Source organism: Pseudomonas sp. MF6767, assembly GCF_016405475.1.
GTDB classification, from domain to species: Bacteria; Pseudomonadota; Gammaproteobacteria; order Pseudomonadales; family Pseudomonadaceae; genus Aquipseudomonas; species Aquipseudomonas paracarnis.
Genome location: NZ_JAEKCY010000015.1, coordinates 54,100 through 110,880 on the forward strand (window position 1 = coordinate 54,100; position 56,781 = coordinate 110,880).

Here is a 56,781-nt window from a genome sequence, read left to right on the forward strand (position 1 = left end):
GTCCAGTCGCGAGCGTAGTACTCGGTTTCACCCAGGTGCTGGGCAATTTCCCAGGCGCCGCGCGGCGCATCGAACAGGTCGTTGAATTTCAGGCGCAGGCCCTGCACCTGGTCGGGCTGCCAGCGATGCAGGCGGGCCAGGTCGGTGAGATTGGTCAGGCCGATGTAACCGTCGATCTCGCCAGCGCCGACGTGGAAGGTGCCCACCACGGTAAAGCGCTTCATGCGCGGGAACATGCCGGCCGGGGTCACGGTGACTTCCGGGGCGACGAAGGTCAGCTTGTCGCCAACCTCTACGCCCAGCTTGGCCGCGGCCTTGTCACCGATGACGATGCCAAAGCTGCCCGGCGACAGCTCGTCGAGCTTACCTTGCAGCATGAACTTGTCGATGATCGAGACGTTGCGCTCCTGGGCCGGGTCGATGCCGTTGAGCAGGATCTTCTGCACTTTGCCGTCATTGGTCAGCAACCCCTGCATCTGGGTAAACGGCGCTACCGCCACCACCTTGGGGTTCTGCTGGACCTTGGCGGCCAGGCTTTGCCAGTCGTTGATGGGCGCATCGCCCTCGATGGTCGCGTGGGGCACCATGCCCAGCACGCGGGTGCGCATCTCATGATCGAAGCCATTCATCACCGACAGCACCACGATCATCACGACCACGCCCAGGGCGAGACCGATCATCGAGGTCAAGGAAATGAACGACACAAAATGATTGCGACGCTTTGCACGGGTATAACGCGTGCCGATAAATACGAAGAGAGGTCTGAACATGTCGGGGCTTGTTCGGAGGAAAAGAAGACGTCCCGGTGGCGGGGTCTGGTCAGCAGCTTTACACTCAGACCATTACCGTTACCTGGGGTTCGCCATGTCGACATTAGATGAAGAAGAGCGCCGCGAATACTACCGTATCGACGACATGATCGCACTTCAAATCAAACCCCTGTCGGGCCCCGACGCGGCGAGCAAGGAAGTGTTGCTGGATGATTCACCGCTGTTCAATCTGCTCAGCGAGCTGCACTTGAGCGAATTCGAAGCCCAGCACCTGCTGCGCCAGATCAGCGAGAAAGACCGCAGCCTGGCGGCCTTCCTCAAAGTGCAGAACAAACGCCTGGATCTGCTCAGCCAGGTCATGGCTCGCGGTTTGCTGAACGAGGTGGGTGCGCCGCAACCGGTGATCCTCTCCGAGGGCGGCATCGACTTCCAGCACCCGACACCGCTGGCCGCCGACACTCACCTGGCGGTCAAGCTGGTGCTGATGCCCCAGGCGCTCGGCCTGTTGCTGCGCGCGCGGGTGACCCATTGCGACCCCAAGGGCGACGGCTTTGATGTGGGCACGGAGTTCGAGTCCATGACCGACGCCCAACGCCAACTGCTGGCGCGCTATATCCTGCAGAAACAGGCCCAGGAACGCCGCCTGGCGCGAGAACAAAGCGAAGACCTCTGAATGCGTATTCACGACGCCAGCCATCCTGGCGCAAAGGAGCAACTGTGACCCTGATTTACGGCCACCGCGGTGCCAAAGGCGAAGCACCGGAAAATACCCTGACCAGTTTTCAGGAATGTCTCAAACACGGCGTACGTCGTTGCGAACTGGACTTGCACCTGTCCATGGACGGCGAGTTGATGGTCATCCACGACCCGACCCTCAAGCGCACCACCGACCGGCGCGGCAAGGTCGTCGAGTACTCGGCGGCTGATCTGGTGAAAATGGACGCGCGCAAAGGCGGCCCAGGCTGGGTAAGCCCCTGCCCGATTCCACGCCTGGAGGAGTTGTTCGAACAGTGCGACTTCGATCACTGGCAACTGGAAGTCAAAAGCGCCTCGCGTACCCGTGCCGCCACCACTGTGCTGGCGATTCGCGAAATGGCTGTGCGCTTTGGCTTGATGGACAAGGTCACGGTCACGTCAAGCTCGCGGGAAGTGCTCAAGGCCGCCGTGGAACTCACCCCGGACCTGTCACGCGGGCTGGTCGCCGAATATGCCTGGCTCGACCCGCTGAAGGTCGCGCAGAACTACGGCTGTGAGTATTTGGCATTGAACTGGACGCTGTGCACCCCCGAGCGGCTGGAAAAAGCCCAGCGCCAGGGCTTGCATGTGTCCGTGTGGACAGTCAACGAACCTGCGCTGATGCGCAGGCTCGCCGACTTCGGCGTAGATAGCCTGATTACAGACTTTCCCGGTTTGGCCACTGCCACCCTCGAGAATTACTGAAATCGGTCTCCCCGGCCGGCTCAGGCCACCGGCCGGAGCCGCTCAAAAAAGCCGGTTGAGGCCGTCGTAGGCCGCTACCCGATAGGCTTCGGCCATGGTCGGGTAGTTGAAGGTGGTGTTGACGAAATACTTGAGGGTATTTTGCTCACCTGGCTGGTTCATGATCGCCTGGCCGATGTGCACGATCTCCGAGGCCTGGTAGCCGAAGCAATGCACGCCGAGTACTTCCAGGGTTTCGCGGTGGAACAGGATTTTCAGCATGCCTTGCGGCTCACCGGCAATCTGCGCACGCGCCATGCTCTTGAAGAACGCCTTGCCCACTTCGTAAGGCACCTTGGCCTTGGTCAGTTCGTGCTCGTTCTTGCCGATCGAGCTGATCTCGGGAATCGTGTAGATCCCGGTCGGCACGTCGTTCACGTAGCGCCAGCTGCCATTGTCGACAATGCTGCCAGCGGCCGAGCGGCCCTGGTCATGGGCGGCACTGGCCAGGCTTGGCCAGCCGATCACGTCACCGGCGCCGTAGATGTTCGGCACGCAGGTGCGGTAGTTCTCATCCACTTCGATCTGGCCACGGCTGTTGACCTTGACCCCGATGTTTTCCATGCCCAGCTTGTCGGTGTTGCCGGTACGGCCGTTGCACCACAGCAAGGCGTCGGCCTTGATCTTCTTGCCGGACTTGAGGTGCAGGATCACCCCATTGTCCAGGCCTTCGACCCGCTCGTACTCTTCGTTGTGGCGCACGGTGATGTTGTTGTTGCTGAAGTGGTAGCTCAACGCCTGGGAGATTTCCGAGTCGAGGAAGCTGAGCAACTGGTCGCGGTTGTCCACCAGCTCGACCAGTACACCCAGGCCACTGAAGATCGAGGCGTATTCACAGCCGATCACGCCGGCGCCGTAGATGATCAGTTTGCGCGGGGTATGGCCCAGGCTCAGGATGGTATCGCTATCGTAGATACGCGGGTGGTGGAAATCGATGTCCGCCGGGCGATACGGGCGCGAACCGGTGGCGATGATGATGTGCTTGGCCACCAGTTTCTCGACCACGCCATTGGCGCAGACCACTTCGACGGTTTGCTCATCGGCAAAACTGCCGGTGCCGAAGAACAGGTCGACGCGGTTACGGGCGTAGTAGCCGGTACGCGAGGCGACTTGCTTGGAGATGACTTTTTCAGCGCTTTTCAGTACGTCCGGGAACGAGAACCAGCGCGGCTCACCAATGGCCCGGAACATCGGGTTGGTATTGAACTGCATGATCTGCCGTACCGAGTGACGCAACGCCTTGGACGGGATGGTACCCAGGTGGGTGCAGTTACCGCCGACCTGGCGACGGCTATCAACCATCGCCACCTTGCGCCCTGCTTTGGCAGCGTTCATCGCCGCACCTTCTCCAGCTGGGCCGGAACCCAGTACCACCACGTCGTAGTTGTAGACAGCCATGCGTACTCCTCAGAACAGGCCAGGCGTACGATTGGACGCCGGGCTAAATCATGCCGCGGCCAGCGAGCATGAAGGACAATTTGGCTCAAGTGTGTGAACCGGGGCACAGTCTATAGAAGGCCGAGCGCCGCGAACATTAACCCTTGGTCGCGTCGTAGGCCAGTGTTGCCATACTACAGGACGCACATCAGCGCCGAATTCAGGATGAGCCATTATGCGACAACTATTTTTCTGTTTGATGCTGATGGTGTCGCTCACGGCGCACGCCAACGACGCACAGCGGCTCAAGCAGGCAAGCTTCCCCGCACAGGTCGAGGGGCTGGCCCTGAAAAACCAGGCGGTGTTCAACTATCTCTGGGCGGAGGTGTATGCCGCCGCGCTGTATGCACCCGCTGACCTGCCGGCAAAGCAGGCCTGGGACCAGCAGAAGGCTGTGCGCCTGGCGCTGTATTACTTTCGCGACATTGACCGCGATGATGTGATCAAGGCGGCCACCGTCACCTTGGAGCGCCAGCAAGCCAATGCCGGGTTGAACCCAGAGATAGCCAAGCTGCACGCGCGCTTTCGGGATATTCGCAGCGGTGATCGCTACGCCCTGGATTTTCGTCCGGGGCGCGGGTTGAATCTGGAGATTAATGGGCAGGTGGTGTTCAGCAGCCCGGACGCTGAATTAGCGAAGGCCTACCTGGGTATCTGGCTGGCGCCCAAAGGGCTGTCGGACAGTTTGCGCAACACGCTATTCAAGTGATGGCGGCGTGGACGGTTCCATCGTCATCGCAGGCAAGCCAGCTCCCACAGGTAAATGCAGTTCAACTGTGGGAGCTGGCTTGCCTGCGATAAGGCCCTCCCAGACACCACAAAACCCACGGCCATAAAAAAGCCCCGAACCAGTCGGGGCTTCTTCATTCAGCGCAAAGGCTTAGCGCGGAAACGCAGGCGGGTTGACCCCAGCCATGTCTTCCATCACGCGAACCACCTGGCAGCTGTAACCGAACTCGTTGTCGTACCACACGTACAGCACAACACGGTTGTCCTGGGTGATGGTCGCTTCGGCGTCCACCACACCAGCATGGCGCGAGCCAACGAAGTCGGTGGAGACCACTTCCTGGGAATTGACGAAGTCGATCTGCTTATGCAGGTCGGAGTGCAGCGCCATGTAGCGCAGGTACTCGTTCATCTCTTCGCGGGTGGCGGCTTTCTCAAGGTTGAGGTTGAGAATGGCCATCGACACGTTCGGCGTCGGTACGCGGATCGCGTTACCGGTCAGCTTGCCGGCCAGCTCAGGCAGAGCCTTGGCAGCGGCCGTGGCAGCACCGGTCTCGGTGATCACCATGTTCAACGCGGCGCTACGGCCACGGCGATCGCCTTTGTGGAAGTTGTCGATCAGGTTCTGGTCGTTGGTGTACGAGTGAACGGTTTCAACGTGGCCGTTAACGATGCCGAACTTGTCATTCACAGCCTTGAGCACCGGCACGATGGCGTTGGTGGTGCAGGAAGCGGCGGACACGATCTTGTCGTCAGCGGTGATTTCAGCGTGGTTGATGCCGTGCACGATGTTCTTGAGCTTGCCCTTGCCAGGCGCGGTCAGCACAACGCGGTCGACACCTGGGCAAGCCAGGTGCTGGCCCAGGCCCTCGGCATCACGCCATACGCCAGTGTTGTCCACCAGCAAGGCGTTCTGGATGCCGTACTGGGTGTAATCCACCTCGGTCGGGTTCTTCGCGTAGATCACCTGGATCAGGTTACCGTTGGCGGTGATGGTGTTGTTTTCTTCGTCAATGGTGATGGTGCCATTGAACGAGCCGTGTACCGAATCGCGACGCAGCAGGCTGGCGCGCTTGGTCAGGTCGTTCTCGGCGCCTTTGCGCACCACGATGGCACGCAGGCGCAGGCCGTCGCCACCACCGGTTTTCTCGATCAGGATGCGCGCCAGCAGGCGGCCGATACGGCCAAAGCCGTACAACACCACGTCGGTGCCTTTGCGGGCGGCAGCGTTTTGCTGGCCAACCACATCGGCCATTTCTTCACGTACGAACTGCTCGGCAGTGCGGCCGGCGCCTTCTTTACGGAATTTGTAGGCCAACTTGCCCAGGTCTACCGAAGCCGCGCCGAGCTTGAGCTCGCTCATGGCTTTGAGCAGTGGGAATGTTTCGTGGACGGAGAGTTCGCTGTCGTCGGCGGAGCGATGGCGCGCAAAGCGGTGCGCTTTGAGAATCGCGATGACAGACTGGTTGATCAGGCTGCGGCCATAGATCGAGCTCACCACATTGTTATTGCGGTACAGCTGACCGATAAGCGGAATCATCGCTTCAGCGAGTGCTTCACGGTCGATCCATTCACCAAGACACTGGTCGGGCTTCTGAGTCACGGGAACCTTCCACATGTAGGGGCAGAAAAAAGGGGCTACATTATGTCGCCCGACTGAGCGTTGAGCAATGCGCGAAGGGCAACAAAAAGCCCTTGCAAAAAAATACCACCGCGCTACAGCCCAGGAAACATGCGGGCTCCAGAAGGCCACTAGTTTGGCGAGCAGGCCGACTTGTCCGTAACTCTCCTAAACATTCGCGCATTTTGGCACTACATATTGAGTCAAAACCCGCCATTGTTTGTCTTAGCCACTACATTTCCTGCAAACCGTAATAGGCACAGTCAGCAACTGACAGGCGGCACCTGGGGCCGTTACAATTACCGACTTTGTCGCAACGCTTGGAGCTCAACCTTCCGTGCCCGTTCTGCGTCTACCGTTACTCCCTGCCGCGGCAGGTAAACAGCACTGGGGCAACCTGCCCGGTGCCGCCCTGAGCCTGGCCATTGCCGAGGCTGCCAGCGCAGCCAAGCGCTTTACCCTACTGCTCACCGCCGACAGCCAAAGTGCCGAACGGTTGGAGCAGGAGCTGAGCTTCTTCGCCCCGGATTTGCCGGTGCTGCATTTTCCCGACTGGGAAACCCTGCCCTACGACCTGTTCTCGCCGCACCAGGACATCATCTCCCAGCGCATCGCCAGCCTGTACCGCTTGCCGGAACTGGCCCACGGCGTGCTGGTGGTGCCGATCACCACCGCCCTGCACCGCCTGGCACCGACCAAGTTCCTGCTCGGCAGCAGCCTGGTGCTGGACGTGGGCCAGAAGCTCGACGTCGAGCAGATGCGCACGCGCCTGGAAGCCAGCGGCTACCGCTGCGTCGACACGGTGTACGAGCACGGTGAGTTCGCGGTGCGCGGTGCCTTGATCGACCTGTTCCCGATGGGCAGCAAGTTGCCGTACCGCATCGACCTGTTCGATGACGAGATCGAGACGCTGCGCACCTTCGACCCGGAGAACCAGCGTTCCATCGACAAGGTCGACTCGATCAAGCTGCTGCCGGCGCGGGAATTCCCGTTGCAAAAAGACGCGGTAACACGCTTCAAGGCGCGCTTTCGTGAGCGCTTCGATGTCGACTTCCGTCGCTGCCCGATCTTCCAGGACTTGAGCAGCGGGATTACACCTGCCGGTATCGAGTACTACCTGCCGTTGTTCTTCGACGAAACCTCCACCCTCTTCGACTACCTGCCGCAGGACACCCAGGTGTTCTCCCTGCCGGGTATCGAACAGGCGGCGGAAAACTTCTGGAACGATGTGCGCAACCGCTACGAAGAACGCCGCGTCGATCCATCACGGCCTTTACTGCCGCCCGCTGAACTGTTCCTGCCAGTTGAAGACTGCTTCGCGCGCCTGAAAAACTGGCCGCGTGTGGTCGCCAGCCAGCAGGACGTGGACGCCGGCAGCGGCCGCGAGCGTTTCCCGGCGAGCGCGTTGCCCGATCTGGCGATCCAGGCCAAAGCCACGCAACCGCTGGAGGCGCTGTCTAACTTCCTCGGTGACTTCCCGGGCCGCGTGCTGTTTACCGCCGAATCCGCCGGGCGTCGCGAAGTGCTGCTGGAGCTGTTGGAGCGCCTGAAGCTGCGGCCGAAAACCGTCGACAGCTGGCCGGATTTTGTCGCCAGCAAAGAGCGCCTGGCAATCACCATCGCGCCGCTGGACGAAGGGCTGCAGCTGGATGACCCGGCGCTGGCCTTGATCGCCGAAAGCCCGCTGTTCGGCCAGCGCGTGATGCAGCGCAGGCGCCGGGAAAAACGCGCCGATGCCAACAACGACGCGGTGATCAAGAACCTCACCGAGCTGCGCGAAGGCGCGCCGGTGGTGCATATCGACCACGGTGTAGGCCGCTACCTGGGCTTGCAGACTCTGGAGATCGACAACCAGGCCGCCGAATTCCTCACCATGGAATACGCCGAGGGCGCCAAGCTCTACGTGCCGGTGGCCAACCTGCACCTGATCGCCCGCTACACCGGCAGCGACGACGCCTTGGCGCCGTTGCACCGCCTGGGCTCCGAGACCTGGCAGAAAGCCAAGCGCAAGGCCGCCGAACAGGTGCGCGACGTGGCCGCCGAACTGCTCGACATCTATGCCCGCCGTGCTGCCCGCGAAGGTTATGCCTTCGCCGACCCGAAAGCCGACTACGCCACTTTCAGCGCCGGCTTCGCCTTCGAAGAAACCCCGGACCAGCAAACCACCATCGAAGCGGTGCGCGCCGACATGCTCGCGCCCAAGCCGATGGATCGCCTGGTGTGTGGCGACGTGGGCTTCGGCAAGACCGAAGTGGCCATGCGTGCAGCCTTTATTGCGGTGCACGGCGGTCGCCAAGTGGCGATCCTGGTGCCAACCACCCTGCTCGCCCAGCAGCACTACAACAGCTTCCGCGACCGCTTTGCCGACTGGCCGGTGACCGTGGAGGTGATGAGCCGCTTCAAGTCCGCCAAGGAAGTGAATGCCGCCGTCGCCGACCTGGCCGAGGGCAAGATCGACATCGTCATCGGTACTCACAAGCTGCTGTCGGACGATGTGAAGATCAAGAACCTGGGCTTGGTGATCATCGACGAAGAACACCGCTTTGGTGTGCGCCAGAAAGAACAGCTCAAGGCCCTGCGCAGTGAAGTCGATATCCTCACCCTCACCGCCACGCCGATTCCGCGCACTCTGAACATGGCGGTGTCGGGCATGCGCGACCTGTCGATCATCGCCACGCCACCGGCGCGTCGCCTGTCGGTGCGCACCTTCGTGATGGAGCAGAACAAGAGCACGGTCAAGGAAGCCCTGCTGCGCGAACTGCTGCGCGGCGGCCAGGTGTATTACCTGCACAACGATGTGAAAACCATCGAGAAATGCGCCGCCGACCTCGCCGAACTGGTACCTGAGGCCCGTATCGCCATCGGCCACGGGCAGATGCGCGAGCGCGAACTCGAACAGGTGATGAGCGACTTTTACCACAAGCGCTTCAACGTGCTGATCGCCTCGACCATCATCGAGACCGGCATCGACGTGCCGAGCGCCAACACCATCATCATCGAGCGTGCCGACAAGTTCGGCCTGGCGCAGCTGCACCAATTGCGCGGTCGCGTCGGGCGCAGTCACCACCAGGCCTATGCCTACCTGCTCACACCGCCGCGCCAGCAGATCACTTCCGATGCGGAAAAACGCCTGGAAGCGATCGCCAATACCCAGGACCTCGGGGCCGGCTTTGTATTGGCCACTAATGACCTGGAAATCCGGGGTGCCGGTGAATTGCTCGGCGACGGCCAGAGCGGGCAGATCCAGGCGGTGGGTTTCACGCTGTATATGGAGATGCTCGAACGCGCGGTAAAAGCCATCCGCAAAGGCGAACAACCGAACCTCGACCAACCCTTGGGCGGCGGCCCGGAGATCAACCTGCGCTTGCCGGCGTTGATTCCCGAAGACTACCTGCCGGATGTGCATGCACGGTTGATCCTGTACAAGCGCATTGCCTCGGCGGCCGACGAAGAAGGCCTCAAGGACTTGCAGGTAGAGATGATCGACCGTTTCGGCCTGTTGCCGGAACCGACCAAGAACCTGGTGCGCCTGACCCTGCTCAAGTTGCAGGCCGAGCAGTTGGGCATCAAGAAAGTCGACGCCGGGCCCCAAGGCGGGCGTATCGAATTCGAAGCGCAGACGCCGGTCGACCCGTTGGTGCTGATCAAGCTGATCCAGGGCCAGCCCAACCGCTACAAGTTCGAAGGGGCTACGCTGTTCAAGTTCATGGTGCCGATGGAACGCGCCGAAGAACGCTTCAACACTTTGGAGGCGCTGTTTGAACGCCTCATTCCGAAATCCGTTTAAGGACGCCCCCATGCGCGTGTTCCGCATTTTGAGCCTGTTGTTGGTGGTACTCGCACCTTCGGCCTTTGCCGACAGCCTGTATCAGGTGGAAATGATCCTGGTGCGCCAGAATGCAGAACCGGTGATCAGTAGCCGCGCCGCGCCGGAAAACTGGGATGCCGGAGCGCCGCGCCTGGGTGAGCGGATGAGCCCGCCGCGCCTGGGCAATATCGTCGACAAGCTGCGCGCCGACACCAACTACACGGTGCTCGCCCACAAGGCCTGGGAACAGAACCTGGGCGAGCAAGCGGTGAAGGTGGCGATCACCGACGGCCAGGAGCAATTCGGCCAGTTCCCTATCGAAGGGGTGTTGAGCCTGCAACTGGGGCGCTTTACCGATATCGACGCGGACTTCTGGATCAACCAGTTCGATGGCAACGGCAGCGTGATCGCCAGCGAACACTTGAGCCAGAAAGACGTGCGCACCAAGAACAACCAGCTCAACTACCTGGACGGCGGCCACCTGGCGCTGCTGATCAAGATCACCTCGCTGACCGCCAAGCCACCCAGCGCACCACCGCCCGACCTTCAGGACTGATTGCGCGCCATGCCCCTGACGTCGTCGTTGACCAAACCCCTGGCCCCTTCGTGGGCCAATCGCTTCAAAGAGCAAAGCCTCGAGCGCGGGCGACGCTACGCCCTGGAGAACCGCGTGCGCATCGTCGAGTGCGGCGACAGCACCATCACCGCCAGTTGCGAAGGCTCGGGCGGCAATGTTTACCGCCAGACCATCTCACTGCGCGAATCGGCCAAGGGCCTGCTGATCCTGGTGGACAGCCGCTGCACGTGCCCGGTGCACACCAACTGCAAACACATCGCGGCGGTGCTGCTCAAGGTTCAGGAAACCCTGGCCTACCCGGCAGCGGCCCAGGATGCGCAACTGCTGGAAAAACTCCAGGCCGTGCTCGATAACCGCGTTGTCCTGCCGCAGGTGGTGATGGACGACGTGCAACCGGTGCCACGCCTGTGGCTGGCCAGCGTGGAATTCAGCGCGTTCGAGCCGCGCAACGGCAAGATGCAGCGCTATATCCAGCACCGTGCAGCGTTGTCGTTCAACTACCTGGGCAACTATGTCAGCGGGCAAAAAAATGCTGACATTATTGTGCGCCAGGAGACGCAGAGCCTGCGGATCAAGCGCCATCCCGAGCAAGAACAGGCCTATCGCGAACACCTGCGCCTGCTTGGCTTCAAGATCGCCACGCGCCAGAGCAAGGCCCTGCCGGAAAGCGCCGGCGAGCTCTTCGAAATGGTCAATGACAGTGCCTGGCTGAACTTCACCCTCAATGTGTCGCCCACTTTGCGTGCCGAGGGCTGGGAGCTGCAGATCGATGAAGACTTCGGCTTTGACCTCAGCCCCGTCGATGACTGGTATGCCACGGTCGATGAAGGGCCGGAACGCGATTGGTTTGACCTGGAGCTGGGCATCATCGTCAACGGCGAACGCTTGAGCCTGCTGCCGATCCTGCTGAACCTGATGCGCTCCCACACCGAGATCCTCAACCCGGAGAAACTGGCGCGGCGCCGCGATGAAGAGCTGATCCTAGTGAACATCCCCGGCCTGCCCAACGGCCACGGCCCGCTGCAAGTGGCGCTGCCCTACGGCCGCTTGAAGCCGGTGCTGGCGACCCTCGGCGAGTTTTACCTGCAGGAAGCCGGCACCACCGCGCTGCGCCTGGCCAAGGCCGACGCCATACGCCTCAACCCGCTGGAAGACCTGCCACTGCAATGGGAAGGCGGCGAGAAGATCCGCAACTTCGCCCAGCGCCTGCGTGATATCAAGGATTTCACCTGCGTGGCGCCCGAAGGCCTGAATGCGACCTTGCGCCCCTACCAGTTGGAAGGTCTGAGCTGGATGCAGTCGCTGCGCCAACTCGAGGTGGGCGGGATACTCGCGGATGACATGGGCCTGGGCAAAACCTTGCAGACCCTGGCGCACATCCTCACCGAAAAAAACGCAGGGCGCCTTGATCGGCCGTGCATGGTCGTGATGCCTACCAGCCTGATCCCGAACTGGCTGGATGAAGCCGCGCACTTCACCCCGCAGTTGAGAGTGCAGGCACTTTATGGCGCGGGGCGTAAGAAACATTTCGCCAACCTGAATGACTACGACCTGCTGCTGACCACCTACGCCCTGCTGCCCAAGGACATTGAACAGCTCGCCGCCCTGCCCTTGCACGTCTTGATCCTGGATGAAGCGCAGTACATCAAGAACCCGTCCAGCAAGGCGGCCCAGGCCGCACGCGAGCTGAATGCCCGCCAGCGCCTGTGCCTGAGCGGCACGCCTTTGGAAAACCACTTGGGCGAACTGTGGTCGCTGTTCCACTTCCTGCTGCCGGGCTGGCTGGGCGACGTGAAGAGCTTCAACCGTGATTACCGCGTGCCGATTGAAAAACGTGCCAGCGAGGTGCGATTGCAGCACCTCAACGGTCGGATCAAACCCTTCCTGCTACGCCGCACCAAGGAACAAGTGGCAACCGAACTGCCACCCAAGACCGAAATCATCCACTGGGTCGACCTCAACGAGGCCCAGCGCGACGTGTACGAAACCATGCGCCTGGCCATGGATAAAAAGGTCCGCGACGAGATCACCCGCAAGGGCGTGGCCCGCAGCCAGATCATCATCCTCGAAGCCCTGCTCAAACTGCGCCAGGTGTGCTGCGACTTGCGCCTGGTCAACGACGCCAACCTGCCCGCCCGCGGTAGCAGCTCGGGCAAGCTCGACAGCCTGATGGACATGCTCGACGAGCTGTTTGCCGAAGGCCGCCGGATCCTGCTGTTCTCACAGTTCACCTCGATGCTGAGCCTGATCGAGGCCGAACTGAAAAAGCGCGGCATTGCCTACGCCCTGCTGACCGGCCAGACCCGGGATCGACGTACACCGGTGAAGGATTTCCAGAGCGGTAAGTTGCAGATCTTTTTAATCAGCCTGAAGGCCGGCGGCGTCGGCTTGAACCTGACCGAAGCCGACACGGTTATCCACTATGACCCCTGGTGGAACCCGGCCACGGAAAACCAGGCCACCGACCGTGCATACCGCATCGGGCAGGAAAAGCCGGTGTTCGTGTACAAGATGATTGCCCGGGGCACGGTGGAGGAGAAAATCCAGCATTTGCAGAAGGAGAAGTCCGATCTGGCTGCGGGCGTGCTGGATGGGCGAACGACGGGGGATTGGCAGTTGGGCAATGACGAGATTGAAGCGTTGTTTGCGCCGTTGCCCAATAAGCAAGAGAAGCGCTGACTGTTAGGCCGCCTTCGCGAGCAAGCCAGCTCCCACACCTGAATGTATTCACAAATCAAAATGTGGGAGCTGGCTTGCCTGCGATGGCCGCGCTTCGGTTTTCAGTCGATCAACTGCGCATCACGCAACGCAGTAAGCGCTGTCAGCCAACGCGGATCCTGTTTGTAATCAGTCGACGCAACCGCCTGCCCACGCATACGCGCAATCCGCGCCGATGGCGTGACCTTCATCCGCTGTGCTGCACTGAGCGCCAGCTCGGCCGCCGCACGGTCATTGCACACCAAGCCCATGTCACAACCAGCGGTCAGCGCCGCTTCGATCCGACTGGCCGCATCGCCGACCACATGGGCGCCGGCCATGGACAGGTCATCGCTGAAGATCACCCCGTCAAACTGCAACTCACCGCGCAGGATGTCCTGCAACCAGCGACGCGAAAAACCAGCAGGCTGGGCATCGACCTGCGGGTAGATGACGTGCGCCGGCATCACGGCGGCTAATTGCTTGCTCAGGCGTGCGAAAGGCACCAGGTCGTTGGCGCGAATCTGCTCCAGGCTGCGCTCGTCATTGGGAATGGCGACGTGGGAATCGGCCTCGGCCCAACCATGGCCAGGGAAGTGCTTGCCGGTGGCGGCCATGCCGGCGCTGTTCATGCCACGGATAAAGGCACCCGCGAGCACGGCAGCGCGCTCGGGGTCGCCTTCGAAAGCACGGGTACCGACCACGGCGCTGCGTTGGTAGTCGAGGTCCAGCACGGGGGCAAAACTCAGGTCCAGGCCCACCGCCAGCACCTCGGTGGCCATGATCCAGCCGCACTGCTCAGCCAGGTATTCAGCGTTGGGGTTATCCGCCAGCGCACGCATGGCCGGCAGGCGCACGAAGCCTTGGCGCAGACGCTGTACGCGGCCGCCTTCCTGATCCACAGCCAGCAGCAGGTCCGGGCGCACTGCGCGAATGGCTGCGCTCAATTCGCGAACCTGACGCGGGTGCTCGATATTGCGCGCAAAAATGATCAGGCCGCCCACTTCCGGTTGGCGCAACAGATGACGATCCTCGGCCGTGAGCCAGGTACCGGCGACGTCGACCATCAAAGAACCTTGCAGGGCAGCAGTCATAAACCTTCCTTAAATAACGCACACAACCCGTGGTCCCTACCAGGCAGGGCAAGGACGACGGGTTGTGAATAAATAGCTGAAATCGGCATGGCGGCTAGCTTAGCGGATGCAAGCGACCGCGCCCACCCGCAGCGATCAAACCTTGGCGGCGACCGGTACGGTTTTACTGCGCGGGCGCAACTGGGCGGTGGCCATGGCCGGGTCGGTGACGCCGGTTTCGGCGCGCATGCCAGCGGCAAGGAACGGCACCATCAGGCGCATGACTTGCTCGATGGACGTGTTCACACCGAAATCGGTCTCGGCAATTGCCCGCAACGCCTTGATACCCGACATGCTGAAAGCTGCGGCACCGAGCATGAAATGCACACGCCAGAACAGTTCGATAGGCGGAATACGCGGCGCCGCTTCGTTGACCAGCAGCATATAGCGGCGGAACACCTTGCCGTACATGTCTTCCAGATAACGGCGCAAGTGGCCCTGGCTCTGGCTGAACGCCAGGCCAAGCAGGCGCATGAAGATCGATAAATCGTTGCCGCTACGGGGCTGCACGACCAGCGCTTGCTCCACGAGGATTTCCAGCAGCTCTTCCAGGCTGGGCTTGTGATCGGCCTTGGCCTGGCGGCGTTCCAGCTCACGGTCGAGGCTTGCGCAGAACGGGCCCAGAAAGCGTGAGAACACCGCCTGGATCAGAGCCTTTTTCGAGCCGAAGTGGTAATTCACGGCGGCCAGGTTGACCCCAGCCTTGCTGGTGATCAGACGCAATGAAGTTTCAGCAAATCCTTTTTCCGCGAACAATTGCTCGGCAGCATCGAGAATGCGTTCAACGGTTTCCGACTGGGCCATGGCTACTCCGCCTGACAAACACTTGTTTGAAACATACGTTTCAGAGTGTGTCTTGTCAAGCCTGCGGGTCCGCTTTGCGGCTGGTCGGTCATCTGTTTCACCGCTATTTAATCATATCCTCGCAGCTCTGTAGGCAGCGCCGCTTCTGCTCTGTAGGACGGCTGACGGATGACCGTCCAGCGGAGCCGCCAAAAAGGATGATTGCCAAGCGCAGTTCACTGTATATAATCCCAGTCACTGTATAAAAAGACAGAGCGATCAACATGCTAAAACTGACGCCACGCCAAGCTGAGATTCTGGCTTTTATCAAGCGCTGCCTTGATGACAATGGTTACCCGCCTACCCGTGCGGAGATTGCCCTGGAATTGGGGTTCAAGTCCCCGAACGCCGCCGAGGAACACCTCAAGGCACTCGCTCGCAAAGGTGCGATCGAGATGACCCCCGGTGCTTCGCGGGGTATTCGCATCCCTGGCTTCGAAGCCAAGGCAGACGAGTCGACATTGCCGATCATCGGTCGCGTCGCCGCAGGTGCGCCGATCCTGGCGCAGCAGCACGTCGAGGAATCCTGCAACATCAACCCGACCTTCTTCCATCCGCGTGCCGACTACCTGTTGCGTGTGCACGGCATGAGCATGAAGGACGTGGGCATCTTCGACGGCGACCTGCTGGCCGTGCATACCACCCGCGAAGCCCGCAATGGCCAGATCGTCGTTGCCCGTATCGGCGACGAGGTCACGGTCAAACGCTTCAAGCGCGAAGGCAGCAAGGTCTGGCTCCTGGCCGAAAACCCTGAGTTTGCCCCGATCGAAGTCAACCTGAAAGACCAGGACCTGGTGATCGAAGGCTTGAGTGTCGGCGTCATTCGCCGTTAAAGGAGGCATCATGCAGCTCGTGCACACCCCACAACACACACAACTGTCGCTGTTCGAGGCCTTCATGGCCCAGCCCCTTGCGCCAATCCTCAAGGAAACGGTCGAAGCCCCCTGGGGCGGCGAACCTGAGGCGTTCAGTGAATTGTCGTTGCGCGGTGCGGCTGAGAGCTGCCTGAACCTGCTGGCACCTATCCTGCGCGAATTGAGCGAAGATCAGGACGCCCGCTGGCTGACATTGATCGCCCCGCCCGCCAGCCTCACCCAGGCCTGGCTGCGGGACGCCGGGCTCAACCGCGAGCGCATCCTGTTGCTGCAACCACGCGGCGCACAAAGCGCCCAGCAACTAACCTGCGAAGCCTTGCGCCTGGGCCGTAGCCATACGGTGGTGAGCTGGTTGAACCCACTGAATGCCAGCGCCAAGCAGCAACTTATCAGCGCTGCGCGCACGGGTGATGCACAGAGTTTGAATATTCGATTGGGGTAATGATGGGCGCGCCACAGAAGCAGCCTTCACGAAGGACTCAGTGAAGAACGCGCGGCCCTTCTTCTTTCTCCGGCTCGCCTTCGGCAAGGCGACCTGCCATCTGCACACCCACGCTCAACATGGCTTTAGCCACTTCGACGTGCTGGCCTTGCAGGAAGACTTTGGCGTCTTCGGAGAAATCCAGAATAACCAGAGAACCCTCGTCCTCCGCCCGGCGCAGTTCGATTCGGCCGTCAGGCAGTTCAACAATTTCCAGAAAGGACGTTGGCATAAAAGTCTGTTCTCCACGAAAGGCCTGGATTATATCAGTCATCCACCCAGCCTCGCAGGGGATATGGACAGGTTTGTTGACGGCTTGATGAATGGTGCCCTAGGGAACACGCTTCTCTGTGTGGGAGCTGGCTTGCCTGCGATGGCGGTGGGTCAGTTATCACAGGGCTTTTCTGACTCGCCTCTATCGCAGCATGGGCATCACAGAACTTTGCAAGCTGTAGCAGCCAACGGTAACCACGATGCGAAGCGAGCCGGTCCTGATCTTGATCTGCTTGTGATCTTGATCTGCTTGTGATCTTGATCTGGCTTTTGATCTTAGGCGCCCCGTTAAACCACGCTGGCCGAGCCTAGGCGAGGTGCCGAGTGGTGGGGCAAGAGCGCTTTGGTTACTTTCGCGCTTTTCGAAAGTGACCCGCCGGCGGAACCCTAAGTGGCCGTTACCGCAGGAATGGATATGTACTCGGTATAACAGGGTCGCCTGTCAGGCCGCCATCGCAGGCAAGCCAGCTCCCACAGTTTGATCGCAGGGAATCAGGTAGATAGGTGTCGGCTGGCAGGCCGTCATCGCAGGCAAGCCAGCTCCCACATTTGGATCCTAGGGCGTCAGGTAGATAAGCGTCGGCCGTCCGGCCGTCGCGGGAGCAAGCTCCATCGCCACAGGTTCAGCGTCGCTGCGCAGCCAGCCCCCTCATTTACTCCTTCAACACTCGTTGAGCCCTTCACGAAAGCGCAGCGCCATCTTCTTCAACTCCTGGCGCCAGCCTTCCAACTCTTCGCGGCTCAAAGGCTTGGGCTCATCCTGTTCCAAGGCCACGGCGACGATCAGCGGCTGGGTGACATCCCCCTTGGGCACATGGGGAATACGCGGCGGCTGAAACATATCCGCATGTGCTTTGAGCAGCCGCGCCACCCAACTGTCGGGGCTCTGGGCCATTTCCACCAGTTCGGCCAACTCGGGGATCGCCATGGCGTCCAGCACTTCACGATTCATGATCATTTCTGCACGCGGCGCACCGGCCTGGGGTAGGCGGTAGAACCCGGCGATTTCATGGCACAGCCCCAGCAAGGCACCGTACAGGTGGAACAACGCCGCTTCGCGCCCCGCCTGTACCAGCGCGATGGCGTTCATCTCTTTCCCTTCCTCGGCACGGCCAAGGGCCTCCAGGGATAAACCCGCGAAGTAAATTTTCTGATTGGTACGGGTATAGAGTTCGTTGGCCATGACGGCAATCTCCACAACGAATAGGCGTGATGCTGACTGCGTAGGAGCGAGCTTGCTGTGGCGAGGGAGCTTGCTCCCGCTCGACTGCGTAGCAGTCGCCAGCTATTGGGGGCGCTTCGCACCCCAGCGCAAGCAAGCTTGCTCGCCACAACAAACTCAATCCTACAGTAAGCAAAAGCCGTCTATACAGACGGCTTTTGGCGTTAACAGACTAGCGGATCAAGCGCCCTGGCGCTTGTCCTCGACCTTCCACTTGCCGCCGTCGTAGAACGCTTTCCAGCCAGTAGGCTTGCCGTCCACTTCGGTCTGCACGTACTGCTCCTTGGTCTTGCGGCTGTAGCGGATCACGGCTGGACGACCATCCGGGTCCTTCTTCGGCGCTTCACACAGGAAGTGGTACTTCGGATCGATCTCGTCCTTGTGCGGCACGATCTCCATCACCAGTGGCGCACGGGTCTCGCGGTTTTTCGGGAACTGGCTCGCAGCCAGGAACAGCCCCGAAGCGCCGTCACGCAGGATGTAGGTGTCGTTGACCTTCTCGCACTTGAGCTCGGGCATTTTCACCGGGTCCATCTTCGGCGGCGCCGCATCACCGCTTTTCAGCAGTTTGCGGGTGTTCTTGCAGGTTGGGTTGGTGCACCCGAAGAACTTGCCGAAACGGCCAGTCTTGAGCTGCATCTCGCTGCCGCACTTGTCGCATTCCAGGCTCGGGCCTTCATAGCCCTTGATGCGATAGGTGCCCTCTTCGATCTCGTAGCCGTTGCAATCCGGGTTGTTACCACAAATATGCAGCTTGTGCTTCTCGTCCAGCAGGTAGGCGTCCATCGCCGTGCTGCAGATTGGGCAACGGTGCTTGCCACGCAGCACCAGCGACTCGGACTCACCCTCGTCGTCAGCCGCGATTTCATCGCCCGGTACCAGGTTGACGGTCGCCTTGCAGCGCTCTTTGGGCGGCAGGCTGTAGCCCGAGCAACCGAGGAACACGCCGGTGGAGGCGGTACGAATCTGCATCGGTCGACCGCAGGTAGTGCACGGAATATCCGTCATCACCGGCTGGTTGGCGCGCATCCCGTTCTCGGGGTTCTCAGCCACTTCGAGCTTTTTCTTGAAGTCGCCGTAGAACTCGTCCAGCACGTTTTTCCAGTCGCGTTCGCCCTGGGCCACGTCATCGAGGTTCTCTTCCATGCCGGCAGTGAAGCCGTAGTCCATCAGGTTGGAGAAGCTCTCCGACAGACGCTCGGTCACGATGTCACCCATCTTTTCCGAATAGAAACGACGGTTGTGCAACGCAACGTAGCCACGGTCCTGGATGGTGGAAATGATCGCCGCGTAGGTCGACGGACGACCGATACCGCGCTTCTCCATCTCTTTCACCAGGCTGGCTTCGGAATAACGCGCCGGTGGCTTGGTGAAGTGCTGGGACGGGTCGAGCTTGATCAGCTTCAGCGTGTCGCCCTGGGCCATGTCCGGCAGCACATCATCATCGCCAGGCTTGGCGATCTGCGGCATCACACGGGTGTAGCCGTCGAACTTGAGGATACGGCCCTTGGCACGCAACTCGAAATCGCCCGCGCCCACGCTGACGGTAGTAGACAGGTATTGCGCCGGCAGCATCTGGCAGGCCAGGAACTGGCGCCAGATCAGCTCGTAGAGGCGCTCAGCGTCGCGCTCCATGCCGCTCAGCTTGGCAGGCGTGGTGTTGGCGTCAGAAGGACGAATCGCTTCGTGAGCCTCTTGTGCGCCTTCCTTGCTGCTGTAGACGTTCGGCTTCTCCGGCAGGTAGGTCTTGCCGAATTCGCTTTCAATATAGGTACGCGCCATCGCCACCGCGTCTTGCGAGAGGTTGGTGGAGTCCGTACGCATATAGGTGATGTAGCCAGCCTCATACAGACGCTGGGCCATCATCATGGTCTTCTTCACCCCGAAGCCCAGGCGGTTGCTCGCGGCCTGTTGCAGGGTGGAGGTGATGAACGGCGCCGACGGCTTGCTGCTGGTCGGTTTGTCTTCACGCTTGACGATGCTGTAGCTGGAAGCCTTGAGCTTCTCCAGCGCGGCCATGGCCTGGGCTTCGTTCAGCGGTTTGAAGGCCTCGCCTTTCTCACGGGCCACTTCAAAGCGCACATTGGCGCCCTTGGCAGTGCCGAGGTCGGCGTGGACTTCCCAGTATTCTTCAGGAATGAACGCACGGATCTCGCGCTCACGTTCCACCACCAGCTTCACCGCAACCGATTGCACACGGCCGGCGGACAGACCACGAGCGATCTTCGCCCACAGCAGTGGCGAGACCATGTAGCCGACGACGCGGTCGAGGAAGCGACGGGCCTGCTGGGCGTTGACACGGTCGATGTCCAGCTCGCCCGGCTTGGAGAAGGCTTCCTGAATGGCTTTCTTGGTGATTTCGTTGAACACCACGCGCTTGTAGCGGCTGTCATCACCGCCGATGGCTTCGCGCAGGTGCCAGGCAATGGCTTCCCCTTCGCGGTCCAAGTCCGTCGCGAGATAGATGGTGTCAGCATCTTTGGCGAGCCGGCGCAGCTCTTCGATGACCTTTTCCTTGCCCGGAAGGATTTCGTACTTGGCCTTCCAGCCATGGTCCGGGTCCACACCCATGCGCGAAACCAGTTGCTTGCGCGCTTTTTCTTTAGGCGTGAGTACCGGACCTTCGCCCGCGGCGGCCTTGCCGCGCTTGGCGGCAGGCTCCTTGCTGGCGCTAGCCGAACCGCTGGTGGGCAGGTCTCGGATATGGCCGATACTCGACTTCACCACGTACTCGTTGCCCAAGTACTTGTTGATGGTCTTGGCCTTAGCCGGGGATTCCACAATGACCAGCGATTTGCCCATGGATCGGAAAATTCCTGAATTCGAGAAGTGAAAGGCAGTTGGCGCCTGACGCGGCAACGCTATATATAGTGGCAACCGGATGAGGTCAAGCGCAGCATTCTGCGCGACCTGCCGTTATTGCCCTGTAAAAAGACTGGGTTCGGCCGTGACCAAAGCAAAGCGCGGGACCTGCTCGCCGTCAACTTCGACGGTCTCCAGGAACATGCTCAAAGGGCGCACCCAAAAGCCGTATTCGCCATACAGCGCTTGGTAAAACACCACTTCTTCTTCGGTTTCAGAGTGGCGCGCCACGCTGAAAACACGGTACTGCGGCCCCTTGTAATGCTGGTAGAGCCCTGGTTCGACTTTCATGCTCTGGCCCTCATGCAAAATTTGTTGAAAAAAAATATTTAAAAGTTCCAAAAAACAAAAACCGGGGCACTGGGCCCCGGCTTCCGTCAACCGAACGTTTAGACGCGTTCGAAGACGGTAGAGATGCCTTGGCCGAGACCAATGCACATGGTTGCAACCCCAAGGTTGCCACCATTTTGCTTCATCACGTTAAGCAAAGTGCCAGAGATACGCGCACCGGAGCAACCGAATGGGTGGCCCAGGGCAATCGCACCGCCGTGCAGGTTAACCTTCTCGTTCATCTTGTCGAGTACTTTCAAATCTTTCAGCACTGGCAGGGCCTGTGCGGCGAAAGCTTCGTTGAGCTCGAAGAAGTCGATATCGGAGATGGAAAGGCCTGCGCGCTTCAAGGCTTTTTGTGTGGCCGGTACTGGACCATAGCCCATGATCGCCGGATCCACACCCGCCACTGCCATCGAACGAATCACCGCCAGCGGCTGGATACCCAGGTCCTGGGCACGCTGTGCCGACATCACGATCATGCACGAAGCACCATCGGTGATTTGCGAGGAAGTACCGGCTGTCACGGTGCCGCCCTTTGGATTGAAGGCTGGCTTGAGGGCCGCCAGGCTTTCCAGGGTAGTGTCCGGACGAATGGTTTCGTCGTAGTCGAACAGTTTCAGGAAGCCATTCTCGTCGTAGCCGTTCATCGGGATGATTTCATCCTTGAACTTGCCTTCCACAGTCGCCTTGTGGGCGAGCTGGTGGGAGCGCAGGCCGAAGGCGTCCTGGGCTTCACGGGTGATGCCGTGCATTTTGCCGAGCATTTCCGCGGTAAGGCCCATCATGCCCGAGGCTTTCGCCGCGTAGAGGGACATGTGCGGGTTAGGATCGACGCCGTGCATCATGCTGACGTGGCCCATGTGCTCCACGCCGCCGACCACGAATACATCGCCGTTGCCGGTCATGATCGCTTGCGCAGCGGTGTGCAGCGCGCTCATCGACGAACCACACAGACGGCTGACGGTCTGGCCGGCCGCGGTGTGCGGGATCTGGGTCATCAACGACGCCATGCGCGCGATGTTCCAGCCCTGCTCCAGGGTCTGGTTGACGCAGCCCCAGATCACGTCCTCGACTTCGTTCGGGTCGACCTTGGTGTTGCGCTCCAGCACTTTGCTGATCAGGTGCGCCGACATGTCTTCGGCGCGGGTGTTGCGGTGCATGCCGCCCTTGGAGCGGCCCATCGGCGTACGACCGAAGTCGACGATCACGACGTCTCTTGGATTCAAGCTCATAAATATTCTCGCTCTAGTCGTCTGGGCACTTAACCGAAGAAGCTCTGGCCATTCTTGGCCATTTCACGCAGCTTCGCGGTCGGGTGGTACAGCGGGCCCAGATCAGCGTACTGATCAGCCAGGGCAACGAACTGGGCCACACCGATGGAGTCGATGTAACGCAGCGCACCACCACGGAATGGAGGGAAACCAATGCCGTACACCAGGCCCATATCGGCTTCGGCGGCGGTTTCGACGATGCCGTCTTCCAGGCAACGCACGGTTTCCAGGCACAGGGCGATCATCATCCAGTTGATGATGTCCTCGTCGGACACCTCACGCTGTTCGTAGATGACCGGAGCGAGTACTTCGTGCACCGACGGGTCGGCCACTTTCTTCTGCTTGCCCTTCTTGTCGGTCTCGTAGGCGTAGAAGCCCTTGCCGTTCTTCTGGCCCAGGCGCTTGGCTTCGTAGAGTGCATCGACAGCCGAACGACGGTCGTCTTTCATGCGGTCCGGGAAGCCTTCAGCCATGACGTCGCGACCGTGGTGGCCGGTGTCGATGCCGACCACGTCCATCAGGTACGCCGGGCCCATGGGCCAGCCAAATTTTTCCATGACCTTGTCGATGCGCACAAAATCCACACCGGCGCTGACCAGCTTGGCGAAACCGCCAAAGTACGGGAACAGCACACGGTTGACCAAAAAGCCCGGACAATCGTTGACGACGATCGGGTTCTTGCCCATTTTCTTGGCGTAGGCAACGGTGGTGGCAACGGCCAGCTCGCTGGACTTCTCGCCACGGATCACTTCCACCAGCGGCATCATGTGCACCGGGTTGAAGAAGTGCATGCCGACGAAGTTTTCCGGACGCTTGAGGGCCTTGGCCAGCAGCGAGATGGAAATGGTCGAGGTGTTGGAGGCCAGGATGGTGTCATCTTTGACCTGGGCTTCCACTTCAGCCAGTACGGCTTGCTTGACCTTCGGGTTTTCGACAACCGCTTCGACCACCAGGTCGACGTGGCCGAAATCGCCGTAGGACAGCGTAGGGCGAATGCCGTTAAGCACTTCAGCCATTTTTGCAGCGGTCATGCGACCTTTATCAACGCGGCCCACCAGCAGCTTGGCGGCTTCGGCCAGGCCCTGCTCGATACCGTGTTCGTTGATGTCTTTCATCAGGATCGGCGTGCCTTTGGACGCCGACTGATAGGCGATACCGCCGCCCATGATACCGGCGCCGAGTACGGCGGCCTGTTTCACGTCCTTGGCGATTTCGTCGTAGGCCTTGGCCTTTTTCTTCAGTTCCTGATCGTTCAGGAACAGGCCGATCAGGCTCTGGGCCGCCGAGGTTTTCGCCAGTTTGACGAAGCCTGCCGCTTCCACTTCCAGGGCTTTGTCGCGACCGAAGTTCGCGGCCTTCTGGATGGTCTTGATCGCTTCCACCGGCGCCGGGTAGTTCGGGCCGGCCTGGCCGGCCACGAAACCTTTGGCGGTTTCGAACGACATCATCTGTTCGATGGCGTTGAGCTTGAGTTTTTCCAGCTTCGGCTGACGCTTGGCCTTGTAGTCAAATTCGCCGCTGATGGCGCCCTTGATCAGGTTCAGCGCGGCTTCGGCCAATTTGTCCGGGGCAACGACAGCGTCGACAGCACCGACTTTCAGTGCATCTTCAGCTTTGTTTTCCTTGCCGGCGGCGATCCATTCGATCGCGTTGTCGGCACCGATCAGGCGCGGCAGGCGCACGGTACCGCCAAAGCCTGGGTAGATGCCCAGCTTGACTTCCGGCAGGCCGATCTTGGCCGTCGCAGACATGACGCGGAAGTCTGCCGCCAGGCACATTTCCAGGCCGCCGCCCAACGCGATGCCATTGATGGCAGCAACGGTCGGCACGTTGAGGTCTTCGAAATCGCTGAAGATCTTGTTGGCTTCGAGGTTGCCAGCCACCAGCTCGGCATCGGGCAGCTTGAAGTTGTCGACGAATTCGGTGATGTCAGCGCCGACGATAAACACGTCCTTGCCGCTGGAGACGATCACGCCCTTGACCGAAGCATCTGCTTTGATGGTGTCTACGGCCTGACGCAGTTCGTTCAGGGTTAGACGGTTGAACTTGTTGACGGACTCACCCTTGAGGTCGAATTTGAGTTCGACGATGCCACTTTCAAGAGCCTTAACCGTGATGGCTTTACCTTCGTAAATCATCAACTGATCTCCACGATATGGAAGCTGAACAGTACACACTGGACGCTGGTCTCTGGTTTGACATTGACAGTTGAATCAATGCTCACGCCAATCCGCCAGGCACACCCGCCAGTGCGATAGTCGGGTTTTGTATGAGTCGTCTGACAGGCAAACGCTCAATTCATACGCCCGTTTGATTTGGGTACGCCACCTTCATCCAATTCCGAGCAATTGTCAATCGCTCCAAAGGCTAGGAAAAACGCGACTTTCCGGTCATTTCAGAACCCGGCCCACAGGCTGGCCACCCGTCAATATTCAAATATTCACAGGATCAATAATAGAAAAGACGTGGGAAAAGACTGCACAGAAAGCAATACACGGCTAGGCTAGCGGCAACCTACAGATTTACCGGCCTGCCTGGCCATCTCCAGCCCGATGATGATGTCGGGCTTTTTATTGCCCGGCTTTTCTGTAGGAGCTAGCTTGCTCGCGAAAACCTGGAGAGCGCCGCGTATAGCCTGATTATCCGCGTTATCGTTGGCGATTTTCGCGAGCAAGCTCGCTCCTACAAAGTGTGGGTCAGGCCAGGGCCTTGAGCAGCGCATCGATGTCTTTCAGCACACTTGCTTCGCCCTTTTCGCCCCAATACAGAGCAATCATTTGTTTGTCGGCCTCGACCTTGTAGACGTTTGCCGGCAGCGTTGCAAAATGCGGCAACAACTTCTCATCCACACAGGGTTCACGCCACTGATTGACCCACAGCCCGGGCTCCAGCTGCCAGTAGCTCCAGGTTGCGGGCGTGTTGCCGCGTCGTGGCCGGCAATACTGCGCACAGGGGCTCGGCGGCTCCTGTTTGAGCCAGTGCGGCCACTCCTGGGGCGCCAACTGCATGGCCAGCCCGATGCGGCGTGCCTCCATGCGCAGGGCCATGCGCCCACTCTGCTGGCGCGAAGGGCGCAGCCATACCAGGGGGCTTAAAACCACCGCAAGGATTGACACCACTATCCAGACCGTCATATGTGTACTCCCGAATTTCTAGATGAGCGGATTTGATCTGCGGCAACCCCATCCGCTTGAAAGCAGCCATACTGAACTTATTGCAGCCCCCTGGAGGAACGCCTCATGCCCTACGAACATATTCTGGTCGCTGTCGACCTGACCGAAGAGTGCGATCCAGTGATCAAGCGCGCACAGGAATCCGCGATTGCCAATGGCGCCAAACTGTCGTTGGTACACATCGTCGAGCCCATGGCTATGGCTTTTGGTGGTGACGTGCCAATGGACCTTTCCCAACTGCAGCAGCAACAGTTCGACCAGGCCAAGGAGCGCCTTGACCGCTTGATTCTCAAGTATCCCAAGGTCAGCAAGGAAAATTCCCATCTTACCTACGGCCAACCGCGCCAGGAAATCCACCACTTGGCCAAAGAACAGGGTTGTGACCTGATCGTAGTGGGTAGTCATGGGCGACACGGTTTGGCACTGCTGCTGGGCTCGACCGCCAATGATGTATTGCACGGCGCACCGTGCGATGTACTGGCCGTCAAACTGGTAAAGAGTTCGTAAGACCGATGAAGGTCTAATGTGGGAGCTGGCTTGCCTGCGATAGCGGTGTATCAGCCACCCGATGCATCAACTGACAGACTGCTATCGCAGGCAAGCCAGCTCCCACAGTTGAATCGCATTTCATATTAAAAAGCCCGGCGCTCATAGAAGAGCGCCGGGCTTTTTTATTGCGGGTCGATCAGTCAGCCATCCAGCTCGGCCCAACGCTCAACCAACGCTTCCAGCTCCTGGTTCAGCGTCTCCAGAGAGGCGATGACCTTGGCGGTTTCTGCCGCAGGGCGCAAGTAGAAGCCGGCGTCAGCCATTTCCGCTTCGACCGCAGCGATCTGCTGTTCCTTGGCATCGATATCGCCTGGCAAGGCTTCCAGTTCACGCTGCAACTTGTAGCTGAGCTTTTTCTTGGCAGGCGCACCTTCAGCAGCCGGTGCAGGCGTTTCGGCAGCGACCGGAGCCACCACCGCCGTGTTCAGGTCGGCCTTGCCCGACTTGCTCTCGGTCACGCCCAGCAGGCGCGGCGAGCCGCCCTGACGCAGCCAGTCCTGATAACCGCCCACGTATTCGCGCACCTTGCCTTCGCCTTCGAAAACCAGGGTGCTGGTGACCACGTTGTCGAGGAATTCCCGGTCGTGGCTGACCATCAGCACGGTGCCGTTGAAGGTCAGCAAGACCTCTTCCAACAGTTCCAGGGTTTCCACGTCGAGGTCGTTGGTCGGTTCGTCGAGCACCAGCAGGTTGGCCGGCTTGCTGAACAGCTTGGCCAGCAGCAGGCGCGCGCGCTCACCACCAGACAGAGCCTTGACCGGCGTGCGCGCACGTTGCGGGCTGAACAGGAAGTCGCCCAGGTAGCTGAGTACGTGGCGGCTCTGGCCGTCGATGTCGATAAAGTCGCGACCTTCGGCGACGTTGTCGATCACGGTCTTTTCCAGGTCCAACTGGTGGCGCAACTGGTCAAAGTAGGCCACGTCGATGCGAGTGCCCTCTTCTACCTTGCCGCTGGTCGGTTGCAGACCGCTGAGCATCAGCTTGAGCAAGGTGGTCTTGCCGGTACCGTTGGCGCCCAGCAGGCCGATACGATCGCCACGCTGCAGGACCATGGAGAAGTCCTTGATCAGGAACGGGCCGTCCGGGTGATGGAAGCTGACGTTCTCCAGCACCATCACTTGCTTGCCCGACTTGTCGGCAGTATCGAGCTGGATATTGGCCTTGCCGGTACGCTCGCGGCGCTCACTGCGCTCGACGCGCAAGGCCTTCAAGGCACGCACGCGGCCTTCGTTACGGGTGCGACGGGCCTTGATGCCCTGGCGGATCCAGACTTCTTCCTGGGCCAGCTTCTTGTCGAACAGTGCGTTGGCGGTTTCTTCGGCCGCCAAGGCGGCTTCCTTGTGCACCAGGAAGCTGGCGTAGTCGCCGTTCCAGTCGATCAGGCCGCCACGGTCCAGCTCGAGGATGCGCGTGGCCAGGCTCTGCAGGAATGCACGGTCGTGCGTGATAAACAGCACGGCGCCCTGGAAGTCCTTGATGGCCTCTTCAAGCCAGGCGATGGCGCCGATGTCCAGGTGGTTGGTCGGTTCGTCGAGCAGCAGCAGGTCCGGCTCGGACACCAGCGCCTGGGCCAGCAGCACGCGACGACGCCAGCCGCCGGACAATTCGGCGAGGGTCTTGTCGGCCGGCAGTTGCAGACGGCTCAGGGTGCTGTCCACCAGTTGCTGCAAGCGCCAGCCATCACGGGCTTCGAGGTCTTGCTGAACGTGCATCAGTTTGTCCAGGTCTTCTTCGGTGACGCAGTTCTGTGCCAGGTGATGGTATTGCGCGAGCAACTCGCCTACGCCGTCCAGGCCTTCGGCTACCACGTCGAACACTGTCCGTCCGTCGGCCACCGGCAATTCTTGCGGCAATTCGCCGATCTTGAGGCCCGGGGCACGCCAGACAGAGCCGTCATCGGGCTTCTGGTCGCCTTTTACCAGCTTCATCATGCTGGACTTGCCGGTGCCGTTGCGGCCGATGATGCACACCCGCTCACCACGGGCGATCTGCCAGGACACCTTGTCCAACAACGGCATGGCGCCGAAAGCAAGGGACACATCGCTGAATTTGAGCAGGGTCATACGCTTCTCCAAAAACTGGGCGCGCATTCTACCTGAGTTGAAGGTGGGATGCGGTCGGGATTTTCTGTATAGACACGTTCTGTAGGACATTTCCGGCGAACTTGAACGAACCAGCCGGCAAAGCTTTCGCGGGCCGCTGGCAAAAGGCTAAGCTAGGGGCAATCAGTGTCGGCGGTGCCGGTGCTAGTCGTGATTTCTCTGCACGGACGTCTCATGCGCAGTCGCCTTTTCAACTTTTTGTCTTGTCTGCTCCTTTCCGCCACTGCCGTTCAATCCGCCCAGGCGGTGGATCTCACCACTCAACGCCAGTATTACGATCAAGCCAAACGCGCCCTGGCCAAGGGCGACACCGGCCCGTACATGCAATACAGCCAGGCCCTGGCCGACTACCCGCTCACGCCCTATCTGGCCTATGACGAACTGACCGCGCGCCTGAAAACCGCAAGTAACGAGGAAATCGAACAATTCCTCGCCAAACACGGCGACCTGCCCCAGGCCAACTGGATGAAACTGCGTTGGCTGCGCTGGCTGGCCGAACGCGGCGATTGGCAGACTTTTGAAAAGTACTACGACACCAAGCTCAATTTCGTCGAGCTGGACTGCCTGCATGGCCAATACCAGCTCAGCCACAACCTGAAGGCCGAAGGCTACAAGACCGCCGAAAAACTGTGGATGACCGGCAAATCCCAGCCAGCCGCCTGTGACGTCACGTTTGGCCAATGGGCCGCTGCCGGCCAACTCACCGAGCAGAAGATCTGGGACCGCGCCAAGCTCGCCGCCGAAGCGCGTAACTACGCGCTGGCCAACAGCCTGGTCAAAACCCTGCCGACTCTTGGCGCCCAGGGCCGCCTGATGGTGGATGTGGCACAGAAGCCAGACATGCTCAGCGACCCGTCACGCTTCCAGCCGGCCACCGAGGCCATGTCTGACGCCGTGGGCCTGGGCCTGCGTCGCCTGGCGCGCCAGGATCCGGACAAAGCCATGTCGCTGCTCGATGGCTACGCCAGCAGCATGCACTTCTCCCGTGACGAAAAGGTGTCGATTGCCCGCGAGATCGGCTTGACCCTGGCCAAGCGCTTCGACCCGCGCGCGCTGGAGGTCATGACCAAGTACGACCCAGAGTTGCGCGACAATACGGTTTCAGAGTGGCGTCTGCGCCTGCTGTTGCGCCTGGCGCGCTGGGAAGACGCCTACCAGTTGACCCGCAAACTCCCACAGGACCTGGCCACCACCAACCGTTGGCGCTACTGGCAGGCACGCAGCCTGGAGCTGGCCGAGCCGAAGAACCCGCAAGCCTTGGTCCTGTACAAAAACGTGGCCAAGGAGCGGGACTTCTACGGTTTCCTCGCCGCTGACCGCTCCAAATCTCCTTACCAGTTGAACAACAAGCCGCTGGTGATGAGCCAGGCGCTGGTCAACAAGGTGCGCAATACCCCTGGGGTGCGGCGTGCCCTGGAATTCTACGCCCGTGGCCAGATCGTCGACGGTCGCCGTGAGTGGTACCACGTCAGCCGTCATTTCAACCGTGACGAGATGGTCGCCCAGGCCAAGTTGGCCTACGACATGAAGTGGTACTTTCCGGCCATCCGCACCATCAGCCAGGCGCAGTACTGGGACGATCTGGACATCCGCTTCCCGATGGCCCACCGCGACACCCTGGTGCGCGAAGCCAAGGTACGTGGCCTGCACTCCAGCTGGATCTTTGCCATCACCCGTCAGGAAAGCGCGTTCATGGACGATGCCCGCTCCGGCGTCGGCGCCAGCGGCCTGATGCAACTGATGCCCGGCACCGCCAAGGAAACTGCACGCAAGTTCAGCATCCCCCTGGCCTCCCCGGCCCAGGTGCTGGACCCGGATAAAAATATCCAGCTCGGCGCTGCTTACCTGAGCCAGGTTCACAGCCAGTTCAACGGCAACCGCGTGCTAGCCTCCGCTGCCTACAACGCCGGCCCAGGCCGCGTGCGCCAATGGCTGCGCGGCGCAGACCACCTCAGTTTCGACGTATGGGTGGAAAGCATCCCCTTCGACGAAACCCGCCAGTATGTGCAGAACGTGCTGTCTTATTCGGTGATCTACGGGCAGAAGCTCAACTCACCGCAGCCGTTGGTGGATTGGCATGAGCGGTACTTCGACGACCAGTAGGAGCGAGCTTGCTCGCGAAGAACGTCAACGCTAACGCGTGCTTCCTGGATAAACGCGGCGCCTGTGAGTTTTTCGCGAGCAAGCTCGCTCCTACAGAGGTTTCATTGCCCGCATCGAAAGATGCGGGCATTTTTTATGGGCGCTGATTCACCTGTTCATCTCCATCACTGAACTGCAACGCCGCCAACCGCGCATACAGCGGATTGCTCGCAATCAACTGCTGATGCGTGCCCACCGCCACCAGCTTTCCCTGGTCCATCACCGCAATGCGGTCGGCATTCTTCACCGTGGCCAAACGGTGGGCGATCACCAGCGTGGTGCGCCCCTGCATTAGCTGCGGCAGCGCTTGCTGGATAAGGTGTTCACTCTGGGCATCGAGGGCGCTGGTGGCTTCGTCCAGCAGCAGGATCGGCGCGTCGACCAGCAAGGCGCGCGCGATGGCCAGGCGTTGGCGCTGGCCGCCGGAGAGGCCCTGGCCACTTTCACCTAAATGGGTCTGGTAGCCGTCGGGCATTTTCAGGATGAAGTCGTGGGCGTGGGCGATTCGGGCGGCGGCTTCCACCTGGGCGGTGGTGGCGGACGGGTTGCCGTAGCGGATGTTGTCCTCGACGCTGCCGAAGAACAAAGCCGGGCTCTGGGACACCAGAGCGAAATGGCGCCGCAGGTCTAACGGGTCAAGCTCGGTCAGCGGCTGGCCTTCGAGCAGGATGCGGCCTTGCTGGGGGTCGTAGAAGCGCAGCAGCAGATCGAAAATCGTCGACTTGCCCGCACCGGACGGCCCTACCAAGGCCAGGGTTTCGCCCGGGTTGATGGTCAGGTTCAAGCCATCGATGGCGTAGCTGTCCGGTCGCGAAGGATAGGAAAAGCGTAGGTCCTGCAGTTCCATGCGGCCACTGACCCGTTCCGGCAAACGTACGCCGCCAGTGGCCGGCGCCTGGATCTCGTTGCCTGACTGCAACAGCTCACCGATACGCTCGGCTGCACCAAAGGCACGCTGCAACTCGCCAAGCACTTCGCTCAGGGTGCCGACGGCGCTGCCGACAATCAGGCTGTAGAACACGAACGCCGCCAGCTCACCGCCGGAAATGCGTCCGCTGATCACGTCCATGCCGCCCACCCACAGCATCACGCCTACCGCGCCGAGCACCAGCATGATCACCAGGGTGATCAGCCAGGAACGCTGCAAGATGCGTTTACGTGCCGTGACAAAGGCGTCCTCGACGGTAACGGCGAAGCGCTGTTCGTCCTGCACCTGATGGTTATAGGCCTGCACGGTCTTGATCTGGCCCAGCGTCTCGGCGACATAGCTGCCGACGTCCGCGATACGGTCCTGGCTCAAACGCGACAGGCTGCGCACCCGGCCCCCGAAGATCAGAATCGGCGCCAGCACCAGCGGCAACGCCACCACCACGATGCTGGTGAGCTTGGGGTTAGTGATAAACAGCAACACGATGCCGCCGATCACCATCAGGGCGTTGCGCAAAAACAGCGACAGTGATGAGCCGATCACCGATTGCAGCAAGGTGGTGTCGGTGGTCAGCCGCGACTGGATTTCCGAGCTGCGGTTGTTCTCGTAGAAGCCTGGGTGCAGGTAGATCAGGTGATTGAACACCTGCCGGCGAATATCGGCCACCACCCGCTCGCCAATCCACGACACCAGGTAAAACCGCGTGAAGGTGCCCACGGCCAGGCCGAGCACCAGCAGCATGAACAGGCCTATAGACTGGTTGAGCAGATGCGGCGACTGGGTCATGAAGCCCTGGTCCACCAACAGGCGTATGCCCTGCCCCATGGACAAGGTGATGCCAGCGGTGACGATCAGCGCCAGCAGTGCGCCAAGCGCCTGCCAGCGGTAGGGCGCGATAAAGCGGCTGGCCAGGCGAATCGCACGGCGTTGACGGATTGAGAACATGGAAGGATCACCAATGGAGAGTCTATACATCAACATTGGGGGAACTTGCACAAATAACAATGAGTCAGGTTAATTATGCCCACCGATGCAGGCCGCTAGAGGCTATCGGTCTAAGACTCATCTGGAAATATGTACCGGTTTCTGGTGGACTGGGTGTTCGAACCGACGAGCGTGTAAGGAGTTGTAACAGCGCGTTCATGTGGGGGAATTAAAGTAGGTACACAACCTGATGAGGAGACAGGCCATGACCTTGCAAAATAGCAGCGACGCCAAGATTGAAGTGATCCGCCAGCCGCAGCAGCTGCCTTGCTCGTATATCGATGCCAAGGGCCGGGAAGTGCAGATTACCGAAGAAATGATCCAGCAAGCCTGCAGCGAGCTGGAACAGCGACTGGTCAAGCCTGCCCAGCAAGGCTGAAGCGCCCACGCTCTTTCAAACCCGGCCCAAGTGGCCGGGTTTTTTGTGCCCCCTGTAGGAGCGAGCTTGCTCGCGAAAAACCTGAGGGCGCCGCGTTAAATCAGAAACGCTGCGCTATCGTTGACGTTTTTCGCGAGCAAGCTCGCTCCTACAGTTATAGGTGTTCGGCACCCAGAGCAGTCACGATCTGTGACAGCACCGCCGACTCCCCCTTGATGCGCACCTTCAAGCCATCGATCTCGCGACGCTCCGGATAGTGCTTGCGCAGCAGGTCGAAGGCTTGGCGCTGTTCCTGCACGGTGCCCACCAGGCTGCGGCGGAAATCCGCGTCGTCACGGCGTGGGTCGTACACACTGCGGCACAAGGTCGCCAGCGCCCAGGCCGGGTCAGTCTCAGGATGCAGGTGCATCTCGGCCAGCCAGGGGGCCGGTAGCAAATCACTTAAGTGAATACTCGGTTCCTGGCCCAGGTGCGCGCACAGCGCCTGGTAAATCTGCGCGGTGCCGCGCTGCTTGCCATCGAGGCTGTAGCCGGCAATATGCGGCGTGGCCAGCACGCACAGGTCAGCCAGGTCGACGTCCACCTCGGGCTCGCCTTCCCACACGTCCAGCACCGCTTGCAGGTCTTCGCGCGCCAGCAACACCTCGCGCAGCGCGGCGTTATCCACCACCGCACCCCGGCTGGCGTTGATCAGCCAGGTGCCCGGCTTGAGCTGTGCCAGGCGCTGGCGATCAAACAGGTGCCAGGTCGAACCGTTGCCGGACTTGATCAGCGGCGTATGCAAGCTGATCACGTCACATTGCTCGATGATCTGCTGCAGGCTGACGTAATCACTGCCCTCGGTAATCTGGCGCGGCGGATCGCACACCAACACATTCCAACCCAGGCCCTGGAGCACCTTGACCAAGCGCCCGCCGACTTCACCCGCGCCGACGATGCCGTAGGTACGCTGCTTGAGGTCAGCGCCTTCGATTTCAGCCAGGGTCTGCAAGCTGCCAAGCACGTGGTCCACCACCCCACGCGCATTGCAGCCGGGCGCGCTGGACCACTGGATACCCGCTTGCTTGAAGTAGTCGAGGTCCAGGTGGTCGGTGCCGATGGTGCAGGTGCCGACAAAGCGCACGTTACTGCCCTCAAGCAAGGCACGGTTGACGTTGGTCACCGAGCGCACCAGCAGTACATCGGCCTGCTCGACGGTGGCGCGGTCGATGGAACGGCCGGGCACGCGGCGAATCTCGCCAAACCCTTCGAAGAATGCATCGAGCAGCGGGATATTTTCGTCGGCAACAATCAGCATGGCAGGCTCCTTTGGCGGATTGGCAGTGTACAGAAGATCCTGTGTGGGAGCTGGCTTGCCTGCGATTGCATCGACCCGGTTTGCCTGATGGACCGAGGTGCCCGCATCGCAGGCAAGCCAGCTCCCACAGGGGTCAGCGCTGGCCTGGGCGCATCGCTTACAAATCCCTAACACAGGTTTTTTCCTGACCGCTGCGTCAACGCGTAGAATCCGCCGTCCTTGCGACTGCCTTTTTATTGGACACCTGTACGTGAACACTGCCACCGCTCCCCTCTCCCGCCCCGCCCGCATCAGCCGGGAAGTGCGCGGCCTGCTGACGCTGGCCTTGCCGATCATGATCGGCCAACTGGCCACCACCGCGATGAGCTTCGTCGACGCGGTGATGGCCGGGCGCGTGAGCCCGCAGGACCTGGCGGCGGTGGGCCTGGGTAATTCGATCTGGATCCCGGTGTACCTGTTGATGACCGGCACTCTGCTTGCCACCACGCCGAAAGTCGCCCAGCGCTACGGTGCGGGCCAGTTCAGCGAGATCGGGCCCTTGGTGCGTCAGTCATTGTGGCTGGCCGTCGTGGTTGGCATCGCAGGGGCGCTGTTGTTGCTATGCGCCGAGCCGATCCTGCATGCGATGAAGGTCGAACCCGACTTGATCGAGCCGTCCATGGGCTACCTGCATGGCATCGCCGCCGGTATGCCGGCGGTGGCGTTGTACTACGTGTTTCGCTGTTTCAGTGACGGCCTGGGCCGCACACGGCCGAGCATGGTCATGGGCTTGTGCGGCTTGGCGCTGAATATTCCGCTGAACTACATCTTCATCTACGGCCACTTGGGCGTACCGGCCATGGGCGGCGTGGGTTGTGGCTGGGCTACCGCGATTGCGATGTGGGTGATGATGATCGGCCTGGCCATCTGGACGCGCTGGGGCGCGGCCTATCAAAGCAGCGAATTGTTCAAGCGCTTCGACTGGCCGCAGTGGGCGGTGATCAAGCGCGTGTTGGGCATTGGCCTGCCGATAGGCGTGGCGATCTTTGCCGAATCGAGTATTTTTGCGGTGATCGCCTTGTTGATCGGCAGCCTGGGCGCCACGGTGGTCTCCGGTCACCAGATCGCGCTGAACGTCAGCTCCCTGGTGTTCATGATCCCCTATTCCCTGAGCATGGCCGTCACCGTGCGCGTCGGCCAGGCGCTGGGGCGCGGCGAACCTCGGGAAGCACGCTTCGCCGCCGGCGTCGGCATGGGCACCGCACTGGCGTATGCCTGCTTTTCCTGCAGCTTGATGCTGTTGTTTCGCGAGCAGATTGCAGCGATCTACACCCCCGACCCGGTAGTGATCCACCTGGCGTCGATGCTGATCGTGTTCTCGGCGCTGTTCCAGTTCTCTGACTCGATCCAGGTCACCGCCGCCGGCGCATTGCGCGGCTACCAGGACACCCGGGTGACCATGGTGCTGACCTTGTTCGCCTATTGGGGCGTGGGCCTGCCGGTAGGTTACGCCCTGGGCCTGACAAACTGGCTCGGCGAGCCCAGCGGCCCGAGCGGTTTATGGCAAGGGCTGATCGTGGGCTTGAGCTGTGCGGCGGGGATGTTGGTGGTGCGCCTGGCGCGCAGTGCACGCCGACGCATTCGGGCCGAAAAGGCGCAGGCTTAATCGGCTTTCTTGCGGATCCAGTACAGGTAGGTGCCAGCATCTTCCCGCTGATCCACCAGTTCATGGTCGAGAAACACGCAGAACTTGGGGATATCGCGACGGGTCGACGGGTCGGTCGCGATGACCTTGAGCAGGCCGCCCGCCGGCAGGTCGCGGATGTGCTGGTGCAGCATCATCACGGGTTCCGGGCAGTTGAGGCCGGTGGCGTCGAGGGTGCCGTCGACAGGCTGTTCAAGACTCATACTTCACTCCTAAAACTGGCGCCGCTCAACAATGTGGGAGCGGGCTTGCCCGCGATGACGGGGGCACATTCAACATAAACTTCGACTGTAATACCGCTTTCGCAGGCAAGCCAGCTCCCACATTTAATATCAGCGGCCTTTGGATTTCTTTACGTCTACCAGGCGGCGCAGGTGACAGGTCACCTCTTCGCGGTCGTGGTAGAGCTGCTTGCAGCCGATCTCCACACGAATGCCGCGCGCCTTGAAGCCCTCTTCGATGCGCTCCAGCAGACGCTTCACCTCGGCGTAACGCTGCTTCATCGGCAACTTCAGGTTCACCACCGCCTCGCGGCAATGCCCTTCGCCAATCCAGGTTTCCAAGAGTGCCGCGTTGCGCGCAGGTTTCTCGACGATATCGCAGACCATCCAGTCCACCGGCTGCTTGGGCACGAAGGTGAAGCCGTCGGCCATCAGGTGTTGCACCAGGCCGGTGTCCATCAGGCTTTCGGCCATGGGGCCATTGTCGATGGCGGTCACCAGCATGCCACGGTTGACCAGTTGCCAGGTCCAGCCGCCCGGTGCTGCGCCGAGGTCGACGCCGGTCATGTCGCCGTGCAGGCGTTCGTCCCACTGGTCACGGGGGATGAAGTGGTGCCAGGCCTCTTCCAGCTTGAGGGTCGAGCGGCTGGGCGCATCACGCGGAAACTTGAGGCGCGGGATGCCCATGGGCCACATCGCCGAGTTGTTCGACTCGGCCAGGCCCATGAACACTTCGCGGCCGCTCTTGAAGGTCAGCAGCAGGCGCGGCTTGCTCGGGTCGTCCACCAGCTTGCCGGCGTTAAGCAGGGCTTTGCGCAGGTGCACTTCGAATTTCTTGCAGAAGTTCGACAGTTCCTTGCCGTCATTGGTGTCGACCATCTCCAGCCACAAGCTACCGCACAGCGGAAACTCGCGCAGGTGGGCGAGGATCACGCTGATGCGGTCGGTTTCCGGCAGGTCGATAAACACCCCGCGCGCCCACTGCCTGGGGAAGATCAGCTCGGCAAAGCGCTGGCCGTGCATCAGGCGCTGGGCGCCGTCTTCTTCGGTGCAGACAAATTCGGCGCAGGCGCTGCCGGTCTTGGCCTTGGCGTAGCCGGAAACGTTCAGGCGCGCGGCGTGCTCCGCGATCTCGGAACAGACTTCGCCTTCAAAACCCGAGCGGCAGTGCATAAAAAGGGTGTTCATTGAATCTCCTGGTGAATCAACCGGCGTTGCGCTATCGCAATACCTGTCATGAAAACGCGCGCATGAAAGCCGAGTTCGGAACCTTGGACTCAGCGATAGAGTCCAGTTATTAGCCTGCTAATGAAAACAGCGCTAACGTGATAGCTCTGTTCGTCCCGTCAGGTCCGTAGCCGTGCGGACCATAAGGAGTCATGTAATGTCATCCCTTGATAGCCTGAGAACCCTTAAGACACTGCAAATAGACAGCAAAACCTACCACTACTTCAGCCTGCCCGAAGCCGCCAAGAGCCTGGGTGACCTGGACAAGCTGCCGATGTCCCTCAAGGTGCTGCTGGAAAACCTGCTGCGCTGGGAAGACGCCAAGACCGTCACCGGCACCGACCTCAAGGCCATCGCCGCCTGGCTCAAAGAACGCCAGTCCGACCGCGAGATCCAGTACCGCCCCGCTCGCGTGCTGATGCAAGACTTTACCGGGGTACCCGCCGTGGTCGACCTGGCCGCCATGCGCGCTGCCGTGGCCAAGGCCGGGGGTGACCCACAGCGCATCAACCCGCTGTCACCGGTGGATCTGGTGATTGACCACTCGGTGATGGTCGACAAGTTTGGCAGCACCAGCGCCTTCGAGCAGAACGTCGATATCGAGATGCAGCGCAACGGCGAACGCTACGCCTTCCTGCGCTGGGGCCAGAGCGCCTTCGACAACTTCAGCGTGGTACCACCGGGTACCGGCATCTGCCACCAGGTCAACCTCGAATACCTGGGCCGCACCGTATGGACCAAAGAGGAAGACGGCCGCACCTACGCCTTCCCCGACACCCTGGTAGGCACCGACTCCCACACCACCATGATCAACGGCCTCGGCGTATTGGGCTGGGGCGTGGGCGGGATCGAAGCCGAGGCGGCGATGCTTGGCCAGCCGGTGTCGATGCTGATCCCGGAAGTGATCGGCTTCAAGCTCACCGGCAAGCTCAAGGAAGGCATTACCGCCACCGACCTGGTGCTGACCGTCACGCAAATGCTGCGCAAGAAAGGCGTGGTGGGCAAGTTCGTGGAGTTCTACGGCGACGGGCTGGCCGATTTGCCCCTGGCCGACCGCGCGACCATCGCCAACATGGCACCGGAATATGGCGCGACCTGTGGCTTTTTCCCGGTGGATGAGGTGACCCTGGACTACCTGCGCCTGTCCGGCCGCCCGGCTGAGACGGTCAAGCTGGTGGAAGCCTATACCAAGGCCCAGGGCCTGTGGCGCAACGCCGGCCAGGAGCCGGTCTTCACCGATACCCTGGCCCTGGACATGGGCACTGTCGAGGCCAGCCTTGCCGGGCCCAAACGCCCCCAGGACCGCGTCGCCCTGCCGAATGTAGGCCAAGCGTTCAGCGATTTTCTCGACCTGCAATTCAAGCCCACCAGCAAAGAAGAAGGCCGCCTGGAAAGCGAAGGCGGAGGCGGCGTTGCCGTGGGCAATGCCGACCTGGTCGGCGAGGCGGATTATGAATACGAAGGTAACACCTATCGCCTGAAAAACGGCGCGGTGGTGATCGCCGCGATTACCTCCTGCACCAACACTTCCAACCCCAGCGTGATGATGGCGGCCGGGCTGGTGGCGAAAAAAGCCGTGGAAAAAGGCCTGACCCGCAAGCCCTGGGTGAAAAGCTCCCTGGCGCCGGGCTCCAAAGTGGTCACCGACTACTACAAGGCTGCGGGCCTCACCCAGTACCTGGACAAGCTTGGCTTCGACCTGGTGGGCTACGGCTGCACCACCTGTATCGGCAACTCCGGCCCCCTGCCCGAGCCGATCGAAAAAGCCATCCAGAAGGCCGACCTCACCGTGGCCTCGGTGCTGTCCGGCAACCGTAACTTCGAAGGCCGCGTGCACCCACTGGTGAAAACCAATTGGCTGGCCTCGCCACCCCTGGTCGTCGCCTACGCGCTGGCCGGTACCGTGCGCATCGACATCAGCAGCGAGCCGCTGGGCAATGACCAGCAGGGTAATCCGGTGTACCTCAAGGACATCTGGCCCAGCAGCCAGGAAATCGCCGAAGCGGTGGCCCAAGTCAGCACCAGCATGTTCCACAAGGAATATGCCGAAGTGTTTGCCGGCGACGAGCAATGGCAAGCCATTGAAGTACCGCAGGCAGCCACCTACGTATGGCAGCAGGATTCCACCTACATCCAGCACCCGCCGTTCTTCGACGACATTGCTGGCCCGCTGCCGGTGATCGAGGACGTCAAGGGCGCCAACGTGCTGGCCCTGCTGGGGGACTCGGTAACCACCGACCACATCTCCCCTGCCGGCAATATCAAGGCCGACAGCCCGGCCGGGCGCTACCTGCGCGAACAGGGCGTGGAGCCGCGTGACTTCAACTCCTACGGCTCACGCCGGGGCAACCATGAAGTGATGATGCGCGGCACCTTCGCCAATATCCGTATCCGCAATGAAATGCTCGGCGGCGAAGAAGGCGGTAACACGCTGTATATCCCTACGGGCGAGAAAATGGCGATCTACGATGCCGCCATGAAGTACCAGGCCTCGGGCACACCGCTGGTGGTGATCGCCGGCCAGGAATACGGCACCGGCTCCAGCCGCGACTGGGCAGCCAAGGGCACCAACCTGCTGGGGGTCAAGGCAGTGATCGCCGAGAGCTTCGAGCGTATCCACCGCTCCAACCTGGTAGGCATGGGCGTGTTGCCGTTGCAGTTCAAGCTGGATCAGAACCGCAAGACACTCAAGCTCACCGGCAAGGAGAAGATCGATATCCTCGGACTGACAGCTGCCGAGATCGAGCCGCGAATGAACCTGACGTTGGTGATCACTCGGGAGGATGGCAGCAGCGAGAAGGTTGAGGTGCTGTGCCGGATTGATACCTTGAATGAAGTGGAGTACTTCAAGGCCGGTGGGATTCTGCACTACGTGCTGCGCCAGTTGATCGCCTCTTAAGAGCAACGCAGATCAAAGGTGGGAGCTGGCTTGCCTGCGAAAGCGGTGGGTCAGCCAACATTTTTATAGCTGATACTCCGCCATCGCAGGCAAGCCAGCTCCCACAGTCTTGATCACATTCCAGGCATGAAAAAGGCGCTGTATCTTTCGATACAGCGCCTTTTTACGGTGTGCGGTTTAGCCGAACAGCCACTTCCAGAGCAGCACCAGCACCACCACCGCCAGCACCGGCCGCGCAATGCGGTAGGCTTTGGGATGCTTGCGCTTCCACTGTTTGACCTGGCCGCTGAACTTGTCGCTGAAGGTCTTGCTCCAGGCGTACGCCTGGTTGATGCCGCCCACGCGCTCGTCATCGAGGTTCTGCGGTGCGGTTGCGCGGCCCAGTTGCTTGCTGACCCAGCGGTTGATGCGGGTCATCACGCGGTTGCTCAATGGCCGCTCGATGTCGCAGAACAGGATCACACGGGTCTGTTCGGTTTCGTTTTTCACCCAGTGCACGTAGGTTTCATCGAACATCACGTCTTCACCGTCGCGCCAGGCGTAGACCTGGCCGTCGACGAAGATACGGCAGTCGTCGGAGTTCGGCGTGGACAGCCCCAGGTGATAACGCAGGGAACCGGCAAACGGGTCGCGATGCGGGTTGAGGTGACTGCCGCCCGGCAACAGCGCAAACATCGCGCCCTTGACGTTAGGGATGCTGCTCACCAACGCCACGGTCTTGGGGCACAGCGCCTCGGCCGATGGCAGCGGTTTGTCGTACCACTTGAGGTAGAAACGCTTCCAGCCCTTCTTGAAAAACGAACCGAAACCGGCGTCGTTGTTCTTTTCGGCGGCGCGGATATAGCCCTCGTCGAACAGGTGCATGGCCTCTTCGCGGATCACTTCCCAGTTGTCCTTGAGCACATCCAGTTCCGGGAACTTGCTGCGGTCCAGGTAGGGCTTGGACGGCACCGCGGAAAACAGGTACATCAGGGCGTTATATGGGGCAAACAGCGCCGAATGGTTGACGAACTGACGCAACATCGGCAAACGGGCCTTGCCACGCAGGTGCACATACAGCGTGCTGCCGATGAACAGCAGCAACACCGACAGTTTGGCGGCCAAAGAAAAGGTCATGCAGCAACTCCTGGAAATAAGCGCCTGGCCAGCAAATTTCCGTCAATGGGAAACCAGACGTAACAGCCGGCCATGATAAACACTTGAGCCATTATGCAGAAGGCCCAGACCGACCGGGTGACATACATCAACCTTGTGGCGAGGGAGCTTGCTCCCGCTGGAGTGCGAAGCGCTCCCAGAATAATGGGGCCGCTGCGCAACCCAGCGGGAGCAAGCTCCCTCGCCACAGGGTTGCCCTTAAGATCAGGCCTGGTTTTCCTGCTCGGTAAACAAATCGCTGAACAACATGCTCGACAGGTAGCGCTCACCGGAGTCCGGCAAGATCACCACAATAGTCTTGCCCTGCATCTCCGGCTTCTCGGCCAGGCGCACGGCCACGGCCATGGCGGCGCCACAGGAGATCCCGCACAAGATGCCTTCTTCCAGCATCAAGCGTCGGGCCATGGCCTTGGACTCTTCGTCGGTCGCCAGTTCCACGCGGTCGACCATCGACAGGTCGAGGTTTTTCGGCACAAAACCGGCACCGATACCCTGGATCTTGTGCGGGCTGGGCTTGATCTCTTCACCCGCCAAGGCCTGGGTGATCACCGGGGAAACCATGGGTTCCACGGCCACCGACAGAATCGGCTTGCCCGCCGTGTTCTTGATATAGCGTGATACCCCGGTGATCGTGCCGCCGGTCCCCACGCCTGCCACCAGCACGTCCACGGCGCCATCGGTGTCGTTCCAGATTTCCGGGCCGGTGGTTTTCTCGTGGATCGCAGGGTTTGCCGGGTTATCGAACTGGGCCGGCATAAAGTAGGTGGCCGGGTCGCTGGCGACGATCTCGGCAGCCTTGTCGATGGCGCCCTTCATGCCCTTGGCCGGCTCGGTCAGCACCAGTTCGGCGCCGAGAGCCTTGAGCACTTTACGGCGCTCAAGGCTCATGGACGACGGCATGGTCAGCAGCAATTTGTAGCCACGGGCGGCGGCGACAAACGCCAGGCCGATACCGGTGTTGCCCGAAGTCGGCTCAACAATGGTCATGCCCGGCTTGAGCTTGCCGCTGCTTTCCGCATCCCAGACCATGCTGGCGCCAATGCGACACTTGACCGAATAACTCGGGTTGCGCCCTTCGATCTTGGCCAGGATCGTCACGCCACGCGGTGCGATGCGGTTGATCTGAACCAGAGGCGTATTACCGATGGAGTGCGCGTTGTCTGCGAAGATGCGGCTCATGGCGATTCCTGTTGTCGAGACTTTGGGAAAGGCCCCAAGGGTATGCCTCGTGCTCCCAAGCGTCCAGAAGGAGGAACGTTGCGACGATCAGAACAGTCAATCCCCTACAAGCTAGGAGAACTGCCCTATGAAACGTCGCTACAGTTGGCCGTTAGGGACAATCGCCGCTCTGGTGCTGGTCCTGATTGCCGTGCACATCGCGCTGCCCTACCTGGTGCGCAACTACCTGAACGACAAACTCGCCAACATGGGCGATTACCGTGGCGAGATTGCCGATGTGGACCTTGCGCTATGGCGCGGCGCATACCGGATCAACGGCCTGCAAATCGTCAAGGTGGACGGCAAGGTCCCGGTGCCGTTCGTCAAGGCGCCGCTGATCGAGTTCGCAGTGAGCTGGCATTCGCTGTGGTACGACCATGCCGTCGTGGCCGAAGGACATTTTGTGCGCCCGCAGATCAACTTCGTCGACGGCGGGGCCAACAAACAGGCGTCCCAGACCGGTAAGGGCACCGACTGGCAGGAACAACTGCGCAAGCTGCTGCCGATTACCCTCAATGAAGTGCGCATCGAAGACGGCGAGATCGCCTTCCATAACTTCAGCTCCAAGCCCCAGGTGAATATCAACGCCACTGCGGTCAACGCCAGCTTTTATAACCTGACCAATGTGGTGGATGTCAAAGGCAAGCGCGATGCACGCTTTGAAGGCAAGGCACTGCTGCAAGGCCAGGCGCCTCTAGAAGCCAACGCCACCTTTGACCCGCTGAGCGATTTCGAAGAGTTCGAGTTCCGCTTCCGCGCCCGCGACCTGCAACTAAAACGCATGAATGACTTCGCCTCTGCCTATGGCAAGTTCGACTTCAAGGCTGGCACGGGCGATGTGGTGATCGAAGCCCAGGCTGAAAATGGCCGGCTCACCGGCTACATCAAGCCGCTGCTGCGCGATGTGGAGGTGTTCGACTGGCAACAAGACGTTGAAAACCAGGACAAGAATATCTTCCGTTCGATCTGGGAAGCCGTGGTGGGCGCCAGCGAAACCGTGCTGAAAAACCAGCGTAAAAACCAGTTCGCCACCCGTGTAGAGCTGAGCGGTAGCGTGCATCAGCAAAATGTCAGTGCGTTTTCTGCGGTGATCGCGATTCTGCGCAATGGGTTCATCCAGGCGTTCAATGCTCGTTACGAACAGCCCAAGCCCAGCGCTGATTAACCTTGTGGGAGCTGGCTTGCCTGCGATGGCGGTGGGTCAGCCAACTCATCTGTCACTGATACACCGTCATCGCAGGCAAGCCAGCTCCCACACTTCCTGCATGGGCCAGGGCTGATGTGACCCGCCATTCAGAGACTGAATGCCCCGTCTGCGTTCACAGTCGCCGGGGCTGCGCGGTATAGTCAGGCCATTGATGAATTCGAGGAATGACCGATGAAGTTCGAAGGCACCCAGGCCTATGTGGCTACCGATGACCTGAAACTGGCCGTCAACGCCGCCATCACCCTGGAGCGGCCGCTGCTGGTCAAGGGCGAACCGGGCACCGGCAAGACCATGCTTGCCGAGCAACTGGCCGAATCCTTCGGCGCCAGGTTGATTACCTGGCACATCAAGTCCACCACCAAGGCGCACCAGGGCCTGTACGAGTACGACGCGGTCAGCCGCCTGCGCGACTCGCAACTGGGCGTGGACAAGGTGCACGACGTGCGTAACTACCTGAAGAAGGGCAAGCTGTGGGAGGCCTTCGAGTCCGAAGAGCGGGTCATCTTGCTGATCGATGAAATCGACAAGGCCGACATCGAGTTCCCCAACGACCTGCTGCAAGAACTCGACAAAATGGAGTTCTACGTCTACGAAATCGACGAGACCATCAAGGCCAAGAAGCGCCCGATCATCATCATTACCTCCAACAACGAAAAAGAGCTGCCGGACGCGTTCCTGCGCCGCTGCTTCTTCCACTACATCGCCTTCCCCGACCGCACCACCCTGCAAAAGATCGTGGACGTGCACTACCCAGACATCAAGAAAGACCTGGTCAGCGAAGCGCTGGACGTGTTCTTCGATGTGCGCAAGGTGCCGGGCCTGAAGAAAAAACCTTCCACCTCCGAGCTGGTCGACTGGCTCAAGCTGCTGATGGCCGACAATATTGGCGAAGCGGTGCTGCGCGAGCGCGACCCGACCAAGGCCATCCCTCCCCTGGCTGGCGCCCTGGTGAAGAACGAGCAAGACGTGCAGTTGCTGGAGCGTCTGGCGTTCATGAGCCGTCGCGGTAATCGCTGATGCTGCTCAACCTGTTCAACGAAATGCGTGCCGCCAAGGTACCGGTGTCGGTGCGCGAGCTGCTCGACCTGATCAACGCGCTCAAACAGCGCGTGACCTTCGCCGACATGGACGAGTTCTACTACCTGGCCCGGGCGATCCTGGTCAAGGACGAGCGGCATTTCGACAAGTTCGACCGGGCCTTCGGCGCCTATTTCAAAGGCCTGGAAAAGTTCGACGACCACCTGCAGGCGCTGATCCCCGAAGAATGGCTACGCAAGGAATTCGAACGTTCCTTGAGCGATGAGGAACGCGCGCAGATCCAGTCCCTGGGTGGCCTCGACAAGCTGATCGAGGAGTTCAAGAAACGCCTGGAAGAACAGAAAGAACGCCACGCCGGTGGCAACAAGTGGATCGGCACCGGCGGCACCAGCCCCTTTGGTTCTGGCGGCTACAACCCTGAAGGCATTCGCGTCGGTGACGCCGGCAAGCGTCAGGGCAAGGCGGTGAAAGTCTGGGACCAGCGCGAGTACAAGAACCTCGACGACCAGGTGGAACTCGGCACGCGCAACATCAAGATCGCCTTGCGCCGCCTGCGCAAGTTTGCGCGCCAGGGCGCGGCCGAAGAGCTGGATATCGACGGCACCATTGACCACACCGCCCGCGATGCCGGCTTGCTGAATATCCAGATGCGCCCCGAACGGCGTAACACTATCAAGCTGTTGCTGCTGTTCGACATCGGCGGCTCGATGGATGCCCACGTGAAGATCTGCGAAGAGCTGTTCTCCGCGTGCAAGACCGAGTTCAAGCACCTGGAGTATTTCTACTTCCACAACTTCGTGTACGAATCGGTGTGGAAGAACAACCAGCGCCGTACTTCCGAACGCACCTCCACCCAGGACCTGCTGAACAAATACGGCGCCGACTACAAAGTGATTTTTATCGGCGATGCGGCCATGGCGCCCTATGAAATCACCCAGGCCGGTGGCAGCGTCGAGCATTGGAACGAGGAGCCCGGGTATGTGTGGATGCAGCGTTTCATGGCCAAGTACAAGAAGCTGATCTGGATTAACCCCTACCCGAAAGATACCTGGGGCTATACGGCGTCGACGGGGATTGTGCGGGAGTTGGTGGAGGATCAAATGTATCCGCTGACGCTGCGCGGGCTTGAAGAGGGCATGCGTTTTCTATCCAAGTGAACCCTGGCCTGTAGCCGATGCTAACGGCTACAGGCACGGCACTCAGCAGTGCTCGTTGTCGATCCAGGAAAACCTGAGAAAGAGCGCAGCGAACTGTTTGATCAGTTCAGAATCCTGGCGGTCTACTTTCCCGTCGTTGTTCACATCCTGATTGATCGAAACACTGGCCCCTTGACCATTCCCGTCGCTGTATACCGCCGCCGAATAGACGATGGTTTCATCTCGAGGGTCTCCCTCGCCCTGGTGGAAGTGCAGCCGTACCGTATCAGGAATCCCGTTGTCATCGAAGTCGCCGGCAAACACCTTCAGGTATTTGTCAAAGGGCTCATCGAGACTGAACCACTGGAAAGCCAGAAACAGCTGGGAAAACTCCAGTGCCATCTCCCGGTCAACCTTGTCGACAATGCCGTCTTGATTGAGATCATCCGCAATAATCCAGTCAAACTGGCCATCGTCAGTAATATCAAATGCCGTTGCCCGATGCACAAGCGCGGGGGTTTGGGCGGTGTCATAAAACTCCAGATAGACCACATCCGGAATATCGTTATCGAGTACATCCTGGGCATATATCTTCAAATAGCGCATAGCAAAGCCTGATAGTGAATAAGCCAATCAAGGCTTGCATGGCTGTGCGCTGGGGCAAAGACGACAAAATTCTGCAATGTCGTAGGACTCATCTTTAAAACCCACTTACGCTGAAAACCTGCGTAAATACTCTATGTGCTTCCGATGCGCTGTTTCCTGCACTACCGGGGCCAACCGGACTTTCTCCCCCGGCAAACACTGCGCCAGCCGCGCCAAGGATAAAGGTGTCAACGCGCCCAACCGCGGGTAACCGCCGATCGTCTGCCGGTCATTGAGCAACACAATCGGCTGCCCATCCGGGGGCACCTGGATCGCGCCCAACGGTATCCCTTCGGAAATCAACGACGGCCCCTGATACTGCAACGGCGTGCCGAGCAAACGCACGCCCATGCGGTCGGCACGGCTGTCCAGAGACCATTCGGCGTTGAAGGCATCAAACAGACTCTGCCCGCTGAACTGGCCTATCTGCGCGCCGATGATCACGTCCAGTGATGCACCGGATTGCACATCCGGGTTGACCAGCACCTTCATTGCACCGCCCGTACCGGAATAGGCCAACCGCCCGCCTTGGGCCAGTGCCTTGCCGCAACCGTCCACCCCGCCCAACGCTTCGCGCACGACCGTGGCACAACTGCCCAGTACAGTCTGCGCATCAAAGCCACCGGGCGCGGCCAGATAAGCGCGTGCCCCATTGCACGGCTGAGTGAAGCGCAGTCGCTGGCCCTTTTGCAGGATAAAACTGCGACCGGGGCTTATCGCCCGCTCATCGACATAGGCGCCCAGGTCCGCACCGGCCAAGGCCAGCAGGCAATAATCCTCGGCCTGTACGGTAAAGCCCCCCAGGGTAATTTCCACCACCGGGGCATCCAGGGCATTGCCCAAAAGCCAGTTGGCCCAGGACATCGACACCCAATCCAGCGCGCCGCCCTGGGTCACGCCCAGATGGCGTACACCAAAACGACCGGCGTCCTGCAACAGGCACAGTGGCGTGCTGGCCTCGATGATCAAGCGGCTCATACCTGCGCCTCCAGTGGCGTGTCGTCGCCACCCAAGTTGATGAATTCGGCGTGGCTGACCGAGGCGAAGCGCACCGTGTCGCCGGGCTGCATCAGGCTGTAGCCGTCGCGCTCACGGTCGAACAGTTTGGCCGGGGTGCGGCCGATCAGGTTCCAGCCGCCTGGGGACACCACCGGGTACGCGGCGGTTTGCCGTTCGGCGATGCCGACGCTGCCGGCGGCCACGCGTTTGCGCGGCGTGTTGAGGCGTGGGGTGGCGAGCACTTCGTCCACCAGCCCCATAAAGGCAAACCCAGGGGCAAAACCGAGGGCGAACACTTGGTACTCGTGGGCGCTGTGGCGGCGGATCACCTCCTCCACGGCCAGCCCGCTGCGCTGGGACAGCAAGGTCAGTTCCGGGCCGACACTCAGGTCGTACCACACTGGCAACACATGGCATTGGCCGCTGCCCTGGGCCTGGGGTTGCAGGTCGGTAAGGGCCTGGTCAATCAGCGCCCGGGCCTGGGCCGGGGTTAGCGCAGTGAGATCGTAATGCACCATCAAGGTGGTGTAGGACGGCACCAGGTCCACCAATGCCAAGCCAAAGCCATTGCGCAGGCGCTCGGAAGCCGCGAGCATCCACGGCATGTTGGCTTCGGCGATCACGTCAAACAGGCGCACCATCAGGCAGTCGATCGCCACCACTTCGATGCGTGGGCTCATGCTGTTTTCAACGCTTCACGGATACGCTGCACGGCAGCCACCGAGCTGGCGTTGTCGCCATGCACACACAGGGTATTGGCCTGGAGTACCAATGAACTGCCGTCGCTGGCAATCAGCGATTCGCCACGGGAAAGGGTCAGGGCCTGCTGCACAATGGTTTCGCTGTCGTGGTGCACCGCGCCGGGCAACTGGCGGGAAACCAGATGGCCCTTGCTGTCATAGGCACGGTCGGCAAAGGCTTCGAACCACAGCGTCACCCCGTATTCATCACCCAACGCTTGGGCAGCGCGGTTATCCCGGGTGGCCAGCAGCATCAGCGGCAGGTCGCCGTAGGCGGCCACGGCCTGGATCACCGCACGCAACTGCGCGGGGTTGGCCATCATGTCGTTGTACATCGCACCATGGGGTTTCACATAGCTGACGCGCCCGCCCTGAGCGCGGCAGATGCCGTCCAGCGCGCCGATCTGATAGTGCAACAGGTCCTGGATTTCCTGCGGCGTGTAGTTCATGGAGCGCCGGCCGAAGCCTTGCAGGTCCTGGTAGGCCGGGTGGGCGCCCACTTGTACGCCGTGCTTGAACGCCAGACTGACGGTCTTGCGCATGATGCTCGGGTCGCCGGCATGGAAGCCGCAGGCCACGTTGGCGCAATCAATGAACGGCATGACTTCGGCGTCCAGACCCATGGTCCAGTTACCAAAGCTTTCGCCGATGTCGCAGTTCAGTAGCAGGCGGCTCACGGTGGTCGCTCCTGTAGGCTTTGTTTTTTTGTAGTGTGGGATTTATTACACAGAACTCGCAACTTGTCCTGGCACCCCGACGACGCTTATCGTGGAATAGCTCGATTTTTGGCGCTTGCCCGCTGCGACGTCCAACTAATAAAAACCGATCCATGCATAAGAAAAAGTTGATCCCATGAATTTGAAGTTCCTCGAAACCTTCGTCTGGGTGGCCAGGCTCAAGAGCTTTCGCCTGACTGCCGAGAAGCTGTTCACCACCCAGGCCTCGATTTCCAGCCGCATTGCCGTGCTTGAAAGCGAGCTTGGCGTGAAGCTGTTCCTGCGTGACTCGCGAGGCGTGAGCCTGACCCCGGAAGGCTTGAAAGTGCTCGACTATGCCGAGCAAATGATGGTGACCATGCAGGGTTTGAAGCAGTCTCTGGAGACCACCAGCAGCAAGGTCGGGCGCATTCGGATCGGCGCGATGGACACGGTGATCCACACCTGGCTCAGCCCGCTGGTCGCTGAACTGATGAAACTGTTCCCGCTGGTGGAGATCGAGCTGGTCGCCGATACCGCGCTGAACCTCAGCGATCAGCTACAAAAAGGCTTTCTTGACCTGATCCTGCAAACCGACCTGCTGCGCCTGGAAACCGTGCGCAGCCTGGAACTGGCCAGCCACCCCATGGCCTGGATCGTGGCCAGCCAGTCGATCTACAACCGCGACTACGCCTCCCTCGCCGAACTGGCCCAGGAGCGCATCATCACCTACTCGAAAAACTCTCACCCGCATCAGGACGTGTTGAGTTTGATGCAGGCCAATGGCGTGGCCGCACCGCGCATGAACTGCGTGAACTCGGTGTCAGCGATTACCCGGTTGCTGCGCGATGGCTTCGGTATCGGCGCACTGCCGCCGGTGCTGGTGAGCGATGAGCTGGAGCGAGGGGAATTGGTGATGCTGCCAATGGCCCAGCGCCTGCCGAACTTGCAGGTGGTGGTGTCGTGGCGCGTAGGAGTGGAGTTGGTGGAGGAAATTGTGGGGTTGTGCCAGAAAGTCGTCGCCCGCTATGCCGAGCAAGTCGGTGCAGAACGCATGCAACTGCATAAACCCGATTAATCGTTCCCATGCTCTGCGTGGGAACGCAGCCTAGGGCGCTCTGCGCCTCCAAGCGCGACGCGGAACGTCAGAAAAAGCATTCCCACGCGGAGCGTGGGAACGATCAGTGGGTCGTTAGAGGCCCTTGAGGTCCCGTTCTTCGATGGGCCGGCTCTGGCGCAGGCGCCGGCCGCCCAACACCACCCAGTCGATCAAGCGGTACAGGCACTCGATGCCGAACGACAACAGCATCGCCCCGCCCAGGCCCCAGCCCATGGCTTCAGGCGTCAGCAGAATCTGGTAGCTGTAGCCATTCCAGGTCTCCGAACGGATATCCGGGTCGGCAGCCACCGCCACTTGCAGGGCACGGATGTACCACGGGCCTTGCATGGCCTGGTATTGCTTGTCCAACTCGAGTTGGCGATCGAGCATAGCGCCCAGGCTGCTGGCGTCGCTCTGGAATACCGGGTCATCGCTGGCGCGGTAATGCGCCACCAAGGCTTGCATATCACCGTTGAAAAACTGCTGCGCCGTGGACTCGAAACCGCGCAAGCCGGTCTGGGCCTCGATCAAGTGGGCTTCGACGCGCTTGGCGTAGTCATTGATAAACCCCGGCACCTGCACGCCGACCAACAAGCCAACGGCAAACAGCACCAACCGCAGATAGCTAAGCAACATGCTCGATTCCTTACTCGGTAACGCCCTGGCTGACACATTCACCGCGTCGCCACAGGCTCCATTGGCCCGGTTCGTAGCGGGTCCAGTTTTCGTTGTCGGTCAAGGGTTCGGTGGCGATCACCGTTACCACATCATTGGGGGTAGTTTCGGCCTGAAAATCGACGATCACGTCGACATCTTTCAAGCGCGCCGGGCCAAAAGGCGCACGCCGGGTGATCTGCGCCAGCTTGGTCGAGCAATAGCAGAACAGCCAGTCGCCGTCGCTGAGCAGGCAGTTGAACACGCCCTTGCTGCGGTATTCGGCGCAGGCGGCGATCAGGTCGGGCAGCACCTGTTCGATGTCCACCGGCTCGGGAAAGGCCTCGCGCACGCGGTTGAGCAGGTCGCAGAACGCCGCTTCGCTGTCGGTATCGCCCACAGGGCGGTAGAAGGTGGCGCGGGGGTTGAAGTCCGCCAGTTGGCCGTTGTGGGCAAAACACCAGTTACGCCCCCACAGCTCGCGCACGAACGGATGAGTATTGGCCAGGCTGACCTTGCCCACATTGGCCTGGCGGATATGGCCGATCACCACTTCACTCTTGATGGGGTAACGCTGCACCAGCAACGCGACTTCCGACTCGCTGCTGGCGGCCGGGTCCTGAAACAAGCGCAGGCCACGGCCCTCATAGAAGGCGATGCCCCAGCCGTCGCGGTGCGGGCCAGTACGCCCACCGCGCTGCATCAGCCCGGTAAAGCTGAACACGATATCGGTGGGGACGTTGGCACTCATGCCCAATAATTCACACATGCCAGGGCTCTCGCTGCAGGGCAAACAACGTTAAAGGCGCGGTTCGACCCGCATACCACCGGCAGGCGCCGGACGACGGAACGGTTCGTCGTCTTCCGGCTCGGCGGCCAAGGCCGCATCCGCAGCAGCCTTGCGCTCACGGCGAGCATTGGCGGCGCGCTCGATGGGCCAGCGGATCAGCACAAACACGATGTACAGGGCAAACGCGATCATCGTGTACATGAACAGGTCGGAAATGGCGCGCCAGGCGTTGTTGCCGACCTTGAGCACCAGGTCCAGGGCGGTAATGGCCACGGCCGGCGCAAACTGGGTCTTGACCGGGTCGACAATGGTCGGGCTGAGCAGCAACACCGCCATCAGCAATTGCAGGGGCTCGCGCAGCCAGCGCCAGATCCAGCGGGTCATGCGCCACCACACCAACAGGCAGCCCAAAGCGGCGAAGGCGTAAAGGCCCCAAGCGGTCAGATAGTCGTTCTCGGTCATGGTGTCCATGGCAAGGTTGGCAAACAGGCGGCTATGATAACGGCTTTTGCGTGTCGCGGCTGCAATGCCTGCCACCGTCTGCCAGATAGGGAATTATCCATGCCTATTTCCACCGCACCGATTGCCCGCAAGGCCCCAGGCCCAGACCCGTACGCCTGGCTGCAAGAACGCGACAACCCTGAGGTGCTCGACTACCTCAAGGCCGAAAACGCCTGGCAGGAAGCCCAACTGGCCGATCAGCAAGCGTTGCGCGAGACCCTGTTCGACGAGATCAAGGGCCGCATTCTGGAAACTGACCTGTCCCTGCCCTCCCCTTGGGGCCCGTATCTGTATTACACCCGCACCACCGCCGGCGACGAATACGCCCGCCACTACCGCTGCCGCCGCCCGGCCGATGACAGCAACCAGGTGGACACCAGCAGCGAAGAGCTGTTGCTGGACCCGAACGTGCTGGCCAATGGCGGCTTTTTCTCCCTGGGCGCGTTCAGCATCAGCCCCGATCACCAACGCCTGGCCTACAGCCTCGATACCAGCGGCGAAGAGATCTACACCCTGTTCGTGAAGGAATTGGCGACCGACAAGGTCAGCGAACTGGCGTTCGACAACTGCGACGGCAGCATGACCTGGGCCAACGACAGCCTGACCCTGTTTTTCGGCGAATTGGACGACACCCATCGCCCGCACAAACTGTATCGCTATCGCCTGGACGGCACCGCAGCGCAGGAAGTGTTCCACGAGCCCGACGGCCGTTTCTTCCTGCATTGCTACCGCTCAAGCTCCGAACGCCAACTGTTGCTGGCCCTGGGCAGCAAGACCACCAGCGAAGTCTGGGCGCTGGACGCCGAGCAACCGCACTTGGCCTTCACCTGCCTGGCGCCACGGGTCGAAGACCACGAATACGACGTCGACCACGGCAAGCGCAATGGCCAGTGGACCTGGTTTATCCGCAGCAACCGCGACGGCATCAACCATGCGCTGTACGTGGCCGCCGACACCGGCACGCCGCCCACCGAAGCCGACTGGCAGAACCTGATCCCCCACAGCGACGAGGTCATGCTCGACGGCGTGAGCCTGAACGCCAACGCCATGACCTTAAGCCTGCGCATCGGTGGCCTGCCGGTCATCGAAGTGCACCCGGAGGATGTGCCGGCCTATCGGGTGCAATTGCCTGACGCCGCCTACAGCCTCTACGTGCAGAACAGCCTGGAGTTCCCCAGCGACAAGATCCGCCTGCGCTATGAGGCCTTGAATCGCCCGGCCCAAGTGCGCCAGCTCGAGCTGGCGACAGGCGCGCAGGTCGTGCTCAAGGAAACCCCGGTACTGGGCGTCTTCAACGCCGACGATTACGTCAGCCAACGCCTGTGGGCCACTTCCGCCGACGGCACTCAGGTACCCATCAGCCTGGTGGTCAAGCGTGACCAGCTCGGCAAGCCGACGCCGCTGTACCTGTATGGCTACGGTGCCTACGGCTCAAGCCTGGACCCGTGGTTCTCCCATGCGCGCCTGAGCTTGCTCGACCGTGGCGTGGCGTTTGCCATCGCCCATGTGCGCGGCGGCGGTGAGCTGGGGGAAGCCTGGTATCGCAACGGCAAGCAGGAACACAAGCAGAACACCTTCAGCGACTTTATCGCCTGCGCCGAACATTTGATTGCCGAGCGCCTGACCACCTCCCCGCAACTGGCGATCAGTGGCGGCAGTGCCGGCGGCCTGTTGATCGGCGCGGTGCTCAACCAGCGTCCGGAATTGTTCCAGGCGGCGATTGCCGAAGTGCCGTTCGTCGATGTGCTCAATACCATGCTCGACCCGGAACTGCCGCTGACCATCACCGAGTACGACGAGTGGGGCAACCCCGAGGACCCCGAGGTGTACGCGCGCATCAAGGCTTACGCGCCGTACGAGAACGTCAGCGCCCAGGCTTACCCGGCCACGCTGGTGATCGCCGGCTATAACGACAGCCGCGTGCAGTACTGGGAAGCCGCCAAGTGGGTGGCCAAGCTGCGGGATATCAAGACGGACGACAACCTGCTGCTGCTCAAGACCGAGCTGGGTGCCGGCCATGGCGGCATGAGCGGGCGCTATCAGGGCTTACGTGACGTCGCCCTCGAATATGCCTTTGTGTTCAAGGCCCTCGGTCTGGTCTAACCGCCCGGCGTTTTCGGCTTGCTGTCGTTCTGCTGCAGGCCAGGGACCGTCTGGTCCTTGGGCGGCGCCGGCAACACGATGGGCGCCAGCGGCGGCGAGCCATTCTGGGTCTTGGGCGCAACGGGCGGCGTGACTTGCGGGTACAACGTGGGTGTTGGCGTGCCCGGCGCGCCTGGGGTTGGCGTGGGCGCGACCGGTACGGTTTGTAACTCCTGAGCCTGCGCGGTACCCAATGCGAGCGCGCTCAACACAATGACCGTTAGAATGCTGCACTTCATCGATGGCTCCATGGCCTGACCGGAATGCCCTAAGGCTACTCCCAACCGCGCAAGAATGCCCTTCCCAATGAGATTTCCATGAAACGTTTTGTTCTGCTGGACACCACCCCAATCCCCGACAACGGCGGTGCCTTGTGCCTGTTCGAATACGGCGAGGACTTCGTCATCAAGATCCAGGGCGGTGACGGTGGCCAGTTGATGAACACGCGCATGCACGGCTCCGAAGATGCCTTGGCGGAGATTCCCTGCCGCAAAGTGGCCGGACGCCCAGGATCACGGGTGCTGATCGGCGGCCTGGGCATGGGCTTTACCTTGGCCGCGGCGCTCAAGCATTTGGGCAAGAGCGCCGAAGTGGTGGTGGCCGAACTGGTGCCCGGCGTCGTGGAATGGAACCGTGGGCCACTGGGGGAGAAATCCGGACGCCCGCTGCTGGACCCGCGCACCGTGGTCCGCCTGGAAGACGTGGCCAAGGTACTGCAGGCCGAGCCCCAAGGCTTTGATGCGATCATGCTCGACGTCGACAACGGCCCCGAGGGGCTCACGCAAAAAGCTAACAGTTGGCTGTACTCGGCCAGTGGCCTGGCCGCGTGCGCCAAGGCCCTGCGGCCCAAGGGTGTGCTGGCGGTGTGGTCGGCCAGCGCCGACAAGCTGTTCAGTGACAAACTGCGCAAGGCCGGTTTCAAGGCCGAGGAAGTGCAAGTGTTTGCCCATGGCAACAAGGGCACGCGGCATACCATCTGGATTGCAGAGAAGCTCAAGGGCTGATCACGGTTGATTCAATAGCGCCAATCCCCTGTGGGAGCGGCTAGAATCAACCTTGTCCGTGAACCACCCAATAATAGCCAGGAGCCATGATGAGCTCGAATAACCCACCCTCCCACACCGCCAAGCTGGACCGCATCCTCGCCGATGCCCAGCGCGACCGCGAAATGGGCTACCGCGATAAAGCCTTGAAGATGTACCCCCACGTGTGTGGCCGCTGCGCCCGTGAGTTTTCCGGCAAGCGCTTGAGTGAACTGACCGTCCACCACCGCAACCACAACCATGATGACAACCCCCAGGACGGCTCCAACTGGGAGTTGCTGTGCCTGTACTGCCACGACAACGAACACTCGCGCTACACCGACCAGCAATACTTCGGCGAAGGCTCCACCAGCAGCCCGAGCATTGCCAAGGCAACGCACAACCCGTTTGCGGCGTTGGCGGGGTTGATGAAGAAGGAAGACTAACGTTCTTCTTTGCCTGTTCCGGCCTCATCGCAGGCAAGCCAGCTTCCACAGTAGGAATGCATTTCCCCGTGGGAGCCGGGCTTGCCCGCGATGCGATCGCCCAAGCACTGCATCCCCCCAGGCCGTATAATCGCCGTTTTTCTCAAGGCACCCTTCCCCGTGGGCAATAAACGCTACAGCTGCATCGGTCTGTATAACCCCAAATCCCCCGAAAACGTCGGCTCGGTGATGCGTGCCGCCGGCTGCTACGGCGTGGCCTCGGTGTTCTACACCGGCGTGCGTTACGAGCGCGCCCGGGATTTCATCACCGACACCAAGAAGGTGCACCACGATATCCCGCTGATCGGCATCGACGACCTGAAAAAGATCCTGCCCCTGGGCTGCATTCCGGTGGCCGTGGAACTGGTCGAAGGCGCCCGTCCGCTGCCTGAATACACCCACCCCGACAGGGCCCTGTATATCTTCGGCCCCGAAGACGGCTCCCTGGACAAAGAGATCCGCGACTGGTGCGAGGACGTGGTGTACATCCCCACCACCGGCTGCATGAACCTGGCGGCCACGGTCAACGTGGTGCTCTATGACCGCCTGGCCAAGGGCAATAACACCCGTTCGGGCCCCAAGTACTGACATTGCGGGAACATCCGGCACATGCGCGCAGTCAGCTAATAACACTTGCCCTTGTTGGAGACTGATCATGAGCGACAGCAAAACCTTGCGACCTATCATCGAAGCCGCCCCCTTGAAGCCTCAACCCACCCAGAACGTGCATGGCTGGGAGCGCATCGGCTCGGTGGCCGGCGGGGTAATGATGGTGGGTAAAGGCTTGCGCCGCGGCGGGATTTTCGGCTTGATCCAGGTGGCGATTGGTGGCGTGGCACTGGCCCGTGGCTTTACCGGGCACAGTTCGCTCAAGGACAAACTGGAACAGGGCCGCCAGGAAATGAACAGTGTGCGCACCAAGATCGAACGGGCCGGTGAAGAGTTGAAGAACCTGAAGACCAAGGCCGAAGTGGCGGCTGAAAAGGCGGTGAAACCTAAAGCCTGACTTAAGACTTGGACATGCTGGAGATTCAAATGTGGGAGGGGGCTTGCCCCCGATAGCAGACTGTCAGCAGCCTACTTTTTGCTGACCCACCGCCATCGGGGGCAAGCCCCCTCCCACATTTTGAATTGCACAGGGGCTTGGATCAGCGCAGCAGTTTGCTGTCCAGTACCACCGACGACTCACCGATCACACTCTCGGCCAACTGCACGAACTCTTTGGTGTTGATGCTGTTCACCCGCATCACTGCCTGCGCCAG

The 56,781-nt window shown here is 60.8% G+C and carries 51 protein-coding genes (2 of these 51 cut by a window edge); 22 read left to right on the forward strand and 29 right to left on the reverse strand.

Features of this window, described 5'->3' with window-relative positions; genetic code table 11:
- Positions 1-770: the 5' portion of a lipoprotein-releasing ABC transporter permease subunit gene (locus JFT58_RS21665; RefSeq protein ID WP_054899068.1), read on the reverse strand. The gene continues 481 nt to the left of window position 1, outside the view; 770 of the gene's 1,251 nt are visible here — the first part of the coding sequence; the start codon lies at positions 768-770; the stop codon falls past the left edge of the window.
- Positions 771-864: 94 nt separating this feature from the next.
- Here JFT58_RS21665 and JFT58_RS21670 point away from each other — a divergent pair, with 94 nt between their 5' ends.
- Both JFT58_RS21670 and JFT58_RS21675 read left to right on the forward strand, forming a co-directional pair.
- A complete protein-coding gene (locus tag JFT58_RS21670; protein ID WP_054899069.1) occupies positions 865-1,443 on the forward strand; it encodes a PilZ domain-containing protein in 579 nt (192 codons plus the stop codon).
- A gap of 44 nt (positions 1,444-1,487) precedes the next feature.
- Positions 1,488-2,210 carry a glycerophosphodiester phosphodiesterase gene (locus JFT58_RS21675; RefSeq protein ID WP_014717518.1) on the forward strand — a complete coding sequence of 241 codons (723 nt, stop codon included), beginning with the start codon at positions 1,488-1,490 and terminating at the stop codon, positions 2,208-2,210.
- A gap of 42 nt (positions 2,211-2,252) precedes the next feature.
- On the opposite strand, the gene sthA is transcribed toward JFT58_RS21675, so the two are convergent.
- A complete protein-coding gene (sthA, locus tag JFT58_RS21680) occupies positions 2,253-3,647 on the reverse strand; it encodes a Si-specific NAD(P)(+) transhydrogenase (protein WP_003189670.1) in 1,395 nt (464 codons plus the stop codon).
- 214 nt (positions 3,648-3,861) lie between these two features.
- Here sthA and JFT58_RS21685 point away from each other — a divergent pair, with 214 nt between their 5' ends.
- Positions 3,862-4,395 (forward strand): chalcone isomerase family protein, encoded by a 534-nt coding sequence (locus JFT58_RS21685; RefSeq protein WP_054899070.1) that lies wholly within the window; start codon positions 3,862-3,864, stop codon positions 4,393-4,395.
- A 171-nt stretch (positions 4,396-4,566) separates the two neighbouring features.
- Here JFT58_RS21685 and JFT58_RS21690 read toward each other — a convergent pair whose 3' ends face one another.
- The gene (locus JFT58_RS21690) at positions 4,567-6,030 is read right to left on the reverse strand and encodes a glyceraldehyde-3-phosphate dehydrogenase (RefSeq protein ID WP_032873405.1); all 1,464 of its coding nucleotides are present in this window, start codon (positions 6,028-6,030) and stop codon (positions 4,567-4,569) included.
- Positions 6,031-6,370: 340 nt separating this feature from the next.
- Between JFT58_RS21690 and mfd the strand changes: the two genes are divergently transcribed.
- The 3 genes from mfd to JFT58_RS21705 are packed head-to-tail and all read left to right on the forward strand — an operon-like array spanning position 6,371 to position 13,097.
- Positions 6,371-9,820, forward strand: coding sequence for a transcription-repair coupling factor (gene mfd / locus JFT58_RS21695; protein WP_057975694.1), 3,450 nt, complete (start codon positions 6,371-6,373; stop codon positions 9,818-9,820).
- Between the two features lie 10 nt (positions 9,821-9,830).
- Complete coding sequence (locus JFT58_RS21700) at positions 9,831-10,397, forward strand: CsiV family protein (RefSeq protein WP_034126649.1); 567 nt, start codon at positions 9,831-9,833, stop codon at positions 10,395-10,397.
- 9 nt (positions 10,398-10,406) lie between these two features.
- Entirely contained in the window at positions 10,407-13,097 is a 2,691-nt protein-coding gene (locus JFT58_RS21705) for a DEAD/DEAH box helicase (protein ID WP_054898791.1), read from the forward strand.
- A 101-nt stretch (positions 13,098-13,198) separates the two neighbouring features.
- On the opposite strand, the gene nagZ is transcribed toward JFT58_RS21705, so the two are convergent.
- Positions 13,199-14,209: a beta-N-acetylhexosaminidase gene (gene nagZ, locus JFT58_RS21710; protein ID WP_019818244.1), complete on the reverse strand. Its 1,011-nt coding sequence runs from the start codon at positions 14,207-14,209 to the stop codon at positions 13,199-13,201.
- Positions 14,210-14,344: 135 nt separating this feature from the next.
- On the reverse strand, positions 14,345-15,052 hold the full coding sequence (locus JFT58_RS21715; RefSeq protein WP_034126647.1) for a TetR/AcrR family transcriptional regulator: 708 nt from the start codon (positions 15,050-15,052) through the stop codon (positions 14,345-14,347).
- A 263-nt stretch (positions 15,053-15,315) separates the two neighbouring features.
- On the opposite strand from JFT58_RS21715, the gene lexA reads away from it, so the two are divergent.
- Positions 15,316-15,924 (forward strand): transcriptional repressor LexA, encoded by a 609-nt coding sequence (lexA, locus tag JFT58_RS21720; protein ID WP_003172575.1) that lies wholly within the window; start codon positions 15,316-15,318, stop codon positions 15,922-15,924.
- Between the two features lie 10 nt (positions 15,925-15,934).
- Positions 15,935-16,408, forward strand: a complete 474-nt coding sequence (gene sulA / locus JFT58_RS21725) for an SOS-induced cell division inhibitor SulA (RefSeq protein ID WP_005786162.1) — start codon at positions 15,935-15,937, stop codon at positions 16,406-16,408.
- A 37-nt stretch (positions 16,409-16,445) separates the two neighbouring features.
- Here the strand turns inward: sulA and JFT58_RS21730 are convergent, their stop codons facing one another.
- From JFT58_RS21730 to JFT58_RS21765, 8 genes are all read right to left on the reverse strand, one after another.
- Complete coding sequence (locus JFT58_RS21730) at positions 16,446-16,679, reverse strand: hypothetical protein (protein WP_003189656.1); 234 nt, start codon at positions 16,677-16,679, stop codon at positions 16,446-16,448.
- Between the two features lie 702 nt (positions 16,680-17,381).
- Entirely contained in the window at positions 17,382-17,903 is a 522-nt protein-coding gene (locus tag JFT58_RS21735) for a DUF6586 family protein (RefSeq protein WP_054898792.1), read from the reverse strand.
- Positions 17,904-18,122: 219 nt separating this feature from the next.
- Entirely contained in the window at positions 18,123-20,744 is a 2,622-nt protein-coding gene (topA, locus tag JFT58_RS21740) for a type I DNA topoisomerase (RefSeq protein WP_003189652.1), read from the reverse strand.
- A gap of 114 nt (positions 20,745-20,858) precedes the next feature.
- Complete coding sequence (locus tag JFT58_RS21745; protein WP_003189651.1) at positions 20,859-21,095, reverse strand: DUF1653 domain-containing protein; 237 nt, start codon at positions 21,093-21,095, stop codon at positions 20,859-20,861.
- Between the two features lie 98 nt (positions 21,096-21,193).
- Complete coding sequence (fadA, locus tag JFT58_RS21750) at positions 21,194-22,369, reverse strand: acetyl-CoA C-acyltransferase FadA (protein ID WP_003189650.1); 1,176 nt, start codon at positions 22,367-22,369, stop codon at positions 21,194-21,196.
- A 29-nt stretch (positions 22,370-22,398) separates the two neighbouring features.
- On the reverse strand, positions 22,399-24,546 hold the full coding sequence (fadB, locus tag JFT58_RS21755; RefSeq protein ID WP_003189649.1) for a fatty acid oxidation complex subunit alpha FadB: 2,148 nt from the start codon (positions 24,544-24,546) through the stop codon (positions 22,399-22,401).
- Positions 24,547-24,911: 365 nt separating this feature from the next.
- Entirely contained in the window at positions 24,912-25,082 is a 171-nt protein-coding gene (locus JFT58_RS30400; RefSeq protein ID WP_169918853.1) for a hypothetical protein, read from the reverse strand.
- 22 nt (positions 25,083-25,104) lie between these two features.
- Complete coding sequence (locus JFT58_RS21765) at positions 25,105-25,542, reverse strand: hypothetical protein (protein ID WP_054898793.1); 438 nt, start codon at positions 25,540-25,542, stop codon at positions 25,105-25,107.
- 105 nt (positions 25,543-25,647) lie between these two features.
- On the opposite strand from JFT58_RS21765, the gene JFT58_RS21770 reads away from it, so the two are divergent.
- Complete coding sequence (locus tag JFT58_RS21770; RefSeq protein WP_034126643.1) at positions 25,648-26,088, forward strand: universal stress protein; 441 nt, start codon at positions 25,648-25,650, stop codon at positions 26,086-26,088.
- A gap of 182 nt (positions 26,089-26,270) precedes the next feature.
- On the opposite strand, the gene JFT58_RS21775 is transcribed toward JFT58_RS21770, so the two are convergent.
- Positions 26,271-28,193 (reverse strand): ATP-binding cassette domain-containing protein, encoded by a 1,923-nt coding sequence (locus tag JFT58_RS21775; protein ID WP_054898794.1) that lies wholly within the window; start codon positions 28,191-28,193, stop codon positions 26,271-26,273.
- Between the two features lie 213 nt (positions 28,194-28,406).
- On the opposite strand from JFT58_RS21775, the gene JFT58_RS21780 reads away from it, so the two are divergent.
- Entirely contained in the window at positions 28,407-30,335 is a 1,929-nt protein-coding gene (locus JFT58_RS21780) for a transglycosylase SLT domain-containing protein (protein WP_034126641.1), read from the forward strand.
- Between the two features lie 133 nt (positions 30,336-30,468).
- Here the strand turns inward: JFT58_RS21780 and JFT58_RS21785 are convergent, their stop codons facing one another.
- Complete coding sequence (locus JFT58_RS21785) at positions 30,469-32,277, reverse strand: ABC transporter ATP-binding protein/permease (protein WP_169918858.1); 1,809 nt, start codon at positions 32,275-32,277, stop codon at positions 30,469-30,471.
- Between the two features lie 214 nt (positions 32,278-32,491).
- On the opposite strand from JFT58_RS21785, the gene JFT58_RS21790 reads away from it, so the two are divergent.
- Positions 32,492-32,665: a PA1571 family protein gene (locus tag JFT58_RS21790; RefSeq protein ID WP_014717504.1), complete on the forward strand. Its 174-nt coding sequence runs from the start codon at positions 32,492-32,494 to the stop codon at positions 32,663-32,665.
- Positions 32,666-32,819: 154 nt separating this feature from the next.
- Here the strand turns inward: JFT58_RS21790 and pdxB are convergent, their stop codons facing one another.
- On the reverse strand, positions 32,820-33,962 hold the full coding sequence (pdxB, locus tag JFT58_RS21795) for a 4-phosphoerythronate dehydrogenase PdxB (RefSeq protein ID WP_198834595.1): 1,143 nt from the start codon (positions 33,960-33,962) through the stop codon (positions 32,820-32,822).
- A gap of 250 nt (positions 33,963-34,212) precedes the next feature.
- Here pdxB and JFT58_RS21800 point away from each other — a divergent pair, with 250 nt between their 5' ends.
- On the forward strand, positions 34,213-35,607 hold the full coding sequence (locus JFT58_RS21800; protein WP_054898797.1) for an MATE family efflux transporter: 1,395 nt from the start codon (positions 34,213-34,215) through the stop codon (positions 35,605-35,607).
- On the opposite strand, the gene tusA is transcribed toward JFT58_RS21800, so the two are convergent.
- Together tusA and rlmM are read right to left on the reverse strand one after the other, a co-directional pair.
- Positions 35,604-35,849 carry a sulfurtransferase TusA gene (gene tusA / locus JFT58_RS21805; RefSeq protein WP_054898798.1) on the reverse strand — a complete coding sequence of 82 codons (246 nt, stop codon included), beginning with the start codon at positions 35,847-35,849 and terminating at the stop codon, positions 35,604-35,606. The two genes, JFT58_RS21800 and tusA, sit on opposite strands and share 4 nt — an antisense overlap.
- A 129-nt stretch (positions 35,850-35,978) precedes the next feature.
- Complete coding sequence (gene rlmM, locus JFT58_RS21810) at positions 35,979-37,055, reverse strand: 23S rRNA (cytidine(2498)-2'-O)-methyltransferase RlmM (protein ID WP_054898799.1); 1,077 nt, start codon at positions 37,053-37,055, stop codon at positions 35,979-35,981.
- A gap of 196 nt (positions 37,056-37,251) precedes the next feature.
- Between rlmM and acnA the strand changes: the two genes are divergently transcribed.
- Positions 37,252-39,993 (forward strand): aconitate hydratase AcnA, encoded by a 2,742-nt coding sequence (acnA, locus tag JFT58_RS21815; RefSeq protein WP_054898800.1) that lies wholly within the window; start codon positions 37,252-37,254, stop codon positions 39,991-39,993.
- 177 nt (positions 39,994-40,170) lie between these two features.
- Here acnA and JFT58_RS21820 read toward each other — a convergent pair whose 3' ends face one another.
- On the reverse strand, positions 40,171-41,109 hold the full coding sequence (locus JFT58_RS21820; RefSeq protein WP_005786126.1) for an aspartyl/asparaginyl beta-hydroxylase domain-containing protein: 939 nt from the start codon (positions 41,107-41,109) through the stop codon (positions 40,171-40,173).
- A gap of 243 nt (positions 41,110-41,352) precedes the next feature.
- Positions 41,353-42,327: a cysteine synthase A gene (gene cysK / locus JFT58_RS21825; protein ID WP_003189630.1), complete on the reverse strand. Its 975-nt coding sequence runs from the start codon at positions 42,325-42,327 to the stop codon at positions 41,353-41,355.
- Between the two features lie 127 nt (positions 42,328-42,454).
- Between cysK and JFT58_RS21830 the strand changes: the two genes are divergently transcribed.
- The 3 genes from JFT58_RS21830 (at position 42,455) to JFT58_RS21840 (ending at position 45,768) form a co-directional block, all read left to right on the forward strand.
- Positions 42,455-43,531, forward strand: coding sequence for a DUF748 domain-containing protein (locus JFT58_RS21830; protein WP_054898991.1), 1,077 nt, complete (start codon positions 42,455-42,457; stop codon positions 43,529-43,531).
- 213 nt (positions 43,532-43,744) lie between these two features.
- Positions 43,745-44,590, forward strand: a complete 846-nt coding sequence (locus tag JFT58_RS21835) for an AAA family ATPase (protein ID WP_003189627.1) — start codon at positions 43,745-43,747, stop codon at positions 44,588-44,590.
- Positions 44,590-45,768, forward strand: coding sequence for a vWA domain-containing protein (locus JFT58_RS21840; protein ID WP_054898992.1), 1,179 nt, complete (start codon positions 44,590-44,592; stop codon positions 45,766-45,768). The genes JFT58_RS21835 and JFT58_RS21840 overlap by 1 nt, the downstream gene beginning before the upstream one ends.
- A 42-nt stretch (positions 45,769-45,810) precedes the next feature.
- Here JFT58_RS21840 and JFT58_RS21845 read toward each other — a convergent pair whose 3' ends face one another.
- The 4 genes from JFT58_RS21845 to JFT58_RS21860 all read right to left on the reverse strand — a co-directional run bounded on the left by JFT58_RS21845 (position 45,811) and on the right by JFT58_RS21860 (position 48,808).
- Positions 45,811-46,353: a hypothetical protein gene (locus JFT58_RS21845; RefSeq protein ID WP_054898993.1), complete on the reverse strand. Its 543-nt coding sequence runs from the start codon at positions 46,351-46,353 to the stop codon at positions 45,811-45,813.
- 105 nt (positions 46,354-46,458) lie between these two features.
- Positions 46,459-47,370: a biotin-dependent carboxyltransferase family protein gene (locus tag JFT58_RS21850; protein WP_054898994.1), complete on the reverse strand. Its 912-nt coding sequence runs from the start codon at positions 47,368-47,370 to the stop codon at positions 46,459-46,461.
- Positions 47,367-48,071 (reverse strand): 5-oxoprolinase subunit B family protein, encoded by a 705-nt coding sequence (locus tag JFT58_RS21855; RefSeq protein WP_054898995.1) that lies wholly within the window; start codon positions 48,069-48,071, stop codon positions 47,367-47,369. The genes JFT58_RS21850 and JFT58_RS21855 overlap by 4 nt, the downstream gene beginning before the upstream one ends.
- Positions 48,068-48,808, reverse strand: a complete 741-nt coding sequence (locus tag JFT58_RS21860) for a 5-oxoprolinase subunit PxpA (protein WP_054898996.1) — start codon at positions 48,806-48,808, stop codon at positions 48,068-48,070. Before JFT58_RS21860 ends, JFT58_RS21855 begins: the two co-directional genes overlap by 4 nt.
- A 175-nt stretch (positions 48,809-48,983) precedes the next feature.
- On the opposite strand from JFT58_RS21860, the gene JFT58_RS21865 reads away from it, so the two are divergent.
- A complete protein-coding gene (locus tag JFT58_RS21865) occupies positions 48,984-49,904 on the forward strand; it encodes a LysR family transcriptional regulator (RefSeq protein WP_054898997.1) in 921 nt (306 codons plus the stop codon).
- A 114-nt stretch (positions 49,905-50,018) separates the two neighbouring features.
- Here the strand turns inward: JFT58_RS21865 and JFT58_RS21870 are convergent, their stop codons facing one another.
- Genes JFT58_RS21870 through JFT58_RS21880 form a run of 3 tightly spaced genes read right to left on the reverse strand, consistent with a single transcriptional unit; the run spans position 50,019 to position 51,906 of the window.
- The gene (locus tag JFT58_RS21870; protein ID WP_034126628.1) at positions 50,019-50,561 is read right to left on the reverse strand and encodes a DUF2937 family protein; all 543 of its coding nucleotides are present in this window, start codon (positions 50,559-50,561) and stop codon (positions 50,019-50,021) included.
- Positions 50,562-50,571: 10 nt separating this feature from the next.
- The gene (locus tag JFT58_RS21875; RefSeq protein ID WP_003189615.1) at positions 50,572-51,348 is read right to left on the reverse strand and encodes a class II glutamine amidotransferase; all 777 of its coding nucleotides are present in this window, start codon (positions 51,346-51,348) and stop codon (positions 50,572-50,574) included.
- 30 nt (positions 51,349-51,378) lie between these two features.
- Positions 51,379-51,906: a hypothetical protein gene (locus JFT58_RS21880; protein WP_034126627.1), complete on the reverse strand. Its 528-nt coding sequence runs from the start codon at positions 51,904-51,906 to the stop codon at positions 51,379-51,381.
- A gap of 24 nt (positions 51,907-51,930) precedes the next feature.
- On the opposite strand from JFT58_RS21880, the gene JFT58_RS21885 reads away from it, so the two are divergent.
- Entirely contained in the window at positions 51,931-53,973 is a 2,043-nt protein-coding gene (locus JFT58_RS21885; RefSeq protein ID WP_054898998.1) for a S9 family peptidase, read from the forward strand.
- Here JFT58_RS21885 and JFT58_RS21890 read toward each other — a convergent pair.
- Positions 53,970-54,251, reverse strand: coding sequence for a hypothetical protein (locus JFT58_RS21890; RefSeq protein WP_034126625.1), 282 nt, complete (start codon positions 54,249-54,251; stop codon positions 53,970-53,972). The two genes, JFT58_RS21885 and JFT58_RS21890, sit on opposite strands and share 4 nt — an antisense overlap.
- 78 nt (positions 54,252-54,329) lie before the next feature.
- Here JFT58_RS21890 and JFT58_RS21895 point away from each other — a divergent pair, with 78 nt between their 5' ends.
- From JFT58_RS21895 to JFT58_RS21910, 4 genes are all read left to right on the forward strand, one after another.
- On the forward strand, positions 54,330-55,016 hold the full coding sequence (locus JFT58_RS21895; RefSeq protein ID WP_034126624.1) for a spermidine synthase: 687 nt from the start codon (positions 54,330-54,332) through the stop codon (positions 55,014-55,016).
- 89 nt (positions 55,017-55,105) lie between these two features.
- Entirely contained in the window at positions 55,106-55,480 is a 375-nt protein-coding gene (locus JFT58_RS21900) for a YajD family HNH nuclease (protein ID WP_054898999.1), read from the forward strand.
- Positions 55,481-55,639: 159 nt separating this feature from the next.
- A complete protein-coding gene (locus tag JFT58_RS21905; protein WP_003189607.1) occupies positions 55,640-56,107 on the forward strand; it encodes an RNA methyltransferase in 468 nt (155 codons plus the stop codon).
- Positions 56,108-56,174: 67 nt separating this feature from the next.
- On the forward strand, positions 56,175-56,525 hold the full coding sequence (locus JFT58_RS21910) for a YgaP family membrane protein (protein ID WP_014717485.1): 351 nt from the start codon (positions 56,175-56,177) through the stop codon (positions 56,523-56,525).
- A 142-nt stretch (positions 56,526-56,667) separates the two neighbouring features.
- Here the strand turns inward: JFT58_RS21910 and JFT58_RS21915 are convergent, their stop codons facing one another.
- Positions 56,668-56,781, reverse strand: partial view of a hypothetical protein gene (locus JFT58_RS21915; protein WP_054898830.1) — the 3' end only. Its footprint extends 1,107 nt past the window's final position; only the last 114 of its 1,221 coding nucleotides appear in the window; its start codon lies beyond the right edge, outside the window; the stop codon is at positions 56,668-56,670.

Excerpts from the sequence above, each read along its gene's own strand:
- JFT58_RS21670 (WP_054899069.1), top strand. The coding sequence starts at position 865 with ATGTCGACATTAGATGAAGAAGAGCGCCGCGAATACTACCGTATCGAC.
- sthA (WP_003189670.1), bottom strand. The coding sequence starts at position 3,647 with ATGGCTGTCTACAACTACGACGTGGTGGTACTGGGTTCCGGCCCAGCT.
- JFT58_RS21685 (WP_054899070.1), top strand. The coding sequence starts at position 3,862 with ATGCGACAACTATTTTTCTGTTTGATGCTGATGGTGTCGCTCACGGCG.
- JFT58_RS21690 (WP_032873405.1), bottom strand. The coding sequence starts at position 6,030 with ATGTGGAAGGTTCCCGTGACTCAGAAGCCCGACCAGTGTCTTGGTGAA.
- JFT58_RS21700 (WP_034126649.1), top strand. The coding sequence starts at position 9,831 with ATGCGCGTGTTCCGCATTTTGAGCCTGTTGTTGGTGGTACTCGCACCT.
- JFT58_RS21705 (WP_054898791.1), top strand. The coding sequence starts at position 10,407 with ATGCCCCTGACGTCGTCGTTGACCAAACCCCTGGCCCCTTCGTGGGCC.
- nagZ (WP_019818244.1), bottom strand. The coding sequence starts at position 14,209 with ATGACTGCTGCCCTGCAAGGTTCTTTGATGGTCGACGTCGCCGGTACC.
- JFT58_RS21715 (WP_034126647.1), bottom strand. The coding sequence starts at position 15,052 with ATGGCCCAGTCGGAAACCGTTGAACGCATTCTCGATGCTGCCGAGCAA.
- lexA (WP_003172575.1), top strand. The coding sequence starts at position 15,316 with ATGCTAAAACTGACGCCACGCCAAGCTGAGATTCTGGCTTTTATCAAG.
- sulA (WP_005786162.1), top strand. The coding sequence starts at position 15,935 with ATGCAGCTCGTGCACACCCCACAACACACACAACTGTCGCTGTTCGAG.
- JFT58_RS21730 (WP_003189656.1), bottom strand. The coding sequence starts at position 16,679 with ATGCCAACGTCCTTTCTGGAAATTGTTGAACTGCCTGACGGCCGAATC.
- JFT58_RS21735 (WP_054898792.1), bottom strand. The coding sequence starts at position 17,903 with ATGGCCAACGAACTCTATACCCGTACCAATCAGAAAATTTACTTCGCG.
- topA (WP_003189652.1), bottom strand. The coding sequence starts at position 20,744 with ATGGGCAAATCGCTGGTCATTGTGGAATCCCCGGCTAAGGCCAAGACC.
- JFT58_RS21745 (WP_003189651.1), bottom strand. The coding sequence starts at position 21,095 with ATGAAAGTCGAACCAGGGCTCTACCAGCATTACAAGGGGCCGCAGTAC.
- fadA (WP_003189650.1), bottom strand. The coding sequence starts at position 22,369 with ATGAGCTTGAATCCAAGAGACGTCGTGATCGTCGACTTCGGTCGTACG.
- fadB (WP_003189649.1), bottom strand. The coding sequence starts at position 24,546 with ATGATTTACGAAGGTAAAGCCATCACGGTTAAGGCTCTTGAAAGTGGC.
- JFT58_RS21765 (WP_054898793.1), bottom strand. The coding sequence starts at position 25,542 with ATGACGGTCTGGATAGTGGTGTCAATCCTTGCGGTGGTTTTAAGCCCC.
- JFT58_RS21770 (WP_034126643.1), top strand. The coding sequence starts at position 25,648 with ATGCCCTACGAACATATTCTGGTCGCTGTCGACCTGACCGAAGAGTGC.
- JFT58_RS21775 (WP_054898794.1), bottom strand. The coding sequence starts at position 28,193 with ATGACCCTGCTCAAATTCAGCGATGTGTCCCTTGCTTTCGGCGCCATG.
- JFT58_RS21780 (WP_034126641.1), top strand. The coding sequence starts at position 28,407 with ATGCGCAGTCGCCTTTTCAACTTTTTGTCTTGTCTGCTCCTTTCCGCC.
- JFT58_RS21785 (WP_169918858.1), bottom strand. The coding sequence starts at position 32,277 with ATGTATAGACTCTCCATTGGTGATCCTTCCATGTTCTCAATCCGTCAA.
- JFT58_RS21790 (WP_014717504.1), top strand. The coding sequence starts at position 32,492 with ATGACCTTGCAAAATAGCAGCGACGCCAAGATTGAAGTGATCCGCCAG.
- pdxB (WP_198834595.1), bottom strand. The coding sequence starts at position 33,962 with ATGCTGATTGTTGCCGACGAAAATATCCCGCTGCTCGATGCATTCTTC.
- tusA (WP_054898798.1), bottom strand. The coding sequence starts at position 35,849 with ATGAGTCTTGAACAGCCTGTCGACGGCACCCTCGACGCCACCGGCCTC.
- rlmM (WP_054898799.1), bottom strand. The coding sequence starts at position 37,055 with ATGAACACCCTTTTTATGCACTGCCGCTCGGGTTTTGAAGGCGAAGTC.
- acnA (WP_054898800.1), top strand. The coding sequence starts at position 37,252 with ATGTCATCCCTTGATAGCCTGAGAACCCTTAAGACACTGCAAATAGAC.
- JFT58_RS21820 (WP_005786126.1), bottom strand. The coding sequence starts at position 41,109 with ATGACCTTTTCTTTGGCCGCCAAACTGTCGGTGTTGCTGCTGTTCATC.
- cysK (WP_003189630.1), bottom strand. The coding sequence starts at position 42,327 with ATGAGCCGCATCTTCGCAGACAACGCGCACTCCATCGGTAATACGCCT.
- JFT58_RS21830 (WP_054898991.1), top strand. The coding sequence starts at position 42,455 with ATGAAACGTCGCTACAGTTGGCCGTTAGGGACAATCGCCGCTCTGGTG.
- JFT58_RS21835 (WP_003189627.1), top strand. The coding sequence starts at position 43,745 with ATGAAGTTCGAAGGCACCCAGGCCTATGTGGCTACCGATGACCTGAAA.
- JFT58_RS21840 (WP_054898992.1), top strand. The coding sequence starts at position 44,590 with ATGCTGCTCAACCTGTTCAACGAAATGCGTGCCGCCAAGGTACCGGTG.
- JFT58_RS21845 (WP_054898993.1), bottom strand. The coding sequence starts at position 46,353 with ATGCGCTATTTGAAGATATATGCCCAGGATGTACTCGATAACGATATT.
- JFT58_RS21850 (WP_054898994.1), bottom strand. The coding sequence starts at position 47,370 with ATGAGCCGCTTGATCATCGAGGCCAGCACGCCACTGTGCCTGTTGCAG.
- JFT58_RS21855 (WP_054898995.1), bottom strand. The coding sequence starts at position 48,071 with ATGAGCCCACGCATCGAAGTGGTGGCGATCGACTGCCTGATGGTGCGC.
- JFT58_RS21865 (WP_054898997.1), top strand. The coding sequence starts at position 48,984 with ATGAATTTGAAGTTCCTCGAAACCTTCGTCTGGGTGGCCAGGCTCAAG.
- JFT58_RS21870 (WP_034126628.1), bottom strand. The coding sequence starts at position 50,561 with ATGTTGCTTAGCTATCTGCGGTTGGTGCTGTTTGCCGTTGGCTTGTTG.
- JFT58_RS21875 (WP_003189615.1), bottom strand. The coding sequence starts at position 51,348 with ATGTGTGAATTATTGGGCATGAGTGCCAACGTCCCCACCGATATCGTG.
- JFT58_RS21885 (WP_054898998.1), top strand. The coding sequence starts at position 51,931 with ATGCCTATTTCCACCGCACCGATTGCCCGCAAGGCCCCAGGCCCAGAC.
- JFT58_RS21890 (WP_034126625.1), bottom strand. The coding sequence starts at position 54,251 with ATGAAGTGCAGCATTCTAACGGTCATTGTGTTGAGCGCGCTCGCATTG.
- JFT58_RS21895 (WP_034126624.1), top strand. The coding sequence starts at position 54,330 with ATGAAACGTTTTGTTCTGCTGGACACCACCCCAATCCCCGACAACGGC.
- JFT58_RS21900 (WP_054898999.1), top strand. The coding sequence starts at position 55,106 with ATGAGCTCGAATAACCCACCCTCCCACACCGCCAAGCTGGACCGCATC.
- JFT58_RS21910 (WP_014717485.1), top strand. The coding sequence starts at position 56,175 with ATGAGCGACAGCAAAACCTTGCGACCTATCATCGAAGCCGCCCCCTTG.